The sequence below is a fragment of the Curtobacterium sp. PhB142 genome (assembly GCF_004341255.1).
GTDB lineage: Bacteria > Actinomycetota > Actinomycetes > Actinomycetales > Microbacteriaceae > Curtobacterium.
Genome location: NZ_SLUT01000006.1, coordinates 1 through 57,671, shown reverse-complemented (window position 1 = coordinate 57,671; position 57,671 = coordinate 1). Strand labels below are relative to the sequence as shown.

Genomic DNA, 57,671 nt, shown 5'->3' with positions numbered 1-57,671 from the left:
GCAGCGGTCCCGGCGGCGATCGCCGCACGCTTGGCCGGGTTGCCGACCTTCGACTTCTTCTTGCCGCCCTGCTGCTGCTTCTTGCCGCCGTGCATGCCCGGGATCGGACCCATTCCCGGCATCTGCGGCACGCCACCACGGGCGACGGTCTTCATCATCTTCGCGGCCTGCTCGAACCGGTTGACGAGGGCGTTGACCTCGGTGACCGTGGAGCCGGCACCCTTGGCGATGCGGAGTCGGCGCGAGCCGTTGAGGAGCTTCGGGAGTTCGCGCTCCTTGGGCGTCATCGACTGGATGATCGCCTCGGTGCGCACGATCTCGCGCTCGTCGAAGTTGTCGAGTGCCTCGCGCATGCCCTTGGCGCCCGGGAGCATGCCGAGCATGCCCTTGATCGAGCCAGCCTTGCGGAGCTGCTGCATCTGCTGCAGGAAGTCGTTCAGCGTGAACGAGTCGGACGCGATCTTCTCGGCGACCGCGCGGGCTTCGTCCTCGTCGAAGGCCGACTGGGCCTGCTCGATGAGCGACATGATGTCGCCGAGGTCGAGGATGCGGCTCGCCATGCGGTCCGGGTGGAACGGCTCGAAGTCGTCGAGGCCCTCACCCGTGGAGGCGAACATGATCGGGCGGCCGGTGACGCTGGCCACCGAGAGTGCCGCACCACCACGGGCGTCGCCGTCGAGCTTCGACAGCACGACTCCGGTGAAGTCGACGCCCTCTTGGAAGGCACGGGCGGTGACGACGGCGTCCTGACCGATCATCGCGTCGATGACGAACAGGACCTCGTCGGGGTCGACGGCCTTGCGGATGTTCGCGGCCTGCTTCATCAGCTCGGCGTCCACACCGAGGCGACCGGCGGTGTCCACGATGACGGTGTCGTACTGCTGGTCGACCGCGGCCTTGATGGCGTTCTTGGCGACCTTGACCGGGTCACCGACGCCGTTGCCGGGCTCCGGCGCGAAGACGTGGACGCCGGCCTGCTCGCCGACGACCTGCAGCTGCTGCACGGCGTTCGGACGTTGGAGGTCCGCCGCGACGAGCATCGGGGTGTGGCCGTCCTTCTTGAGCCACTTGCCGAGCTTGCCGGCGAGGGTGGTCTTACCGGCACCCTGCAGACCCGCGAGCATGATGACCGTCGGCGGCTTCTTCGCGAACTCGAGGCGACGCTGCTGCCCGCCCAGGATGCCGACGAGTTCCTCGTTGACGATCTGGACGACCTGCTGCGCCGGGTTCAGCGCGCGGTTGACCTCGTCGGAGAGGGCGCGCTCGCGCACTGCTGCGGTGAACGCCTTGACGACCTCGAGCGCGACGTCGGCGTCGAGGAGCGCCCGCCGGATCTCGCGGACGGTGCCGTCGACGTCGGACGGAGTCAGCCGACCCTTGCTCCGCAGATTGCGGAAGGTCTCGGTCAGCCGATCGGAGAGTGAACCGAATTGCGCCATGATCCGTCGATTCTACTGGTTCACGAGCAGGTTCCCTGATCCGGTGTCCGACGCTCGGTATCGTCGAGGCATGCGCGCCGTCCCCGAGGACCTCGACCCAGCGGTGGTCGCCGAGATCGACGGGCGGCTCGCGCGCCTGCAGTCCGACCTCGGTGTGACGATCCCCTGGGCGATCGAGAGCGGCAGTCGCGCCTGGGGCTTCCCGTCGCCCGACAGCGACTACGACTGCCGGTTCCTGTACGTGCGACGGTCCGACGACTACCTGTCGCTCTGGCCCAGCCGCGACGTCATCGAGACACCGCTGGACAAGGTGTTCGACGTCAACGGGTGGGACCTCGCGAAGACGGTCCGCCTCGCCGTGAACGGGAACGCGACGGTCGGCGAGTGGCTGCGGTCACCGATCGTGTACGCGGGTGACGCGGCCTTCCGCGACCGGCTCCTGGCGTTCGTCGCGAGCGTGGCCGACCGCGGGCGCATCGGCCGGCACTACCTGCACGTCGCATCACGGCAGTACGAGCGCGAGATCACGCTGAAGCGGTTCTTCTACGTGCTCCGGACCGCGGCCTCGCTCCGGTGGCTGCGGGACCACCCGGAGAGCGCCATGCCGCCGATGGACCTTCCGACGCTGCTCGCCGAGTCGACGGTCGAGCGTGCGGTGACGGAGGCGACGACGGAACTCATCGCGGTGAAGGCGCGCACGCGCGAGGTCGGCGCCGGTACCCCACCCGAGGTCCTCGTCCGCTTCGTCGACGCGGAACTCGACCTGGCGCGGCCGTTCGACGACCTGCCGCCCGAGAACACCTCGGTCGAGGCGTACGCCCGAGCGGATGCGTACTTCCTCGGCGAACTCGACCGCCTGCGCTGACGACGACCGGACAGCGCTGGGCGGGTCGGGTGGCGCGGTGCCGCTCAGAACGGCTCAGCGGAGCACGTCCCCCTCGGTGAGCTCGACCGGGGTGTCCAGCCCGAGGTCCACGACCACGGGTGCAGTCGACGGCAGACGGTCGCCCGTCGGGAACCAGCGCCGCTCCGGCGACACCAGGATGACGAGGCCGTCGACGTCGCCGACCGCGGCGAAGCCCTCGCCTGCTGGGTTGGCGTAGGGCTCGAGTCCGGCGCAGCGCAGTGTCTCGACGGCGCCGAGGACGTCGGGCACGGCGATGCCGACCTCGCTGACCGAGACGAATGGCACAGCGCCAGCGAGCGCGGCGGCGGGCGCGGCGGACGCGGGTGTGGCCGCGACGAGGTCCCGTCGCTCGATCAGCTCGAGCAGCTGCTGGTCCGGACCCTCGAAGTACACCGATCGCGAGTTCCAGTTCGGCGGGCCCTCGAACTCGTCACGGCCGTCGGCGTCGACCAGCACCGTCGCGATCCCGGCGATCCACTCGGCAGCCGCGGCGAACGTGCCCGCCGGGATCGTGATCGCGAGGTGCAGCGCACCGGTCATCCCCGGCAGCTCCCGGAACAGGAGCCGCGTCGACCCCACCACGACCTCGACCACCCCGTCGGCGCGGTCGACGGGGCACCCGAGCCGTTCCCAGAACCGGGCCGTGTCGTCGAGCGAGCGGGTGGCGAGCTGTACCTGGCGGATGTCCATGTCCGCCATCCGAAGCCCTCAACCACACTTCAGGTCAAGGTCGTCCGCGTTGTTGTACTCCGTCCAGAAACCGTCGTAGGCTCGCCAGCATGCCGGAACTCGAGATCGTGCGGCCTGCCGGGCTGCTCGACTACGCCGAGGGACTCGCGCTGCAGCGGGACCTCCACGCCGACGTCGTCGCCGGCCGCTCCCCCGGGGCCCTCGTGCTGTGCGAGCACCCGTCCGTGTACACCGCCGGCCGACGCACCGAGCCGTCCGACCTGCCGACGAACGGCGCGCCGGTGGTCGAGGTCGACCGCGGCGGGCGCATCACCTGGCACGGCCCCGGGCAGCTCGTGGCCTACCCGATCGTCCGGCTGGCCGTTCCGATCGACGTCGTCGCGTGGGTGCGCGACCTCGAGCAGGTCATCATCGACGCGGCGGCGACCGTCGGCGTGGACGCGCGGCGCATCGACGGCCGGAGCGGCGCGTGGACGACCGGGTCCGCGCCGACGACCAGTGCGCCGCCCGCCAAGGTCGGCGCCATCGGGCTGCACGTCGCCGAGGGCGTGACGACCCACGGCATCGCGATCAACTGCGACAACGCACTCGACGCCTACGCCGCGATCGTGCCGTGCGGCATCGCCGACGCCGGCGTGACGACGCTGAGCGCCGCCGCCGGGCGCCCCGTCACGGTCGCCGACCTCGCCGACGTCGTGGTCGACCGCATCCGCGCCGCCGAGCACGGCATGCACAGCGGCCACCGGATCAGCAGCGCGGCACGCAGCGCCGCGGGCAGCAGCACCGCAGCCACCAGCACCGCATCCACCAGCACAGCGCCCGCACGACAGGAGACCCTCGTATGACCCTCGCCCCCGAAGGCCGCCGGATGCTCCGCGTCGAGGCCCGCAACGCCGAGACCCCGATCGAGACGAAGCCCGCGTGGATCAAGACCCGTGCCACGCAGGGCCCGGAGTTCCGCGAGCTGTCGAGCCTGGTGCGCGACAAGCAGCTGCACACCGTCTGCCAGGAGGCCGGCTGCCCGAACATCTTCGAGTGCTGGGAAGACCGCGAGGCCACCTTCCTGATCGGCGGCTCGCAGTGCACCCGTCGCTGCGACTTCTGCCAGATCGACACCGGCAAGCCGGAACCGCTCGACCGCGACGAGCCCCGCCGGGTCGCGGACTCCGTCGCGGAAATGGGGCTGCGGTACGCGACCGTGACCGGCGTCGCGCGCGACGACCTGCCCGACGGCGGCTCCTGGCTCTACGCCGAGACCATCCGGGCGATCCACGAACACTCCCCCGGCACCGGCGTCGAGATCCTGGTGCCGGACTTCAACGGGCGACCGGACCAGCTCGGCCCGGTGTTCGACGCCCGTCCCGAGGTCTTCGCCCACAACGTCGAGACCGTCCCGCGGATCTTCAAGCGGATCCGGCCGGCGTTCACGTTCGAACGCTCCCTGGACGTCATCACCCAGGGCCGCGACGCCGGACTGGTCACGAAGTCGAACCTGATCCTCGGCATGGGCGAGGAGCGCATCGAGATCGAGGACGCCCTGCAGCGCCTGTTCGACGCGGGCACGGACATCATCACGCTGACGCAGTACCTCCGCCCGTCGCCCCGGCACCTGCCGGTCGCGCGCTGGGTCAAGCCGGAGGAGTTCGTCGAGCTCCGCCAGGTCGCCGAGCAGATGGGCTTCGCCGGGGTCCTCGCCGGCCCGCTCGTCCGGTCGTCGTACCGCGCCGGACGCCTGTGGGCACGCGCCACGGTCGCGCGCGGCGGCTCGGTTCCCGAGCACCTGTCGCACCTGCTCGACGCGGCGCCGGGTCGCCAGGCCGTCTGAAGCCGGCCACCGGTCCGCGAAAGCGACAGATACCCGCCGACAGTTCGCGGCAATCTGTCGCTTTCGCGGCATTGGTCGCGACCACGGACAGACGGGAGGCACGGTGCCAGCTGGCACCGTGCCTCCCGTTCGTCCATCCGCCCGTTCAGGGCGATGCGAGCGCTATGCGCGACCGCGGATGCTCCTGAGGAGCCAGCCGATGACGGCCAGGATGATGAGGACGATCCCGACCCACAGCAGGAACTTCAGCGCACCGACGAAGATGCCGCTGAAGAGCAGGACGAGGCCGACGATGATCGCGATGATCAGGAGTGCTGGCATTGAAGGGCTCCTTCCGGTGTACCTGGACGATCCCTGTACTGCGGAGACAGTACCCGGAATCAGCCGACGAGGTTCTGCACGAACACGTGCGGGGTGAAACCGGTCAGGTCGTTGATGCCCTCGCCCTGCCCGATCAGCTTGATCGGGATGCCCGTCTTCTCCTGCACGCTGAGGACGAACCCGGCCTTCGCGGAGCCGTCGAGCTTGGTGATGACGAGGCCGGTGACCCCGGCGCCCTCGATGAACGCCTGCGCCTGGGCCAGGCCGTTCTGCCCCGTGGTGGCGTCGAGGACGAGCAGTACCTCGCTGATCTCGGTCTGCTTCTCGACGACGCGCTTGATCTTCGTCAGCTCGTCCATCAGGCCTGCCTTCGTGTGCAGGCGGCCGGCGGTGTCGATGACCACGATCTCGGTGTTGTCGCGGATCGCCTTCTCGACGGTCTGGTACGCCACCGAGGCGGGGTCCTGCCCGGGCTGCGAGGGGCGGACGACGTCGACGCCGGCGCGCTCGGCCCAGGTCGCGACCTGCTCGACCGCAGCAGCACGGAAGGTGTCGGCCGCACCGACGAGGACCGTGCGGTCGTAGGTCTTCAGGAACTTGGCGAACTTGCCGATCGTCGTGGTCTTGCCGACGCCGTTCACCCCGACGACGAGCACGACGGCGGGCCGCGCGCTGAGCTTGAGCGTGGTGTCGAGCTTCGACAGCCGTTCCTCGAGCACCTCGCGCAGCATGCGCTGCAGGTCGGCCGGGTCGGTCGTGCCGTAGCGGTCGACGCGCGCGTGCAGGTCCTCGATGATCGCCTCGGAGATGTCGGGACCGAAGTCGGCGCCGATCAGCGCGGTCTCGAGGTCCTCCCACGTGGTCTCGTCGATCGTCTTGCGCTGGAAGAGGCCGCGCAGCCGTGAGGACAGTGACCAGGAACTCGCCATGCTCCCAGCTTAGAGCGCGGCGCATGTCCGCTGTGCCCGGTATGCTCGGTTTCACGAAGGGGAGTATTCCCTCTCGGTGACCCCGTCAGTACGGCCCGGAACGATCCGGTCCCGGGGTGCCGGTCGTGGTCGGTTGCATCAGATCGCGGCGGAAGAGACCTTCAGGCCTCGGCGTACCCGCACATCAGCGGCGCGCCCTACCTGAAGGAAACCGTGGACGTCCCACTCTTCGTCTGGCTCCTCACCATCGCAGGCATCCTCGCCCTGCTGGTGTTCGACTTCTACTCGCACGTGCGTACCCCGCACGTGCCGCACATCCGCGAATCCGCGTTCTGGTCCGTGTTCTACATCGGACTCGCGATCCTGTTCGGCTTCGGCATCCTGGTCTTCGGCGGCGGACAAGCCGGCGGTGAGTACTTCGCCGGGTGGCTCACCGAGAAGGCGTTGTCGGTCGACAACCTGTTCGTCTTCCTCATCATCATGACGAGCTTCGCCGTGCCGAAGGAGTTCCAGCAGAAGGTCCTGCTGGTCGGCGTCGCGATCGCCCTCGTCGCCCGAGGCATCTTCATCGCCCTCGGCGTCACGATCATCGAGAACTTCTCGTGGGTGTTCTACCTGTTCGGTGCGCTGCTGTTCTGGCTCGCGTGGTCGCAGGCCCGCAGCGGCAACGACCACGGCGGCGACGAGGGCGACTCCCGCCTGATCCGCATCCTGAAGCGCATCATCCCGACGTCGGACCACTACGACGGCGACCGCCTGACCACCAAGGTCGACGGCAAGCGCCTGTTCACCCCGATGCTGCTCGTCATGGTCGCGATCGGTCTCACCGACGTGCTGTTCGCGCTCGACTCGATCCCCGCGATCTTCGGGCTGACCCAGGACGCCTTCATCGTGTTCACCGCGAACGCGTTCTCGCTGCTCGGGCTGCGGCAGCTGTACTTCCTGATCGCCGGACTGCTCGAGCGCCTGATCTACCTCGGCCAGGGCCTCGCGGTCATCCTCGGCTTCATCGGTGTGAAGCTCGTCTTCCACGCCATGCACGTCAACGAGCTGCCGTTCATCAACGGTGGCGAGCACATCGAGTGGGCGCCCGAGATCCCGATCTGGTTCTCGCTGGGCTTCATCCTGCTGACCATCGCGGTCGCGACGACCGCCTCGCTGGTCGTCTCGAAGAAGCGCCAGGAGCGCGGGCTCACCCCGACGGGCGAGCCGAAGGAGTCGGTCGCGGCCGACGCGGAGTAAGCGTCACGCCCTGGACGGGCGGCAACACGGACGGGAGGCACGGTGCCAGCTGGCACCGTGCCTCCCGTCTGTCCGTGGTCGCGGCCAGAGCCGCGAAAGCGACAGATCTCGTCGCGGGCCCACGATCCTCTCCGTGAAAGCGACAGAGTGCCGCGAACTGTTGGCGGACATCTGTCGCTTTCGCGGCGCGCGACTGCGACCAGCCAGCCGGCTACGCGACCGCGTCGGCGGGCTCGCGCTTCTGCACCCGCTGCCCGACGACGGCGGAAACGCCGTCCTGCCGCATCGACACCCCGTACAGGGCGTCGGCGATCTCCATCGTGCGCTTCTGGTGCGTGATGACGATGAGCTGCGACGACTCGCGGAGCCGCTCGAACACCGTCAGCAGGCGACCGAGGTTGGCGTCGTCGAGGGCGGCCTCGACCTCGTCCATGATGTAGAACGGCGACGGCCTGGCGGTGAAGATCGCGACGAGCAGCGCCACTGCGGCCAGGGACCGCTCGCCACCGGACAGCAGCGTCAGGCGGTCGATCTTCTTGCCGGCGGGCTTCACCTGCACGTCGATCCCGGTGCCGAGCAGGTCGGTGGGGTCGGTGAGGTTGATCGAGCCGGAGCCGCCCGGGAACAGGATCGGGAAGATGACGTCGAAGGCGTCCTTCGTGTCGTTGAACGCGGACTCGAAGATCGTCTGCATCTTCGTGTCGAGCTCGTCGATGATCGTCATCAGGTCGGTGCGCGTCTTCTGCAGGTCCTCGAGCTGCTCGGCGAGGAACGCGTGCCGCTGCTCGAGCGCCTGGAACTCCTCGAGCGCGAGCGGGTTCACCTTGCCGAGCCGGCCGAGGTCGCGTTCGGCGGCCTGCAGGCGACGTTCCTGCTCGGCGCGGACGTACGGCACGGTCTCGACGTCGGCGGGGTCGACCTCGTCGGTGACGTCGAACTCGGGCAGGGCGGGGCCGCCGGGCAGGGTCGATTCGGCGTCGACGAGCGCCACGGTGTCGTCGCCGGGACTGGTGTCGAGGTCCGCCGTGCCGTCGTCGGGGGCGATGTCGGTGTCGGCATCGCCGACCGGCGCCGTGTCGCCGTCGACCGGCACCGTGTCGCTGTCGACCGGCACCGTGTCGCCGTCCGCCGGCTCGTCGAGGCCCGCCGCGGCAGCCGCCGCGCGCTCGGCGTCGCGGTGCTTCCGCGCGAGCACCCGCGGGTCCACCAGCACGTCGACCGGCACCGGCACGGTCGGCCCGTACTCGGTGACGAGCACGGCCTCGGTCAGCCCGAGGTCGCTCAGCGCCCGGTCGAGCACGCCCGACACGTGCAGCTTCTTCTCGTAGATCTCCATCTCGAGCGAGTGCACGCCGTCGGTGATGGTCTGCAGCCGGTCGCGGAGCTCGCGTTCCTCGTTCCGGATCGCCTGCAGTTCGGTGTTGCGCTTCGACCGTTCGGACTCCTCGGTCGCGAGCTGCACGCGTGCCTCGGCCAGCGACCGGTCGACGGCGCCCAGCACGCCCGGCAGGTCGGCGAGGACGGCTTCGGCGGTCTCGATCTGCCCGCGGCGGATCACCGCACGGCGCGCTGCTTCCTCTGCCGCCGCGCGCTCGGCCTCGAGCTGCCGTTCGAGCTGGTCGGCGCGGTGCCGTTCGGCGCGGACGCGCTCGCGCACGGTCTGCACCTGGATGCGCTGCTCGACCTCGGCGGCGCGTGCGGCCTCGAGTGCGTCCTGCAGGCCCGGACGCTCGGAGGCATCGACGACGGGACGCTCCTGCTCGGTGAACGCGCGGTGTGCCGTCTCGGCCTCTGCCAGGGCGTCGTCGACGAGCTCGACGGCGCCGTCGGTCTCGGCGAGGGCGGCACGCAGGCGCTCCACCTCGGCCGCTGCGTTCTCGGCCTTCGCCCGCGTCGAGGCGCTGGCCCGGTCGTACTCGGCCGTCGCCTTCGCGTGCGCGCGGGATGCCGCGTCGGCTTCGTCCGCACGGCGGCGTGCGTCCTCGACGGCGGTGCGTGCTGCCTGGAGGCCCGTGGCTGCGTCCTCGGCGTCCGCCCTGACGGCGTCGCGTCGCGTCACAGCGTCGTCGCGCTCCGCGACGAGCTCGATCCGCGAGGTCACGCGCTCTCCGCCACCGGTGACGCGGACGGCGCGCACGAGGTCACCGGACCGGGTGACGACCGTCGCGTGCGGGGCGGCGGCGAGCACGGCCTCCAGGTCGAGTGTGTCCGCGTTCGCGCCTTGGCCGTCGGCAGTCTCCGCGATCAGGGTGTTCCGCAGGATCGCGGCGATCGCCGGCGGGCCCTGCACGAGATCGAGGGCACGGCGGACGCCGGCCGGCAACGTGTCCGGCAGGTCCGTCGGGACGACCTCGGCGTCCGCGACGACGACGTCGATGCGACCGATGTCCGCGGAGCGGGCGTGGTCGACGGCGTCGAGCGCGACCGCGCGGTCGTCCGCGAGGACGGCATCCGCGAGCCCGTCGAGCGCGACGGCGACGGCGCCCTCGAACCCGGGCGTCACCGTGAGCGCGTCGGCCAGACGCCCGACGATGCCCGCGCGTCCGGCGTCGATGAGCGCCTGCGAACCGTCGCGGACGTCGATCGACATGCCGAGCGCCCCGACCCGCGCGTCGAGGGCGTCCCGCTCGCGCTCGAGGGCGTGCAGCCGGTCGCGCTGCTCGTCGCGGGCGGCCTGTGCGGTCTCCAGCTGCGCACGGGCCGCCTGGAGCGTGGTGGCGAGGGCCTCGTCGTCGACGCCCTCGGACGGGTCGGTGCCGAGTTCGGCGAGGGCCGCCGTCGCACGCTCGGCGCGTTCGCCCGCCTCGGCGAGGGCGCGCCCGCGACGTTCACGGTCCGCCACCGTGGACCCGCGCTTCGACCGGGCGACGTCGACGGCGTTCGCCAGCCGCTGCGCCTCGAGGTCGTGCTGCGAGACCCGGGCGGCCTGCGCGGCGATGCGTTCGTCGAGGGCGTCGAGCGCGTCACGGGCGGCCTGCACCGCACGGGCGGTCTCGGCGGAGCCGCCCTGCATCTCGTCGGCGCGGGCGGCGAGCCGATCGGCCTCGGCACGGACACCGGCCACCCGCTCCGGGGTGATCGAGGGGCCCTGCTGCGGGGCGTCGGCCTGCTGCGCCAAGAACATCAGCCGCTGGTTCGCCAGGCTGGACAGCCCGCGCAGGCGCTCCTGCACGCTCTCCAGGCGGTGCACCACGGTCCGGGCGCGGTCGACGTCGTCGCCGACCATGCTCTGCTCGACGTGCTGCTGGCGGACCCGGGTCTGGTCGAGTCGCTCGGTCAGGACGATGCGCTCGGACTTGCGGCCCGCCTCGACCTCCTGGTGGTCGTGCAGTTCGCGGCGCAGCCGGACGACGTCGTCGGCGAGGATGCGGGCCTTGGCGTCCCGCGCGACGGCGGCGACGGACTGGGCCTTGCGCGCGACCTCGGCCTGCCGGCCGAGCGGCTTCAGCTGGCGCCGGATCTCGCCCGCCAGGTCGGACAGGCGGGTCAGGTTCGTCTGCATCGCGTCGAGCTTCCGGAGGGTCTTCTCCTTGCGGCGACGGTGCTTCAGGATGCCGGCGGCTTCCTCGATGAAGCCGCGGCGGTCCTCCGGGGTGGCGTGCAGGACCTTGTCGAGCTGCCCCTGCCCGACGATGACGTGCATCTCGCGCCCGAGGCCGGTGTCGCTCAGGAGCTCCTGCACGTCGAGCAGCCGGCAGTTCTCGCCGTTGATGGCGTACTCGCTGCCGCCGTTGCGGAACAGCGTGCGCGCGATCGTCACCTCGGAGTAGTCGATCGGCAGCAGCCCGTCGGTGTTGTCGATCGTCAGCAGCACCTGGGCACGGCCGAGCGGCCCGCGGGTCGAGGTGCCCGCGAAGATGACGTCCTCCATCTTGCCGCCGCGCAGGGTCTTCGCCCCCTGCTCCCCCATCACCCAGGCCAGGGCGTCGACGACGTTGGACTTGCCCGAGCCGTTCGGGCCGACGATGCACGTGACGCCCGGCTCGAACGCGAACGTCGTCGGCTGCGCGAAGGACTTGAACCCCTTGATGGTCAGGCTCTTCAAGTACATGCGGTCTCCGGGTGTGCTCACGCGTGCTGCGGCGGGGCCGCTGCTGGGCTGTGCTGCTGGGCGTCAGGCTAACGCGTGCGGGCGCGGGGACGCGGTTGGCACACGGGACAGATGTGGCTCGACCGGTTCATGAAGGCCTCGCGCACGATCGTCGTGCCGCAGCGGGGGCAGGGCTTGCCCTGCTGTCCGTAGACGTTCAGTCGCTGCGAGAAGTACCCGGACTGCCCGTTGACGTTGACGTACTGGGCGTCGAAGCTCGTCCCGCCGTCCTCGAGCGCACGCCGGAGGACACTGCGCACCTCGTGGAGCAGGCGTGCGAGGTCGGCACGGGTCAGCCGCTCGGCCGGGCGGTCGTAGTGCAGCTTCGCAGCCCAGAGGGACTCGTCGGCGTAGATGTTCCCGATGCCGCTCACGACGCCCTGATCGAGCAGGATCCGCTTGATGCCGCTCGAACGCTTCCGGGCGATGGCGGTGAAGCGGTCGTCGTCGAACGCGGGGTCGAGCGGGTCGCGGGCGATGTGCGACACCTGCTGCGGCACGCTCCGGCGCCACACGGCGTCGGGGTCCGATGCGTCGACGAGCCCGGCGAACCCCGCGGGGGCGCCGTCCACCGTCGGCACCATCGCGTCGATCGCCATCGAGCCGAAGGTGCGCTGGTCGACGAACTCGAGCTCGACCGCGGGTTCGGCGGTGCCGTCGCGGTCGGTGCCTGCCGGTTGCACGTCGATGAGGATGCGGCGGTGCTTCGCCGCCGGTCGATCGCGGCCGAGCAAGATCTGGCCGCTCATGCCGAGGTGGGCGACGAGCGCTTCGGGCCGGTCGCCCTCGTGCTCGGGCTGCAACGGCATCCAGAGGAACTTGCCCCGACGGACCGCTGCGGCGATCGTGCGACCGGTCAGGCGGTCGGCGAAGTCCTCGGCCGGGCCGTCGTGCCGGGTGAGCGCTCGCTCGTCCACGACGTCGACGTGCAGCACCCGAGCGCCGCTGACCGCGGGTTCGAGGCCGGCGCGGACGACCTCGACCTCGGGGAGTTCGGGCACGCGGTCAGGCCGCTCGGCCGGACAGCCGGGTCCAGGCGTCGAGCGCCGCGGACATCTCGGCGGCCTTCTTGCTCGAGCCGGTGCCGACGGCGATGTCCTCGCCCTGCAGGACGACGGTCGCGCTGAAGGTCTTGTCGTGGTCCGGGCCGGTCTCGGTGACGCGGTAGGCCGGGTTGCCGAGCGACAGGCTCGCCGCGAGCTCCTGCAGGCTCGTCTTCGGGTCCATCGCGGCGCCGAAGCGGTCGGGGTCGATCATCAGCGGCTCGACCAGGCGGAGCACCAGGTCGGTCGCCGGGTCGGGGCCCGCGGACAGGTAGGTGGCACCGATGACGGCTTCGACGGTGTCGGCGAGGATCGACGACTTGTCGCGGCCGCCGGTCTGTTCCTCGCCCTTGCCGAGGCGCAGGTACTGGCCGAGCCCGATCATCCGGGCGATCTCCGCCAGCGCGACCGTCGACACCAGGCTGGCGCGACGCTTCGCGAGGTCACCCTCGTCGAGGTCGGGGAAGGACCGGTAGAGCTTCACGGTCACGGCCTGGCCGAGGATCGAGTCGCCGAGGAACTCGAGGCGCTCGTTGTGCTTGATGCCCCCGTGCTCGTAGGCGTAGGAGCGGTGCGTCAGGGCGAGCTGGAGCAGCTCGAGGTCGATGTCGACCCCGAGCTGGCCCTGCAGACGAACGACGTCCGGCCCCACGGGGCGGGACCCCGTGGCGCCGGACGTCGTCGTCATGCGTTCGGTCCGATCAGACGTCGGCGACCTTGCGGCCCTTGTACTCCATGTACAGGGGGGTGCCTGCCGAGTCCTCGACGACCTTCGCGCGGTGCGGGAGGCTGTAGGTGACCTGACCGTTCTCGATCGTCTTGACGAGCTGGATCGGCGTGGCCTTCCACTGCGAACGACGGGCGTGCGTGTTCGCACGGGACTGCTTGCGCTTGGGAACGGCCATGGTGAATCTCTTTCGGTTGGTCGGTGGTCGGTACGGGGGCTGGCGGTGTCGGGGCCTACTCGGCCTCGGCCCGCTCCTCGCCCTCGGTGGTCTTCGTGTCGGTGGTGTCGCCGTGGGCGGCACGCTCGGCTGCTTCGAGCTGGATGCCGGTCAGGGCTGCCCAGCGCGGGTCCAGGGTCTCGTGAACGGGCTGCTCATCGAGGTCGGCCAGTCGCTCGCCCGTCACCGGGTCGAGGCCTGGGCAGTCCGGTCGGCAGACCGGCTGGAACGGCAGCGCCAGCACCACCGCATCTCGAACGACCTGTTCGCAGTCCACGTAGTCATCGCGAACGAAGAAGTCGAAATCCTCCGAGGCATCATACGCGAACAGCTCGGCGAAATCGACCTCGACGGGCTCGCTGATGTCGATGAGGCAGCGCGAGCACTCCCCCGTCGCGTCGGCCGAGGCGTGACCGGACACGAGGACACCCTCGTGCAGGCCCTCGAGCCGCAGGTCGATGCGCAGCGGAGCACCTTCGCGCACCGCGATCACACCGGCTCCCAGCGCGTCCGGCACCACGATGTCGAGCGAGTGCTCGCGCATCTCGCCCGGACGGTGCGCCAGGTCGCGCACGCGCAGGGCGTAGGGGCTGTTCACGTGGGAAGACACGATCGTCAACCCTAGCGTGAACGCAGCCGAGAGTCGAGGCAGGCGGGGGTGTGTCCGCGCGTCGGCCGGCCGGACCTCCGGCTCGGCGCGCGGCTCGGCGCGCGGCTCGGCGTGCGGCTCAGCGTGCGGCGAGGGCCGCCGCCACGGCCTTCGGCACGTAGGGGGTGACGTCGCCGCCTAGCGTCGACACCTGGCGGATGAGCGAGCTCGACACGTGGGAGCGCGAGGCGTCGGGCAGCAGGAACACGGTCTCGACGTCGGCGAGGTGCCGGTTCATGATCGCCATCGGGGTCTCGTAGGCGACGTCCTCGCCCGACCGCACGCCCTTGACGAGCACCTTCGCCCCGACCTGCCGGCAGTAGTCGACGAGGAGCCCGGACGTCCACTCCCCGACCCGGACCGTTCCCGGCGTGCCGACCTCGGCCAGGGACTCCTCGATGAGCCGGACGCGGTCGACCGCCTCGAACATCGCGGGCTTCTTGTCCGGGTTGTGCACCACGAGCACGTGCACCTCGTCGAACAGCCCGGCAGCTCGACCGATGACGTCGAGGTGCCCGAGCGTGACGGGGTCGAAGGAACCGGGGACCACCGCGATCTGCGCCATGGCAGCGACGATACCGGTCCGTGCCGGGGCGTCCGGCTCCGGGTCAGTTCTTGCCGAGGAACGCCGCGTCGGACTCGTCGAGTCGGCGTGCCAGTGCCTCGCGCAGGGCCGGGGACCCGTCGAGCTCGGGATCGGGTTCGAGGACCCGTTCGGCTTCGCCACGGGCGTCCACGATGAGGTCGGCGTGCTCGACGACGCGCAACAGGTTGAGCGACGACCGGCCGCCCGACTGCCGCTCGCCGAGCACGTCGCCCTCGCGCCGGAGCTCGAGGTCGACCCGGGCGAGCTCGAAGCCGTCGTCCGAGGCGGACACCGCGTCGACGCGCTCCCGCGAGGTGGTCTCGAGCTCGGCGGTGGTGACGAGCAGGCAGACGCCCGCCCACTGCCCACGGCCGATGCGTCCGCGCAGCTGGTGCAGCTGGGAGACACCGAAGCGATCGGCGTCGAGCACGGCCATCATCGCGGCGTTCGGCACGTCGACACCGACCTCGATCACGGTCGTCGCGACGAGGACGTCCAGGTCGCCGGCGGCGAAGGACGTCATCACACGGTCCTTCTCGTCCGCCGTCATCCGGCCGTGCAGCACCGCGATCCGCCGGCCGTCGAGCACGGGCATCGTGCGCATCCGCTCGGCGGTGGTGAGCACGGTCGCCGGGGCGCGCTTGGGGGCGTCGTCCTCGGACTCGGCGGGCGCGGGCTCGCCGTCGTCCTCGGCGTGGGCGTCGTCGATCGCGGGGCAGACCACGAAGGCCTGACGCCCCTTGTCGAGTTCCTCCGCCATCCGGGACCAGATGCGGGACTCCCACCCGGGGTGCTCCGCCAGCGGGACCGTGAAGGTCTCGACACCCGCACGACCGGAGGGCAGCCCGGTGATCGTCGAGACGTCGAGGTCGCCGAACACCGTCATCGCGACGGTGCGCGGGATCGGGGTGGCGGTGAGCACCAGGACGTGCGGCGGGGTGGCGCCCTTGGTCCGGAGCGCTTCACGCTGCTCGACGCCGAAGCGGTGCTGCTCGTCGACCACCACGAGCCCGAGCTCGGCGAAGTCGACGCGGTCGCCGAGCAACGCGTGGGTGCCGACCACGAGGCGCGAACTGCCCGATGCGGCGGCGAGCAGTGCCCGCCGGCGTTCGTCGGTGGACTGCGACCCGGTCAGGATCACCGGGCGGAGCTCGGCCGCCAGGTCCGGTCCGAGGAACTTCACGATGGACCGCAGGTGCTGCGCGGCCAGCACCTCGGTCGGGGCGATGAGGGCGGACTGCCCACCGGACTCCGCCACCGTGAGCATGGCGCGGATGGCCACGAGGGTCTTGCCGGAGCCGACCTCGCCCTGCACCAGCCGGTGCATCGACCAGGTGCGAGCGATGTCGGTGTCGATCTCGGCACCGACGGCACGCTGGTCGTCGGTCAGGGTGAACGGCAGGGTGGCGTCGAAGCGCTCGAGGATGCCGCCGGGAGCCGCCACCCGCGGGGTCGCCGCGGTGCGTCGGGCGCGGATCCGGCGCTGCACCAGGGCGGTCTGCAGCACGAACGCCTCGCGGTAGCGCAGGGCGTCCTGCGCGCGCTTGAAGTCCGCGACCTTCTCGGGGCGGTGGAGGAGCTCGAGTGCCCGACGGAACGGGACGAGGTCGAGCCGGCTGCGCGCCGAGGCCGGCACCGGGTCGGGCAGGTCCGGCAGGGTGTCGAGCACGATCCCCATCGACTTCGCGATCTGCCACGAGGTGAGCGAGGCCGTCGCCGGGTAGATCGGGATCGGCTGCCGCGACCACCGGATCGCTTCGTCCGAACCCGGGTCGGCCGTGGCGCGGGGGTCGTCGGGGTCGAAGAGCTCGTAGTCCGGGTGGGCGAGCTGGCGCGCACCGCGGTAGTCGCTGACCTTGCCGGAGAAGATGCCGCGGGCACCTGGCACCAGGTCCTTGGTGCGCCAGCCCTGGTTGAAGAACGTCAGGGTCAGCAGCCCCTTGCCGTCGCCGATCTTGGCTTCGAGGATCGATCCGCGGCGGGCACGCATCGTGCGCTCGCGGACGTCGACCACCTCGGCCACGATGGTGACCGGCTCACCGATCGCCAGGGAGTCGAGTGCCGTCAGGGCGCCGCGCTCGGCGTAGCGCCGGGGCGCGTGCTCGAGGAACTCACCCACCGTGCGGTGGCCGAACGCCTTCTGGATCGCGGACGCGGTCCGACCACCGAGCACGTTCGCGAGCCGCGCGTCGAGGGGCGCCGGACCGAGGTCGGGCGCTGCCGGCGCAGCGGGGGTTCCGGTGGTGACCACGGACACCACGGTACCGGGCACGACCGACGTGCCACGTGCCTCCCGTCCGGCCTGTGGACGACGCCGCCGGCCGATACGGTGGCTGCATGACCCGCATCATCGCCGGCGCCGCCGGCAACACGACGCTCCGTGTGCCGAAGTCCGGCACGCGGCCGACGAGCGACCGGGTGCGCGAAGCGCTGTTCTCGTCGCTCGAGGCCCGTGGGCTCGTCGACGACACCTCCGTCGCGGATCTCTACGCCGGCACCGGTGCCCTCGGGCTCGAAGCGGCGTCGCGCGGTGCGGTCGAGGTCGTGTTGGTCGACCGCGCGTCGGCCGCGGCGCAGGCGTGCCGGGCGAACGCGAAGGCCGTGCAGCAGCGGATCCCCGGGGTGCGGATCGACGTGCAGCCGCAGCCGGTGCTCGGGTACCTGCGCGGGACGGTGCGCACGTTCGACCTGGTGTTCATCGACCCGCCCTACGACGTGACCGAGCACGAGATCGCCGAGGTGCTCGAGACGCTCGTGCCGCGGTTGACGGCCGGTGCCGTGGTGGTCGTCGAGCGGAGCAAGCGCTCCGCCGAACCGACGTGGCCCGCGGGGCTCGAGCCGTTCAGCAAGCGCAGCTACGGCGAGACCGTGGCGTGGGAGGCCGTGGCTGCCGCGGGCTGAGCCGCGCGGGCGTCGCTGGGTGGGCGCGTTTCGCGACGATCCACGAGTCGATCGACGCGTGCCGTGTCGCAAGATGCGCATGCATCGGATGCGTGCGCATCTTCCGACAGGACACCGGGTGATCGACGCGTGTTCCGTCGACAGATGCAGGCGCACTGACCGGGAGGCCCGGCTCGGCTCCGCCACGTCGCCTCCGTCCGACGTCGGGCCGGGTGGGTCAGCCGGCGGCGCCGTCCCAGTCGGCGTAGGGGTCCCAGCCGGTCGTCGGCACCGGGGCTCCGGCGCGCAGCAGGTCCGCGTCGCCACGGTCGCGCACGACACCGATGCGGCGGAAGCCACCCGGCAGCGCAGCGTCGGCGGGGAAGGTCGCGAGCAGGCCGTGGTCCTCGCCACCGTGCAGGGCGACCTCGTCGAGCGGGGCGTCGGCATCGAGGTCGAGCGTCACCCGGCTCGCACGGGCCAGCCGCCCGGCGTCGATCGCCAGGCCGTCGGACAGGTCGAGCATCGCCGTCGCCCCGGCCGCGGCAGCGAGGGGCCCGTCACTGATCGGGGGCACGGGTCGGCGCTGGCGGTCGACGTCGGGATCGGCGTCCGCACCGCTCGCCACCGTCGCTGCACGGTCCGGCTCGCCCTGCGCGTCCACGCCGTCACGGAAGAGCCGTGCGAGCCCGCGGGCAGCACGGCCGAGTTCGCCGGAGACCGCCACGGCGTCCCCAGCACGAGCCCCTGACCGGAGCACCGGGACGCGACCACCGAGGTCGCCGAACGCCGTCACCGCCACCGTGAAGGTCGCCGAGGTGGAGAGGTCGCCGCCGACCACACCGCAGCCGGGCGCGAGGGCGTCGACAGCGAGGCGGAAGCCGTCCGCGATGCCCTCGAGCACCGCCACGGGGGTGTCTTGCGGTGCAGCGAGGGCGATGACGAGGCCACTCGGCACCGCGCCCATCGCCGCGACGTCCGACAGGTTCGTCGCGGCGGCCTTCCAGCCGACGTCCTCGGGCGAGGACCACGCCCACCGGAAGTCCGGGCCGTGCACCATCATGTCCGTCGTCACGACGAACCGGCCGTCGGGGGCGGCGACCACGGCGCAGTCGTCCCCGGGCCCCACGAGCGGCGAGCCCGTCGGCAGCCGGCTCGTGATCCGGTCGAGGACGACCAGCTCACCGAGCTCCCCCACGGTCGGTCCGGCCCAGGCGTCGTACGTCGCGTCCACACGAGAACGGTAGCCTGGACCGCGATGGACACCGCGCGCCGCACCCCTCGCACCCTCGCGATCGCGGGGGTCGTGATCGCCCTCGCGGCAGGGCTGACCGGGTGCACCAACTCCGTCGGCATGAGCGCGGCACCCTCCGCGAACGCGGCGGCGTGCGCGGCCGCACAGGTGCGGTTGCCCGCGACCGTCGACTCGACGTACGACCTGCGGAACACCAACGCGCAGTCCACCGCGGCCTGGGGCGACCCGGAGGCCGCGCTCTACCACTGCGGCGTGGCCGTGCCCACCGTGTCCGACCTGCCGTGCTTCACGCTCGGGTCGGTCGACTGGATCCGCGACGACCGCGGCAAGCAGATCGTCTACACGACGTTCGGACGGTCCCCCGCGGTGCAGGTCGTCGTCGACACGTCGAAGACCGGCAGCGCGGTGCTGCAGGACATCGCGACGGCGGTGTCGACGCTGCCGGAGGACGGGCACAAGTGCCTGGACCCGTCCGACGTGCAGGGCTGACGCGGTCCGACCCCGTCGCCCCGCCAGCGTCAGCGGACGGCGGCGCGCCCCAGCTCGATGAGCTCGGTGACCAACTCGCCGTAGGACACACCGGATGCCGCCCAGCAGCGCGGGTACATCGACAGCGGGGTGAACCCGGGCATCGTGTTGACCTCGTTCACGACGAAGCCGTCGTCGGTCAGGAAGCAGTCGACGCGGGCGAGCCCGGATCCGCCGATGGCCTCGAACGCACGGGCACCGATCGACCGGATCTCGTCGGTCTGCGCCTCGGTGAGCGGCGCCGGGCACAGCAGCGACTCGTCGCCACCGAGGTACTTCGAGGCAAAGTCGTAGAAGCCGTCCTCGGCCACGACGATCTCGCCGGGCAGGCTCGTGCGCGGCGCACCGTCGCGGCCCTCGAGCACGGCGACCTCGACCTCGCGGCCGACGACGCGGGGTTCGACGATCACCTTGGAGTCGTGCTCGAACGCCAGGTCCATCGCGGCGCCGAGCTCGTCGGGGCCGTCGACGCGCGAGACGCCCATGCTCGACCCGGCGCGTGCCGGCTTCACGAACAGCGGCCAGCCGTGCGCCGCGATCGCCTCGGCGACGTCGACCGGGTCGGCCGCCCACTCGCGGCGGAGCACGGTCGTCCAGGGAGCGACCCGCAGACCGGCGTGCTCGAGGACGGCCTTCGCGACGTGCTTGTCCATCGCCAGGGCGCTGGCGAGCACGCCGTCACCGACGTACGGCAGGCCGGCGATCTCGAGCAGGCCCTGGATCGTGCCGTCCTCGCCGAACGGACCGTGCAGGATCGGGAACACCACGTCGACGGCGACGGTCGTGACCGAGCCGTCCGGGTGCGAGACGACGAGTTCGTTCGTCGCCGGCGAGGTCGGGAACGCCACGCGCGTGCCGTTGTCGGGCACGGTCGGCAGGGAGCCGTCGCGGATCGCCCACTGCGAGGGGTCGTCGGACTGCAGCGTGAACGCGCCGTCCTTCGTGATGCCGATCGGGACGATCTGGTACTCGGTGCGGTCGACGACGTCCATGATGCCGCCGGCGGTCACGCAGCTGATCGCGTGCTCGCTCGAGCGCCCGCCGAACAGGACGGCGACGGTGGTCGTGGGAACGTCGGTTCCCTCGGGGATCGTGGGCACGGGAGTCCCTTCGTGACTCGGTGCGGGACCGGTCACTCGCCCTGGGGCTCGTCGGTCTCGGTGAGGTGCGGCGCGATGTTGCGCGGATCGAGCCTACCGGCGAGGACCTCGCCGACCTGGCTGACGATGGGCATGTCGACGCCGTTCGCGGCGGCGAGCTCGAGGATCGGTGCGACGGACGCCAGGCCCTCGGCGGTCTGGTTCATCTGCCGCACGACCTCGTCGAACCGGTACCCCTGCCCGAGCAGGCGCCCCGCGGTGTTGTTCCGGGACAACGGCGACTGGCAGGTGGCGATGAGGTCACCGAGGCCCGCGAGGCCCGACAGGGTCGACGGCTGCGCGCCGAGGGACACCGCGAACTCGGTCATCTCGGCGAGCCCGCGCGTGATGATCGACGCCTTGGTGTTCTCGCCGTAGCCGACGCCGTCGACGATGCCGATCGCCACGGCGATGAGGTTCTTCAGCACGCCGCCGAACTCGGTGCCGATGACGTCGGTGTTGATGAACGACCGGAAGTACGGGTTCGTCGCGACCGCGGCGACAGCGGTCGCGGTCTCCACGCTCGACGACGACACCACGGCGGCGGTCGGCTGCCGGCGGGCGATCTCGAGCGCCAGGTTCGGCCCGCTCGCGACGGCGATGCGGTCCTGGTCGATGCCGAGCCCCTGGAGCAGGACCTCGCTCATCCGCAGGCCGGTGCTCTTCTCGACGCCCTTCATCAGGCTGACGACGGGGACACCGGCGGGCAGGAGCTCGCGGATCGCGTCGAGGTTCGAGCGCAGGGTCTGCGACGGCACCGACATGTACACCTGGGTGGCGCCGTCGAGTACCTGCTCGAGCGACGTCGACGCCGTGAGGGTGCGGGGCAGGTTGATGCCGGGCAGGTAGTCGGAGTTCCGCTTCGTCTCGGTGATCTCGCGGGCGACCTCGGGACGCCGGGCCCACACGACCGTGGAGGCACCGCCCTCGGCGAGCACCTTCGCGAACGTGGTGCCCCAGCTGCCGGCACCGATGACCGCCACGCGGGGCTTGTCGGTCGACTGCATCACCACCCGGATCGCGGCGGTGTCGAAGGCACCCGGCGCTGCTGCGACGGGGTCGGGACGATCGTCGTGCGGGCGGAGGTCACTCAAACCGGCCGGTCTCCTTCTGGTTGTTCGCCGCCGGGTCCCAGCGGGTCGTCGGGGCCTGCTCGCCACGGAGCTGCTCGAGCAGCTCCGTGATGCGCTGCATGAGCAGCTCGGTGGCCTCGGTCAGCATCTGCTGGTCGATCGGCCGGCCACGGTAGGCGGACAGGTCGACGGGGTCGCCGACGATGACGTCCACGCGCGATCGCGGGAACAGGCGGAGCTTGTTGGAGTAGCGCGCCATGATGCCCTGCGTGCCCCAGTGGGCCATCGGGATCAGCGGCACGTCGTTCTCGAGTGCGATGCGGACGGCACCGGTCTTGCCGCGCATCGGCCACAGGTCGGGGTCGCGGGTGAGCGTGCCCTCGGGGTAGACGATGATCGCCCCACCCTGCTCGATGAGCGACCGCCCGCCGCCGAGCGGGTCGCTCAGCCGGGTGCGGCCCGAGCGCTCGACCGGGATCTGCCCCATGCCGGACATGAGCTTGCCGAAGACGGGCACCTTGAACAGCGAGGCCTTGGCCAGGAACCGCGGGGCCCGCCGACTGATGTAGACGGCGGTGCCGACGACCAGCGGGTCGATGTTCGTGAAGTGGTTCGGGGCGAGCACGAAGGCACCGTCCGCCGGCAGGCGGTTCGGGCCGTACCAGTGGTAGTTCGACGAGAACCGGAACGTCGGGATGACGATCGACGCCACGATGCGGAACGCGGGGTTGAGCTCCCCACGCTTCCAACGCCGTCCACGCACCGGCAGGCCGGTCGCGACCTGCACGGCGGACGCACCACGGGCCTCCCGGCCATCGCCCTGGCCCTGGCCCGACGGGCCGTCACCCGGACGCGACGGACCGTCACCCGGCTGCGGAACCGACACCGCGACTAACCCGCGAAGTCGAAGTCGGCGCCCAGCTTCCGCAGCTTCGGGATGAAGTGCTCGTAGCCGCGGCTGATGATGCCGACGTTGGTGATGTGGGACTCGCCGTCGGCGGTCAGGGCCGCGATGAGGTGGCTGAAGCCACCGCGGAGGTCGGGGACCCGGACGTTCGCCGCGTGCAGCGTCGTCGGACCGGTGATGACCGCGGCCTGCTCGAACGGGCGACGGGCGACACGGCGGTCGTGCCCGGGCAGCCCTTCCTTGTGGACGACGATGTCGGCGCCCATCTCGTTCAGCGCGTCGGTGAAGCCGAAGCGGTTCTCGTACACGGTCTCGTGCACGATGCTCTGCCCCTCGGCCTGGGTCAGCGCCACGACGAGCGGCTGCTGCCAGTCGGTCATGAAGCCGGGGTGCACGTCGGTCTCGATGACGACGGGCTTGAGGGTGTCGCGCTCGCGGTAGAACCGGATGCCGTCCTCTTGCACGTCGAAACCGCCGCCGACCTTGCGGAAGACGTTGAGGAACGTCATGAGCTCCTGCTGGTTCGCGCCCTCGACGAAGATGTCGCCGTCGGTGGCGAGCGCGGCGGAGGCCCAGCTGGCGGCTTCGTTGCGGTCGTTGATCGCACGGTGCGTGTAGCCGCGCAGCGACTCGACGCCCTCGATGAAGATCACGCGGTTCGGCTCGACGGACACGATCGCGCCCATCTTCTGCAGGATCGCGATGAGGTCCATGATCTCGGGCTCGATCGCCGCGTTCCGCAGCTCCGTGACGCCGGTCGCCAGGACGGACGACAACAGGACCTGCTCGGTCGCGCCGACGCTCGGGTACGGCAGCTCGATGGACGCGCCCTTCAGCCCGTTCGGAGCCGTCAGGTGGATGCCGTTGACCTGCTTGTCGACGACCGCACCCATTGCCCGGAGCGCGTCGAGGTGGAAGTCGATCGGGCGGTCCCCGATGCGGCAGCCGCCGAGGTCGGGGATGAACGCCTCGCCGAGCTTGTGCAGCAGCGGGCCGCAGAACAGGATCGGGATGCGGCTCGAGCCGGCGTGGGCGTCGATCTCGGCGAAGTGCGCCGACTCGACGTTGGCCGGGTCGAGGATGAGCTCGCCTCGTGCAGGATCGGTGATGCGCACGCCGTGCACCTCGAGCAGCCCACGGACGACCTTGACGTCGGAGATGTCCGGGACGTCCTTGAGGATCGACGGGGTGTCACCGAGCAGCGACGCCACCATGGCCTTGGTCGCGAGGTTCTTCGCCCCGCGGACCTCGATGCGCCCCACGAGCGGCTTGCCCCCGCGGATGACGATCTCGTCCGACTTGAGGCCCACGCGCGCCCCTGCGGCCGCTGCGTCCTGTACGAGAGAGTTCACTACTTCACCGGCAATGTCTTCGGCCGCCAACTGGAGCGGCGGGATTCGAACTCCGTGATCGAGGTCTCGTCACGGAGGGTGAGCCCGATGTCGTCGAGCCCTTCCATCAACCGCCAACGAGTGTAAGCGTCGATCTCGAAGGGGACGTCCACATCCCCGAGCGACACGCGCTGCGCCACCAGGTCCACGGTCGCCGACACCCCCGGGTTCCGCTCGATCTCGGCCCAGAGCCGCTCGACTTCCGATTCGGTCACGATCGCGGTGACGAGGCCCTGCTTGCCCGCGTTCCCCTTGAAGATGTCGGCGAACCGGGGCGAGATGACGACCGCGAAGCCGAAGTCACGCAGTGCCCAGACCGCGTGCTCGCGGGACGAGCCGGTGCCGAAGTCCGGGCCGGCCACCAGGACCTTCGCGCCCTGGTACTCGGGCTGGTTCAGCACGAAGTCGGGGTCCTGGCGCCAGCCGGAGAACAGGGCGTCCTCGAAGCCGGTCTTCGTCACGCGCTTGAGGTAGACCGCTGGGATGATCTGGTCGGTGTCGACGTTCGACCGCTTGAGCGGGGCGGCGATGCCGGTGACGGTGGTGATCTTGTCCATCAGAAGGTCCCCTCGGTGGTCGTGCTGGTCGCGGCGGTCGTCGTGCTGGTCGCGGCGGCGCTCGTGGCGGCGGCGATCTCGTCGTCCGTCGCCAGGTCCCACGGGCTGGACAGCGTGCCGCGGATCGCGGTGGCGGCGGCCACGAGCGGCGACACCAGGTGGGTGCGCCCGCCCTTGCCCTGACGCCCCTCGAAGTTGCGGTTCGACGTGCTCGCGCAGCGCTCCCCCGGTGCGAGCTGGTCGGGGTTCATGCCGAGGCACATCGAGCAGCCGGCGAACCGCCACTCGGCGCCGAACTCCTTGATCACGACGTCGAGCCCCTCGGCCTCGGCCTCGAGCCGCACCCGGGCGGACCCCGGCACGACCATGACCCGGACGCCGTCGGCCTTCTTGCGGCCCTGGATGATCGACGCGAAGGCCCGCAGGTCCTCGATGCGCGAGTTCGTGCACGAGCCCATGAAGACCGCGTCGACGGCGATGTCCTTCATCGGGGTGCCGGCGGCGATGTCCATGTAGTCGAGGGCCCGCTGCGCAGCGGCCTGGTCGTTCGGGTCTTCGAAGTCGAGAGGCGAAGGCACGTTCTCCGACAGCGAGACACCCTGGCCGGGGTTGGTGCCCCAGGTGACGAAGGGCTCGAGGTCGTCGGCGTCGATGAAGACCTCGGCGTCGAACACGGCGTCGTCGTCGGTCGCCAGGGTGTCCCAGTACGCGACGGCGTCGTCCCAGTCGGAACCGGTCGGGGCGTGGTCGCGGCCCTGGACGTAGTCGTAGGTGATCTGGTCGGGGGCGACCATGCCGGCGCGAGCTCCGGCCTCGATCGACATGTTGCAGATCGTCATCCGGCCCTCCATCGAGAGCGCGCGGATCGCGGAACCGCGGTACTCGAGCACGTAGCCCTGTCCGCCGCCGGTGCCGATCTTCGCGATGACCGCCAGGATGATGTCCTTCGCGGTCACGCCCGGACGCAGCGTGCCCTCGACCGTGATCGCCATCGTCTTGAAGGGCTTCAGCGGCAGGGTCTGCGTCGCCAGCACGTGCTCGACCTCGGAGGTGCCGATGCCGAACGCCATGGCCCCGAACGCCCCGTGGGTGCTGGTGTGCGAGTCGCCGCAGACGACGGTGATGCCGGGCATCGTCAGGCCGAGCTGCGGGCCGACGACGTGCACGATCCCCTGCTCCTTGTCGCCGAGGGAGTGCAGGCGGACCCCGAACTCCTCGCAGTTGCGGCGCAGGGTCTCGATCTGGATCCGGCTCGTCGGGTCCGCGATGGGGCGGTCGATGGCGAGCGTCGGGGTGTTGTGGTCCTCGGTCGCGATCGTCAGGTCGAGCCGGCGCACCGGGCGCCCGGCCTGGCGCAGACCGTCGAACGCCTGCGGGCTCGTGACCTCGTGCACGAGGTGGAGGTCGATGTAGAGGAGGTCCGGGTTCCCGTCCTCACCCTTGACCACGACGTGGTCGTCCCACACCTTCTCGGCGAGCGTCCTACCCATGAGCTCGACTCCCTCGTTCTCGTCGTTGCGCCGCGACCGCGGCACGATCAGGCGACTCTACCATTGGTATACCAACGCGTCGTCGCGTTCTCCACGCGGTGCGGCGGTCGACCGGGAGGCCCGTGGCGACTCGACGACACCCGTCGCGGTGGGAAGATGGTCGGGACATGACGACACCTGCGCACTCGACCCGGACGATCAACCTCGAGGGCGCGGCACGCGCAGCGATCGCGGGCGGTGCACCACTGGCGCTGCTCATCGCCCTCGGGATGCCGGGCTACGCCGCGTTCGCGATGTTCGCCGGCTTCACCGCGATCTTCGGGGCGACCGAGCCCTACCGGCAGCGCGCCGTCACCACCGGCGTCGCGGGTGCGCTGCAGACCCTGTGCATGTTCGCGGGCATCGGTGTCGCCCTGCTCGGCTCCCCGCTCTGGCTGCAGGCGACCGGGCTCGTCGTCGTGCTCGTCGTCGCGGTCTGCACCCTGTCGACCCTGCGGACGATCCCCGCGCAGCCGATCTTCCCCGTCTTCGCGTTCGTGGTCTCCGCCCTCGTGCCGCTCAGGCCCGCGGACGTCCCGCTCGTCGCCACGATCATCGTCTGCTCGGTCGTCTGGGCGTGGCTCGTCGCGATGTCCGGGTTCGTCATCCGGCACGTGTGGCACCCGCGCGCCCCGCACCGGTTCCGGCCGCTGGCGCCGCTCAAGGAGCGCGGCTTCGGCATCCTCCGCACGGCCGCGCTGTGGGAGACCGTGGCGCTCAACGTCGTGGGGTCGCTCGTCGCCGGCGCGGTGGCGTCGACCATCCCCTGGCTCGGGCACCCGTACTGGGCCGTCATCGCGGTGGTGTCGACCCTGCCCGCACTCCGCCAGCGGCACACCGTGATCCGGGCGTTCCAGCGCTTCATCGGCACGATCGGCGGCACCGTGATCGCCGTCGGGATCCTGCTGCTCGAGCCGTCGGCGTGGTGGATCGTCGTCATCGCCGTCGTGGGGCAGTTCTTCGCGGAGATCTTCGTCGCCCGGAACTACGCCGTCTGCCTGCTGTTCCTGACGCCGCTCGCCCTCGCCGTGTCGTGGCTGAGCCTGCCAGAGGCCCCGGAGCTCCTCGCGCTCGACCGGGTCGCGCAGACCACCCTCGGTGCGCTCGTCAGCGTCGGGCTGTTGTTCGTGGGGCGCGCGATCGAGCGGCGGCGCGGCCGAGCCCTGGGTGCCACGAGCGCGATCCGTACCGTCTGACGCCCGTCCGGTCGTGGGCGCGACCCGGCCGCGAAAGCGACAGATCTCCGCGAACTGTTCGCGCAACTCTGTCGCTCTCGCGGGACTGACCAGCTGAGGGGGCGCGGAACTGTCGCTCTCGCAGACCGCACCCACGGACCGCGGCCGGCGCGTCAGTCGCGGGGCTGGATGTTCCAGGCGTCGATGACCGGGCGGCCGTGCTCGTACCCGAGGACGCTGACCGATGCGGTACCGAGCTTCAGCACGGCACCGTCCTGCGGCGCGAGCCGGATCCACGCGGCGCCGAGGGCACGCAGCACGTGGCCGTGCGCGATGAACACGGCGTCCTGCCCCTCGGCGAGCACCGGACGAGCGCGGTTCAGGATCCGTTCGACGCGGACCCGGACCTCGGCGGCGTTCTCACCGGGGGTGTCACCGGCGGGTACTCCATCGGTCCAGAGGTCCCACGGCCCGTGGCGCAGCACCTTGATCTGCGGGGTGGTGAGCCCTTCGTACGCGCCGTAGTCCCACTCGTACAGGTCCTCGTCGAGCTCGGGGTCGACGCCGATCAGGTGCGCGGTGTCGCGGGCACGCTGCAGCGGACTCGACAGGGCCAACGCGAACGAGCGGTCGGCCAGGTACCGGCCGGCGCGCTTCGCCTGCTCGACACCGTTCTCCGTCAGCGGGATGTCGGTGCGGCCGGTGTGCTGCCCGCTCTTCGACCACTCCGTCTCTCCGTGACGGACGAGGACGAGTTCGCCGGGGCGTTCCGAGGTCATGAGTTCCTTCCGATCCAGAGGCCGAGCGCAGCTGCGCCGACCGAGACGACGAGCATCCCGAGGCCGTGCAGGACGGCGAGCCGGGGCTTGCCGGATCGGAGGAGCTGGACGGTCTCGACGCTCGCCGTCGAGAACGTCGTGTACCCACCCATCATGCCCGTCCCGAGCACCGCGACCGCCGGGAGCGGGATCGTCCCGGCCTGCCCGAGGCCGGTGAGCAGCCCGAGGACGAGCGATCCGGACACGTTGATCAGCACGGTCCCGAGCGGGAACCCGGCAGTCCGCGAGCGGGACGTGCGCGCCTTGACGAGTCCGTCGAGCAGGAACCGGAACGCGGCTCCGACTCCCCCGCCGACGGCGACGAGCAGCAGTTCGAGCGGGTTCACGACGCGCCTCCGTCCGGGCCGGTCGGACGCGGTCGGAGCCGCCCGGCGATCAACACCCCGAGCGCGACGGCGCCGAGCCCGAGGACGACGGACAGCAGTGCGTACCCGCTGCCCGCACCCCACCGGCCGACGTCGATCAGCTGCGCGGTGTCGTCCGCGAGCGTGCTGTAGGTCGTGAAGCCGCCGAGCACGCCGGTGCCGACGAACAGCCGGAGCGTGCGGCGCCCCTCGACGTCGGGCCCACGCATCGCGAGCGCCTCGAGCAGGAGCCCGAGACAGAAGGCCCCGACGACGTTGATCGCGAGGATCACCCAACTGATGCCGTCGTGGCCGGGGAACGCCTCGGCGAGCAGTGCGCGGATCGCGGTCCCGATCGCGCCGCCGAGTGCGACGAGGGCGAGGAAGCGCCAGCGGAGGTGCGGCGGTCGCGCATCGGTCATCGGTACTCCTATCGCCGAGCACGCCGGATCGTCTCCGCGCGTGCGGTGTTCTCGGGATAGGGACCGTTGGCGCCTCGTGCGCGGTTGGGTCCGGCAGGCCCCACTGCCGGGTCTGACGACCCGTCCAGCGTACTGCTCAGTCGGCGACGGCGGCGATCGCCTCGACCTCGACGAGCTGGTCGTCGTAGCCGAGGACGGTCACGCCGAGCAGCGTGCTCGGCACGTCGTGGTCTCCCATCGCGGCGCGGACGACGTCCCAGGCGGCGACGAGGTCCTGCTGCTCGGTCGTCGCGACGAGCACCCGCGTCTGGACGAGGTCGTCGACACCCGCGCCGGCGGCTGCGAGCGCCGTCCGCAGGTTCGCGATGCACTGCGCGGCCTGCCCGGCCACGTCACCGACGGCGACCGTCGCGCCGTGCTCGTCGAGTGGACACGCCCCCGCCAGGAACACCAACCGTGTACCGGCGGGGACGGTTGCGGCGTAGGCGTACTCCGCGACGTCGCTGAGGGCTGCGGACCGGATGAGCTGGACGGCGCTGGACACGGCCTCAGCCTGGCACACGACGACGAAACCCCCGGCGAGCCGGAGCTCGTCGGGGGTTTCGTGTGCTGGTGACCCCAGCGGGATTCGAACCCGCGTTACCGCCGTGAGAGGGCAGCGTACTAGGCCGCTATACGATGGGGCCGCGGCTGTTGTCGGACTCGGAGCATGTCACCTGTGGTGACCCCAGCGGGATTCGAACCCGCGTTACCGCCGTGAGAGGGCAGCGTACTAGGCCGCTATACGATGGGGCCGTTCCGACAACTCGACAAGTATTGCACAAGCCGCGCATCGGGCCAAAACGAGGCGTGTCGCCCGGGTGTGCCGCCATGCCGCGCCCGGCATACGGCGCTCGTTGCACGTGCAGATTCCGACAGAACACCGGTTGAACGACGCGCGTTCTGTCGCAACATGCACACGCATCCGTTGCGTGCGCATCAAGCGACGAAACACCCGTCGAACGACGGGTGTGCTGTCGCACCATGCGCGTGCATCGGTCGCGCGGCTGGAGACGCGACCGTTCCGGCGGACGGGAGGCACGGGGCGGGCCCGCCACGGGCCTCCCGTCCGAACGTGCGCACGTCCGGGGCCGCACGCCGTGCGCGGGAATCGTCGCGTCCGGCGCGGTCAGATCGTGAGCGACTCCCCCGGCCGCAGGATCTCGAGCACGCCGTGCGGCGCGAGCGCCTCGCGGAGCCGACCGGTGTGCATGCCGTAGCCGATGTCGGAGAGCGTGGCCTCGTGGATCGGGTAGGCACGGGCCGGGGCGAGCGCGGCGACGTAGTCCATCATCTCGGCGACCTTGAGCCACGGGGCACCGACGGGTGCGGCGAGGACCTCGACGGGCACGCCCGGGTCGGTGTACGAGTCGCCGGGGTGGAAGAGCGTGCGGTTCACGAGCACGCCGGTGTTATCGACGATCGGCACCGAGGAGTGGATGAGCTGGTGCCGCGTGCCGTGGAAGTCGAGCTCGAACGGTCCGACGGTGCGGTGGTCCCCGTCGGTCACGACCTCGACCGCGATGCCGGAATCGGCGAGCGCCGCGCGGACGCCCTCGGGGCCGAACACGACGGCGTCGGGGTTGGCGGCGAGGATCCGTTGCAGCTGCTCGGGCGTGACGTGGTCGGGGTGTTCGTGGGTGACGACGACCGCGACGACCCCGGTCGCGTCGACGGGGCGGGTGAAGTCGCCCGGGTCGAGCACCAGGCGGGCATCGCCGTCCGACAGGATCTGGCAGGCGTGTTCGAGCTTCGTGACCTCCATGCGGGCGACGCTACCCGCGGCGGGCCGGGCGGGCTCGACTCGGAACGACGTCTCCGTTGTCGCACGACATCGGGATCGTCGTTCCGAGTCGATCCCGCCACGCCCGCCACCCTCACCCCGGCGGCGGCCCCGTCGTCCCCCGCACCAGCAGGTGCGCCGGCGCCGCGACGATCGCTCCGGCAGCGCCGCCGTCGACCTCGGCCAGCACTGCCCGCGCCGCTGCCCGCCCCTGCGCCTCCGGGTCCTGTGTCACGGTCGTCAGGCCCACGGTGGCGCCGTACTCGTGGCCGTCGATCCCGATGACGGAGACGTCCCCCGGCACCGACAGCCCGGCCTGCCCCGCGGCGAGGAGCACCCCGAGCGCCATCTCGTCCGATGCGCACAACACCGCGGTCGGACGATCGGGCCCGGCGCCGGCACCAGCGCGCCCGCCGAACAGCGCGTTCCCCGCCGCCAGGCCGCCGGCGAACGAGAACCGTCCGTCGAGCAGCCACCGGTCCGGCACCGCGTGTCCGGCGGCCCGCATCGCGTCGACGAACCCGTCCCGCCGCAGGTGCGGCACCGCCACGTTCATGCCGGCCTCGTCCTGCCCGCCGACGTAGGCGACCCGTCGGTGTCCGAGTCCGCACAGGTGGTCGACCGCGATCCGGGTGACGGCTCGGTCGTCGACCCCGATGTTCCGCAGGCCCGGTGCGGGTCCGCCGATGACGATCATCGGGTGCCGGGTGAGTTCGAGCTCGGCACGCTCGGTCGCGTCGAGCACCAGGGACAGCAGGACGAGGGCGTCGACACGGTGCCGCAGCATCGAGCGTCGGAACGCCCGGTCGCGGTCGCCGCCCGGCCCGCCCAGGTTGTAGAGCACGAGGTCGTACCCGGCCCGCCGGAGTTCCGCGTCGACGCCGCCGAGTGCCTTGACGTAGAACCACCGGTCGATCACCGGGACGACGACGCCCACGGCGCGCTGCCGCCCGGTGGCGAGGCCGGCCGCCGCCGAGCTCGGGACGTACCCGAGTTCGTCGGCGACCCGTCGGACCTCGTCGATCGTGGTCTCCGCCACGTTCTCCATGCCGCGCAGCGCCCGCGACACCGTGGACTTCGACAGTCCCGTGACGGTCGCGATCTCCTGGATCCCCATCGATGCGACCCGGGAGGCCCGTCAGCCGTCCGTACCGTGTGTCACGCCCGCCGGACGGTCGGCTGCAGTGCCGGGGGCGGCTTGCGCGACGGCCGCTGCGGTCCGGCGCGCCCGGTACGGTGCACGACGACCGGCCGGTGCGAGCTCGTCCCACCCGCTGTGCTGGTGCACCCGCCCGTCCGCGGAGGGCCGTGGCTGACGACGGGTGTCGTCGCCGCGAGCGGTGCGGACGGGGGCGACGGCAGGAGCGGCACCGATGCCGTCGGTGGCCCCGTCGACGACCGCGTGGCGGCGGAGTACCCGCACCCGCCACCGGTCGAGCGCCACGACCCCGAGCACGCACACCAGCAGGGTGAGTGCCCAGCCGAGTGCCGGTCGACCGGTGACCTCGCAGAACACCGAGGCGCCGAGGAACAGGATGCCGAACATGCCGACGAAGCCGATCGCCTCTTCGATCCGGGCCGTGGGCCGGGTGGGTCCGCGCTGTGCCATGGTCGTCAGCCCTTCACACCACCGGCGGTGAGGCCGGCCACGATGCGTCGCTGGAAGATGAGGACCAGGATGACGAGCGGGATCGTGACGATCGTGCCCGCGGCCATGACGGCCGTGTACGGCTCCTGGTGCGGCTGCGACCCGGCGAACGAGGCGATCGCCACGGTCACCGGCTGCGTCGCGTCGCTCGAGAGCTGCGAGGAGATCAGGTACTCGTTCCAGCTGGAGATGAACGCCAGGATCGCCGTCGTGAACACCGCGGGGGCGGCGAGCGGCAGGATGATCCGCCGGAACGCCTGCACGCGGGTGCAGCCGTCGATGCGCGCTGCTTCCTCGAGGTCCCACGGCATCTCGCGGAAGAACGACGCGAGCGTGTAGACCGTCAGCGGCAGCACGAACGAGATGCTCGGCAGGATGAGCGCCTGGTAGGTCCCCATCCACCCGATGTCCGTGAAGAGCTGGAACAGCGGGGAGATGAGCGCGACCCCCGGGAACATCGACGCCGCCAGGATCGCGCCGGCGATGAGCGACTTGCCGCCGAACTCGAGGCGGGCGAGGGCGTACGCCGCCGTGGTGCCGACGAGCAGGGCGATGATCGTCACGACGCCGCCGATGAGCAGGCTGTTGGCGAGCGCCCGCCCGAGGTGGTTGCCGAGCGACGTGGAGAACGCCGTGGCGTAGTTGTCGAGCGTGACGTGCGTCGGCCACGGGGTGGCGTCGAACGTGAACCCGACGTCGCGGAAGCTCGTCACCACCATCCAGTAGAACGGCAGGAGGCACCACACGGCGATGACGATCGCCTGCACGGCCGTGCGGATCCGGGGGCCGGTGTCGCGGCGGACCCGGACTTCGGCGCGTGCGCTAGCACGTTCGCCGGGGACTGGCACTGACCGGGGGCGGTCTGCTGCGAGGGTCACTTGAGTTCACCCTTCTGCTGGGCGGCCTGCGTCTGCACGACGTTGGCGCCGAGGAACCGGACGAAGACGAACGCCACGATGAAGATCACCAGGAAGGTGATGGTCGACAGGGCCGACGCGGAGTTGAAGCCCTGCCGGATCTGTTCGACGACCAGGATCGACAGGGTCGTGGTGGCGTTGCCGGAACCACCGCCACCGCCGGTGAGGATCGCGGGCAGGTCGTACATGCGCAGCGCGTCGAGCACGCGGAACAGGATCGCGACCATCAGCGCGGGCTTGATGAGCGGCAGGGTGATGAGCACGAAGCGCTGGAACGTCGACGCGCCGTCCATCTTGCCGGCCTCGTAGACCTCCTCCGGGATCAGCTGCAGCCCGGCCAGGATGAGCAGCGCCATGAACGGCGTGGTCTTCCAGGTGTCGGCGATGATGACCGCCCACCGGGACGCCCACTCGCCGCTCGTCCACAGGATCTGCTGCCCGAGGACGTGGTTCAGGACGCCGTTCGCGTCGAAGATGAAGTACCAGAGCTTCGCGGTGACGGCCGTCGGGATCGCCCACGGCACCAGGATCGCGGCACGGACGAGCGCGCGGCCCTTGAAGTTGCGGTTCATGATGATCGCCATCCACACGCCGATGGCCGTCTCGAACGCCACGGTGACGACCGTGAAGAAGAACGTGTTGCCCATCGACACCCAGAACTGGGAGCCGAGACTGCCGGGCGGGCAGGTGACGTTGCCGCACTGCTGGCCGAGCCAGTGCGCGTAGTTCGTGATGCCGGCGAAACCGCCTTCCACGAACAGCTGCGTGGTCTTGTCGAGGCCCTGGTCGAGCTGGAACGACTGGATGATCGCGCTGATGACCGGGTAGCCGATGACGATCGCGAGGAGCAGGATCGTCGGGCCGATGAGGTACACGGCCCACCGGCCGTGCTCGGCGTTGAGTCCGCCCTTGCGCCGTTGGCGCTTCGGTTCCATGCCCGTCGGGTTGGGGATGGCTGCGGGGATCTCGGTTGCTGCTGACACGTGTCGGCCTCCTTGCCGGGGGTGTCGGAACGCAAGTAGGGGCGGACTGGAGGCACGTGCCGGGATGGCACCGTGCCTCCAGTCCGATGCGGCGTGAGCCGCGTGTCGCTAGCTGCTGGTCGCCGCCTTGAGGGCGTCCTGCATGTCCTTCATGGCTTCGTCGACCGACTTCGATCCCTTGAGCGCCGCGTAGGTGTTGTCCTGGATCGCCTTCGTCACCGCCGGGTAGAACGGCGTGACCGGCCGCGGCTCCGCCGACTCGATCGACTTGAGCAGCGTCGGCAGGTACGGCAGCTTCGCCGTCAGCTCGGAGTCGGTGTAGAGGTCACCGACGACCGGGGCGAGCGAACCCTGCGTCGCGAAGAACTTCTGCGTGTCGTTCGAGATGAGGAACTCGAGGAAGTCGTGCGCCGTCGCCTTGTGCTTCGAGTACACGCTGATCGCGGCGTTGTGGCCGCCGAGCGTCGAGGCGCCGGTGCCGTCGGCACCCGGGATGGGCGCGATGCCGAACGTGTCCTTGACCTTGCTCGAACCGTCGGTCTTCGCCAGGTTGTAGACGTACGGCCAGTTGCGCAGGAACAGCAGCTTGCCGGCTTCGAACGCCGTGCGGCCCTGCTCCTCCTGGTACGTGATCGCCTCGGCCGGGATGTTCCCGTCCTTGAACGCGTCGACCAGGTTCTGCAGGCCGGCCTTGGCGTCCGAGGTGTCGACGTCCGGGTCCCCGCTCTTGCTGAGCACCGAACCACCGGAGCCGTTGATCGCCTCGGAGGCGTTCACCGTCAGGCCCTCGTACTTCGCGAACTGCCCGGCGTAGCAGCCGATGCCCTTGTCCTTCGCGATCTGGCAGTCGGCCATCATCTCCTTCCACGTGGTCGGAGGCGTCTTGACGAGGTCCTTGCGGTAGTAGAGCAGCGCGCCGTCCGAGGTCTGCGGGGCGGCGTAGAGGGTGTCGTTGTAGGTCGCGGTCTTCACCGTGGCCGGCAGCAGCTTCGAGGTGTCGATCTTCATGTCACCGGTCAGCGGCGTCAGCCAGCTCTTCGCGGCGAACTCGGCGGTCCAGACGACGTCCACGTCGACGACGTCGTAGTTCGCGTCCTTCGCCTGGAAGTGCTGCACGAGGTCGTCGTGCTGCTGGTCGGCCTGGTCGGACTGCTCCTTGAAGGTGACCTTCTCGTCGGGGTGGGCCTTGTTCCACTTCGCGATCAGCGGGCGGACGACGTTCGAGTTGTCCTTGCCCTGCACGTAGGTGATGGGTCCGCGGCTGTCCTGGCCGCTCTTGGCGTCGTCCGAACCGGCGCCGGAGCTCCCGCTCGAGCAGCCGGTGAGCACGAGGCCGATGACGGCGACCCCGGCAACGGATGCGAACCGCACCCTGGAGCGTGTTGTCTTCACAGCGTTGTCTCCTCATTGAGATCACCAGGGGGCATCGATCGGGTTCGACGACACTGCCCTGGAGCAGGCGCCGCTGCCTGCTGGTGGAGGAAGCTACGCCCGCCGCAGGGGTTCCGCAACCGGTTGCATCGGTTCCGTGACCTGAGCGTGACCTTGGAAGTCCCGGAGACTTCCTGGGTGAGCGCTCACCCTCGTTCGAGGGACCCCTGCGCGCCACTGCGGAACTCCGCATGAACACCGCCACCGGTGTCCCGCGCCGTTGTCCGCACCCACGGCCCCACGTAGCGTCCACGACATGGCCACCCTCCACCCCGCCGACACCGTGCCCGCACCGCGCCGTGTCATCGGCGTCGACCTCGACGCCCCGCTCCCCCGTCTCGTCGCCGACGAGACCGGCGAGTCCGCCATGGTGATCGGCTACCGCGGCGGCCACCCCACCGGCACCCTCGACGTGCTGCTCACCGACGACCCCGCCGACGCGGCCCGCGCCCTCGAGGCGCTGCAGGAGACCGTCCTGGCCGACGTCCCCGCGGTGTCCGACGACGACCTGCCGACCATCTCGGTCGTCGTGTCCACGATCGTCGACCGCGTCGAGGACCTCGGCAAGCTGCTCGACGTCCTCGAGCACCTCGACTACCCGCGGCACGAGGTCATCCTCGTCGACAACCGCGTCCGCGTCCCCGCCGGCGACGCGCTGCCCGCGATGCTCGCCGGGCGGAACGTCCGCTTGGTCGAGGAACGCCGTCCCGGTCTGTCCGCCGGACGGAACGCCGGTGTCGCCGCCGCGACCGGCGACGTCATCGCCTTCACCGACGACGACGTCCGCGTCGACCCGCAGTGGCTCCGCGCCATCGGGTCCCGGTTCGTCAGCGAGCCCGGCCTGGACGCCGTCACCGGCGTCATCCTGCCGAGCGAGCTCACCACCCCGGCGCAGATCTGGTACGAGGCGTACTACGGCGGGTTCAGCGCCGAGCGCACCTTCTCGCCCGTGACGATCGTCCCGGACGACGTGCAGGGCACCATGCGGCACGCCCGCGTCTCGGCGGTCACCCCGTCCGGCGAGGTCCTCAAGCACTTCGCCGTCTACGGCATCGGTGCGTACGGCGCCGGCGCGAACATGGCCTACCGTCGCACCCTGATCGAGGCCGTCGGCGGCTTCGACCACACCCTCGGCGCCGGCTCCCCCGCCCGTGGTGGCGAGGACCTGGCGATGTTCATCGAGACGCTGTGGCGCGGCGGGAAGATCGGCTTCGAGCCCCGCGCGGTCGTGCACCACCGGCACCGCCAGACCATCGAGGACCTGCACAAGCAGCTGCACGGCAACGGCGTCGGCTTCACCGCGCTGATGTTCGCGCTCGCCGCGAAGGACAAGCGGCACGTCGCCGTCCTCGCACGCCTGATGCCGCTCGCCGCGAAGGTCAAGTCGAAGCAGATGCTCTCGCGCCTGGCCGGACGCCGGGACGCCGCGACCGAGGTCACGAACGACGCCTCGACCACGCGCATCCCGAAGACCCTGGCGTACCACGAGCTGCGCGGGTTCCCCGCCGGCCCGGCCGCCTGGTTCCGCAGCCGACGCCGCTGGCGCGACGTCGAGGCCGGCCGCTTCCGGCCGTAGTCGCGCAGCGTGACGGACGGGAGGCCCGTGGCAGTGTCGCCACGGGCCTCCCCTCTGTTCGTTGTCGGGTCCGACCGACGCGGTACGACACTCGCGTCGTCGCACGACGTCGAGGACGTCGCCCCCACGCGCACGCAACCGTCGCGCACGCAACGAGCGACACCCGCGCTGTCGCACGACGTCGAGGATGTCGCCCCCACGCGCCTGCAACCGTTGCGCACGCAACAAGCGACAAGACACGTGTCGTAAGACGACCGTCTTGTCGCAAACCGGGTGCAGCGACCCCGCCCACCGGTGCCGGCGTGCCGGCGCCGGCCGCCCGCGCCTCAGCGCGCGGTCAGCCGCCCGGCCAGGTACCGCCACGGCCCACCCAGCGCGGCCGTCAGCTCGGCGCGCTTGAGCCCACGCGTCGCCTCGGTGAACTCGGCGTCGACGGGCCAGCCGCCGCTCGCGTCGACGGGGCGCTCGTCGGCACCCTGCCCGAGCGCACCGAGCCGCCGGAGCGCGCCGGCCGCACGCCGCAGCACCGCGAACGCCGTCGAGGGCCGCAGCACGAGCTTCGTCACCCAGGCGCCGAGCCCGGTCCCGTAGCCGATCGCCTGCGAGCGCAACGCGGCACGGTCCTTGCGGTGCTCGTGCCAGACGACGGCCGAGGGTTCCACGGCGAGCGCCCCACCGGCGAGCAGGACGCGCGTGAACAGGTCGGGGTCCTCACCGGCTCGGGCGCGGGTGCCGGGGCCGAGGGCGACGTCGAAGCCGCCGAGCTGCCGGACGGCGTCGCGGCGCACGGACATGTTCGCGCCGGTGCCGAACGCGCCGACGGTGAAGGGGAACAGGGGCTCGTCGACGGGCGGGGCGGACGTGCGGTACACCCGGCGCTCGAGGTTCCGCGCCCAGGTCACCCGCTCGTCGAAGAAGCGCTGCGTGGGGGTGCGGAGCTCGCCGCTGGGGACGAGTCCGGTGACGCACCAGACGTCGGCGTCGCGGTCGTAGGCGGCGGCGATGGCGGCCATCCAGTGGCGGTCGACGACGACGTCGTCGTCGATGAACGCGACGATGCCGCCGGTGGCCAGTGCGAGTCCGGCGTTGCGGGCCCGGGAGACGCCGGCACATGCCTCGAGGACGTAGTGCACGCGCGGGTCGTCGACGGCGGCCACGACGTCGCGGGTGCCGCTGGTGACGGGGGCGTTGTCGACGACGAACAGCTCGAAGTCGTCGTAGGCGGAGTCGAGGACGGAGCGCACGGCGCGCGCGAGCGCCACGGGGCGCTCGCGGGTGCCGATGACGACGGAGACGCGTGCGCCGTCCGCAGGGGCGTCGACCGGGAGGCCCGGGGCCGGCAACTGACGCAGGGCCGGTCCCAGCTCGGCCGGGTCCACCGCCCCGCGGTCGTCGACGCGCACGTCGACGAACCCCGCGACGTCGCGGCCGTCGCGCACCATGAGGCGGGCGCGGCGGAAGCCGCCGGCGCCGGCGAGGTGCACGGTGTCGGCGGCGAGCGCCGCCGACCGGTCGACGGCGCCGACCCAGGCAGCGCCGACCCAGGTGGGGGCGTCGGGCGAGGGCATCGCGGGGTCGAGCGTGAGGGCTCGTTCCGCGGTGGTGGTGTGGTCGGTCATGTTCGTCCCGTCGGGCCGGTCTGGTCGGGTGGACGTGGCAATGCTCCGCGCGCGTCGACAGGGGGTCAACCGCGATGCTCGGAGGATGCGGGGAGGCTGCGGTTTGCCGCCACTAGACTCGCGGGAGACGCCGGTCGACCCGCCGGTGCGACCCCGGTCCCCGCCGGACACGAGGAGGACGCATGCCGCTGGCCCGAACGATGGACCGGCTCGGCCTGACCAGGCGTCCACGCCCGACGTTGCACCTGGTTCCGGACCCCAAAGCGTCCGACCTCGTCGTGGTGCACCTCGATGCCGACGACGCCGCGTGCGGCACGTGCGGGCACGCCCAGGCGGCACACGAGCACTACCGTCCGGGCACGGACTGCGCGCTCTGCGACTGCCCGAAGTTCCGCCGCGCCCGCTGACGCGACCCCCCTCGCGCGATCCCCCTCGCGACCCCCTCGATCGGGGGGCGCCTGCGGGAAACCGCCGTTCCCCCGCAGGTGGTCCCGACCTCCCTTGTCGGTGCTGCCGGGCCCGCTTAGCGTCGCGGACATGGCCATCACTCCCACGCCACTCGCGTGCATCGTCCTCGCCCACGAGGACCCGACGCACGTCCGTCGGCTCGTGGCGGCGCTCGACCCGTTCCCGGTGTTCCTGCACTGCGACGCGAGCACCGACGACGACGTCTTCGAGGCGATGACCGCCGGCCTGCCCGAACGGGTGCACGTGCTGCCGCGGATGCGCACCGGGTGGGCGAAGTGGGAGAACGTCGCGGCCGAGGTCGCCGGCTACCGTGCTGCCCTGGCGCAGACCGACGCCACGCACGTGGCGCTGCTGACCGGCAGCGACTACCCGTTGGCCGACGCCGACGAGATCTCGGCGCTCCTGACCGCGAACCCCGGGCGGTCGTTCGTCGAGGCGAAGCCGCTCCCGCACCCCGCGTGGGGTCGCGACGGCGGTCGGTCGCGCGTGCGGTTCCGGCACTGGGCGTGGCGGAAGCACATGCTGCGTCTGCCGGTCCCCCGTCGGGTCCCGCGGGACGTCGTGTTCGGCGGTGGCTCGCAGCTCAAGGTCCTGGCCCGGCACCACGCGCAGGGGGTCGTCGACGTGTTCGACGGGCGCCCCGACCTGGTGGCGTTCTGGGAGCGGGTGTGGATCGGCGACGAGACCTTCGTGCCGTCGGTCCTGCTGACCCCGGCGTTCACCCCGGACTTCGCGGACGCCCACGCGGTGCAGCCGCTCTGGTGGATCGGGTGGGACGGCACGAAGCAGAAGAGCCCGCCGTGGCTCGGGATCGAGGACGCCGGCCGGGTGCTGGAGCGTCGTACCGCGGCTGACCAGTCGACCCCGTACGTGTTCGCCCGGAAGTTCTCGACGTCCCGGAGCACCGACCTGCTCGACGTGGTCGACGCGACCTTCGGGCTCCGCACGTCCGCCGACGACCAGCCGGTGGTGGTGGCACAGTGACCGTCCCCCAGACCCGACGCGAGGCGCGTGCGGCCGAGGCGGCTGCGCTGGCGGCACAGCCCGACGACGACGAGCTCGAGGCGTCCGTGCAGCCGGCGGCCCCCGGCGCGCTGTCCACCGACACGGACTCGGTCGCCGTAGCACGCGGCTCGTCCGTCCTGTTCGGCCGGGGCCTGCTGTACGTGGTCGTCTGGTCGATGCAGCTCGTCGTGAGCTCGCTGATCTCCCCCGTGCTCGCGCACCTGATGCCACCGGCCGAGTTCGGCGTGCTGGCGTCGGCGATCGCGCTGTACCAGGCCCTGGTGGTCGTGGCCGTCTGCGGCATCGACCAGGCGTCGGTGCTGCAGCGCGCCGAGGACGGCGACGACCGGCGTGCCCGGGGCCTGATGTTCGTCGGCATGGTCACCGCGGTCACCGTCACCGTGTTCGCCCTGGTGTCGATCCCGCTCTGGGGCGACGCCGCGGGTTTCGTCGACCAGCACCCCCTGCTGCTGGTCGCCGTGCTCTGGACCGGGCCCGCCGCGATCGTGCAGCTGTCCCTCGCGTTGCTCGTCGCCCAGGACCGCATCCGCGTGTTCGCCGTGACGAGCCTGCTGTCGTCCGTCGGCGGGTCGATCATCGGCCTCGGGCTCCTCGCCGCCGTGCACGCCGACGCGACCACGTACGCGTGGGGCGGGGTCGTGGCGCAGGGTGCCGCGATGGTCATCGGCATCATCGCCACGAAGCCGCGGTTCCGCGGGCTCTTCGACCACCGCACCACGGTCCGGGCGTTCAAGCTCGGTGTCCCGATCGCGCTCGGCAGCCTGTCGTACTTCGTCCTGAACGCCGGTGACCGGCTCGTCGTGCAGCGCCTGCTCGGTGCCGACGAGGTCGCCCGCTACCAGATCGCCTACGTCGTCGGCTCCGCGGTCATCTTGCTGCTGACCTTCACGAACCAGGCCTGGGCGCCGCACTTCGCCGCCCTCCGCGACGCCGTGGCCCGCCGCCGGCTCGCCATGCACGCCCGGGACGAGCTCTACATGCTGCTCGCCCCCGTGCTCGTCGCCGTCACCCTCGTGTCGCCGGTGGCGCTGCCGATCCTGGCCCCGGCGTCGTACCGGGTCGAGTCCCTCACCGTCGTCGTCTTCGTGGTCGCCCTGACCGCGTTCCCGGTGGTCGCGAGCGGTGCGACCGGTCGGCTCCTGCTGGTCGAGCGCCGCGGGGTAACGGTCGGCGTCATCGGTGCCGTCGCCGGTGTCGTGAACATCGCGGCGAACCTGGTGCTGGTGCCCCTGACCGGCATCGTCGGCGCGGGCATCGCCACGGTCATCGCCTACGGCGTCCTCGCCGCACTGCAGCAGGCCTCCCTGCCGGACCGCCGCGAGTGGCGCGGCCCTCGACGCCGGGTGCTGCTCGCCATCGCGATCGCGATCGTCGTCGCCGCGGCCTCGCTCCTGCCCCCGCAGGACCTCGCCTGGAACATCGTGCGCATCGTCGGCGTCGCCGCGTGCCTGCCCTGGTTCTTCCGCCGCCTGAAACTCGCTCGCGGAGGATCCGCATGACCCGTTCCGCCCCCCGTCCGCTGCGTGTCGTCGTCGCCACCAACGGACTCGCCATCACCGGCGGTGTCGAACGCTGCGTCGTCGAGGACGTCGGCGAGCTCGTCACAGCCGGCCACGACGTCGAGGTGTGGCACCGCGCCGGTCCGGACGGCGACCCGGACGAGGGCCGCGCGGTGTTCGACCGGCTCGGTGTCCGACTGCGCCACGCCCGCGACTACCGCTTCGGCATCCGGACCGCCCCGACGGACGTGTTCCGCTTCGTCCGTGAGGGCCTGCGCCTCCGCCGGTCGCGCCCGGACGTCCTGTGGCTGAACCGCCCGGAGTTCCTGCCGTGGGGCCGCGTCGTGTCCTTCGTGTCCGGCGTCCCCCTGGCCGTACACCTGCACCACGCCCCGAACTACCGTCGGCTCGGCCCGTTCGCCGGCGGCCGGACCCGGTACCTCGCGGTCTCGGCGGCGATGGCCCGTGCCTGGACCGCCGTCGGTGCGCCGCCGGACCGCGTCGACGTGGTCCCGAACGGCGTCGACACCGCGGCGTTCCCCGCCGCCACGCCGGCGAGCACACGCCGAGCACGCGCTGCGCTCGGCCTCGACCAGGACCGCCCCGTGGTGCTCTACTACGGACGGCTCACGCGGTCGAAGGGCGTCCTGGCCCTCCTGGAGGCGTGGGGTCGCGTCCACCGTTCGGCCCGCGTCCTCGTCGGGCCCGGCACACCGCCCGCCCCGGCTCCGGTGCTCGTCCTGGCGGGTGCGCTGTACCCGCAGGACGCCCCCGCCGTGCACCGCGCGATCGCCGCGTTGCCCGAGGGGTCCGTGGTCGTGGTGCCCGAGCGCGACGACGTCGTCCCCCTGCTGCACGCCGCCGACGTCGTGGTGGCACCCTCAATCGAGCCCGAGGGGTTCGGCCGCGTGGTCGTCGAGGCGATGTCCACCGGACGCCCCGTCGTCGCGGCGGCGTCGGGCGGCACCGCCGAGATCCTCAGCGGCGAGTGGACGCGGTTCACCGTCGACCCCACCGAGACCACCGCGCTGGCCGACAAGGTCCTCGAGGCGCTGCACGCGGCCGAGACCGAACCGGGACTCGCGGACCGGTGCCGCGCCTGGGTGCGGGACCGCTACGGCCGGGAGCGGCACGTCGCAGCGCTGCTCCGGGCGCTCGAGGCGCACGCGGAGCACTGACGGACGATGACGACCGAGCGGTGCCGACGACCACGTCGGCACCGTTCAGTCGTTCGGGTCCGTCGTCGCGGTGTCGTCCGGCAGCGACGCGCTCGGCTCGGCACCGTCCGCCGGCACGTCGATCGTCATCCAGTCGATGAGGAGCGACCCGGCGGCGTCCGCCGGCGGGTTCCCGGCGTTCGACCCGGCCTGCACCACCAGGTGCATCCGAGCGGTCGGGATGTTCTCCGTCGTGGTGCCGACGACCTCGTCGTCGACCAGGAACGACATCCGGTCGGCGGTCCACTCGATCGTGTAGGTGTGCCAGTCCTGCAGCGACGCCTCGGTCTGCTGGTGGATGCACTTCTCGGCGGGGTCGGCCAGGCAGTGCACGTTCAGCCAGGCGGGCGCGCCGAGCGCTCCCTCGGGGAAGTCGATCTCACCGTCCGACCACAGGTTCTCGTCGCTCCACAGCAGCACGGCGACGCCGTACCCGTCGACCTCGTCGCTGCGCATCCGGATGCTGTACCGGCCGGCGGTCTGCCCGCCCCACTCGCCGTCGACGAGCGGCACGACACCGCCCGCCAGCGGCACCCCGGCACGCGTGGTGCGCAGGCTCACGTCGAGCACGCCGTCGTGCGTCGACAGGGTCGACGCCTGGTAGCGCCCCGTCCCCGCGGTGTCGGCGAACCCGTGGTACGCGACGAACCGGTCCGAGTACCGGGACTCGAAGGTCCGGTTCGTGGCGGCGTCGGCGAAGTCCTCGCCGAACACCCGGGTCCACCCCTCGGGCTCGGAGCTCGGCATCGAGACGCCGCTCGGGTCGTCGAGGGTCACGTCGTCACCGTTCGCCGTGGTGGTCGCGGTCGTGGTGCCGGCGACGATGCCGGCAGCCACGAGCAGGGCGCCGGCCGCGAGCGCGGTCCGGCGGGTGCCGGGGCGCCGCGGCGGTCGGTGCCGGGACAGGCCGCGACCGTGTGCCGGTGGGGCGCCGTGGGCGGATGCCGCGTCGTCGGCGACGTGTTCCGACCAGGTGGGGCGGGCCTCCTGGCCGTCACCCTGCTCGTCGGTCACCCGGTCGTCCACGCGCGGATCTCGGAGAGTCCGACGTTGCCGGTGCTGTTCGAGACGCCCGTCACCGTGAACCGCACCCAGGTGACGTCACGCGGGGTGAAGTCGACCGTCAGGGCGTCGCCGCCGTTCGGCAGTGTGCCGACCGCGACCTGGCTGCCGTCCGAGAACGTCAGGGTGCCGCTGGTGACCTGGTCCGAGCTGTTCGGGCGGTCGTTCAGGACGATCCGACCGAGGTGCTGCGAGGCGGCCCAGTCCAGCTGGATCCACACCCCGGTCCGGCCCCACGGCGCGACCCACTCGGCCGTCGGGTTGTCGGGGTAGCCCGACACGACGCCGTCGACGGCCTTCGCGACGGTCTGCCCGGTGGACTGGTCGTCCCACGCTGCAGTCGGGGTGGCCGACCCGGTGACGTCCGACAGCGTCGGCGTCGGGGTGGGGGTCGGCGTCGGCGTCGGGGTGGGCGTCGGCGTCGGCGTCGGCGTAGGAGTGGGCGTCGGCGTCGGCGTGGTGTCCGCCGGCCGGAACGCCCGGATCTCGGCGAGGCCGACGTTCCGGGTCGTGCTGCTCACGGAACCGACCGTGAACCGCACCCACGTGACCTGGCGGGCGCTGAACGCGACACGCTGCACGGCTCCCCCGTTGTCGAGCGACGGGACGGCGACGCTGGTGCCGTCGGAGAACGTCAGCGTGCCGCCGGTCACCTGGTCGTCGCTGTTCGGCCGGTCGGCCAGGTCGATCTCGTGCAGGGTGGTTCCCGCGGACCAGTTCAGCTGGATCCACGTGCCCGCCCGGCCACCGGGTGCCGCCCACTCGGCCGTCGGGGCGTCCGGGTAGCCGCTCACGACGCCGTCGACGGCCTTCACGGCGGTCTGACCGTCGGCCGGGTTCTCGGCGCTCGCGGTGACGGTCGCGCCGGCGGTGACGTCGGTGCCCTGCGAGGTCGGCGGGTCCGTCGGGGGCTGGGCCGACGAGCCGACGGCGTACTGCCGGCTCAGCCAGGAGCCCTCCGGGCGCGACGCGCAGGCGGAGGTGGAACCACAGGTCTCTCCGTCGTACGCGGCGTAGGCGAAGAAGGCGGCGGCCTTCGCGGCCGTCTGCGCGGAGCTCAGGTTCGACGGGCGGTCCGCGATCGGGTACCCGAGGTAGCCCGTGAACGTGTGCGTCGCCGTGTAGGCGGACTGCGCCTGGTCGGCGAGGTACGCGACGGTGTGGTGGTCGCTGTGGTCGCCGTCGCCGTACGTGCCGCCGTGGTCGAGCGTGTGGATCTCGGTCGGCGCGTACCCGGTGACGAGCCCGGAGAACGTCGCGCGCAGGTCGGTCAGCGAGAAGGAGGTCGGTTGGGCTGCCCCGGCGACGGTGTGGATCGTGCTGATCCGGCCCTCGTAGAGCTTCTCCAGGCTCTCGCTGCCCGTGGCCGCGAAGCCGGAGCCGTCGATGTTGCCGTCCGGCAGCTCGAGGAACACCAGGCTGAGCCGCGGGGCCGTCGCCAGGGTCGCCGTGCGGAGCGTGTGGCCGGCGACCGAGAGCTGCCCGGCGGTCCAGTTCGAGGAGACGCCGGCGATCGACGCGTACGACGCCATCAACCCGTTCTCGCGGGACTGCCAGTACCAGGCGGGCTTGCCGGCGTCACCGGCGGTGACGATCACCGAGCGGACGCACTTGCCGGCGTCGATGTCGGCGCGGAGCTCGGTGCCGGAGAACAGCAGGTCGTCGTCGGCGTGCGCCACCATCGTGAGGACCCGGCCGGCACTGCAGTCGGCGTTCGCGGCGGCCGTGCCACCCGTCGGTGTGCTGCTCGGCGTGGGCGTCGGCGTGCTGGTCGGTGTGCTCGGCGGTGGTGTCTTCCGACCCCGTGCGTCGGCGGACATCGCACCGCCGGGTCCGACGATGACGGCGACGACCGCCAGGACCCCCAGGACCGCCGCGGCGGACGCGGCGCGCGTGCGCCACGTCCGCCGGGTGGCCCGGGTCGTGCGGTGTTCAGTTCGTGGCATGTGCGAGTCCTGCCGGGGTCAGTTCGTAGACGGCGGTGGTGCCGGAGCCGAAGACGCGCTTCCAGTAGGGCGAGTCGGCCATCGCGGCCGCGAGCTCCTGGTAGTCGGCGTCGGTCTGGTACCCGTACCGCTCGTCGTAGGCGCCGAAGGGCTCGGCGACCAGTGCGTAGTATTTCGTCGCCGGCCAGTCCAGGACGAGCTGGCGGGTCATCGTGGACACGTCGGCCTCGGCGTCGTAGCCCTCCGGCTCCGGGTACGCCCCGAGGACCTCGCGGGACAGCGCCCCGACGTCGAAGTAGCGTGCGCCGGTGTTGCTCGGGACGGCGTTCGCCGAACCGGTCAGCAGCATCATGGAGCCCTTCGGCGCGGTCGCGTCGTAGAACTGCGTCGCCGCCGACTGGCTGCGCGTCGGGACGCGGTTCCAGTCGAGGGCGGTCTGACCGAACGCGCCGATGCCGACCATCACGGCGACCGCGGCCGCAGCGACGACGACCTTGACCGCCGTGGGCTGCACCGCACGGGTGACGAGTCGACCGACGGGAGCCAGCCGGCCGCTGGGCATCGGGAGCCCCGCCGCCAGGATCGCGATCCACGGTGTCGCGAACAGCACGACGCGGAAGATGCCCTCCTGGCCGTAGTTCGTCGCGACGAGCAGCGAGATCGGGCTCGCTGCCGTGGCCAGCAGTCCCCAGTGCACGCGGTCGCGGCGCATCAGCACGGTGATCACGGCGACGAGGCCGAGGACCACGAGCGCCGCCGCGGGGATGTCGAACGCGAGCCGTGTGACGAGCGGCTTCGGCAGGACCGTCATGTCGTGCGACGGCGGCTGCACGTTGTCGAGCACCTTGCCGACGGCTCCCAGGGACAGGAACTTGCCGAGGATGTCGTCGTTCAGCAGGGCGAAGCCGACGGCCGGGACGAGCACCACGACGGGCAGCCACCAGGGGCGGAGCAGTCGGAACACGATGAGCGTCACGAGTGCGGCGACCGTCAGGTACGGCGAGATCTGGTGGGTGACGACCAGCACGATGCCGATCAGGGTGATCGCGATGATCCGGGACAGGCCGACGCGGCGGGCCCGCAGGATCGTCGAGCGGACGCCGTCGGCGGCGGTCACCGCGGTGCGTCGCAGCGGGCCGACGGCCAGCACGAGGATCACCAGGGACATCAGGATGCCCACCGACTGCGGCGAGAAGTACGTCGTGTTGAGCGAGCCGGTCATCGCGGTCAGGAACGCGGCGATCCAGGGGCGACGGTTGCCCGGCAGCCAGTTGGCGGCCAGGACCCCGACGGCGATCGTCGTGCTGAAGGCCAGCAGGACGGGGACCCACGCGGCAATGGTCATCGCGTTGTCGATCCCGCCGACGTCCGCGACCCAGGCGCCGCCGGCGAACAGGCCGGACCACGTCTGGAAGATGTCGGCGGCCGGGTTCGTCGAACCCCAGCGGCGGATGTACTCGAGGACGCCGATGTGACGGGCGGCCGCCATCACGGTGGGCATGCCGTAGGTGATGGCCTGTGCGAGCTGGATCGACCCGCCGAGCACGACGACCGGGATCGCGAGTCCGCGACCGCGCACCAGGGCGACGACGGCAGCGGCGACGACGAGCGCCAGTCCGATGACCAGGCCAGGGCCGAGCGACCCGAACAGCCCGTCCGGCACCGGGTCGCCGATGTGCGTGAGCGCGGCGACGACGATGACGAGCAGGCCGACGACCGAGCCGGCGGTGACGGTGTCGGTGGTGGTCCAACGACGAGCCGTGGCGCCCTCGGCGGCCGGCTCGAGGCGGGCGCGCTGCAGTTCGGCGACGTCACGCGGCACGGCGATCGCGAGGGCGACGGCGGTGAGCACGACGACCCCGACGAACGGCGCCGTCGGGTTCCAGAGCTGGAACGTCGCCATCGTGTAGCCGATGCCGATCGTGCCGACGAGCGACGCCGTGACCGCGAAGACGCTGAAGCGTGCCAGCGGCATCGGGCGGACGAGCAGCAGGGGTGCGACACCGAGCAGCGCGAACAGGTACACGCCGATCGCGCTCCCCCGCAGCACCGGGAGTCCGGCGATCGCGGCGACCCCGGCGACGAGGAGCGTCAGGACGACGATCGCCGCTGCGGTGAGTCGTGCGAGCGGGCTCATCGCGTCCACCGCGAGCGGGCGGGCGGGACCGGCCGTGGCCAGACCGTGCCGGAGCTCGTGGCGGCCACGGGCGTTCCGGTCGATCGTGCCACCGCCACGCAGGCGTTCGACGAGCGCCAGGAACGGCGCCGTCAGGACCGAGCGCTGCTCGACTCCGCGCAGCCGCCGTTGGGTGGCGGCGAACTCGGCGTCGACCGCGTCGAGCACGCGGTCCGCGTCACCGGGCTGGTCGCCGGCGATGTCCGTCGCACGGTCGCCCTGCTCGAGGCCGAGTCGTGCGAAGGCGCTGAGCGCCTCGGGCGCTGCGTCCACCGATGCGGTGAGCGACTCGCGGTCGATGGCGTTCTTGGTCATCCAGGCTCCGAGTCCGTGGCCGTGCGCGGCTGCAGCGGCGCGGAGCGACGCGACGTCGTCCGCCGATCGCTGCCACGCGATGGCGGCCGGTTCGACGGCGATCGCGGATCCGGCGAACAGCAGTCGTGTGAAGAGGTCGAGGTCGTCGCCGGCACCGATGCGGGTGCCCGGTCCGAAGGCGGTGTCGAAGCCGCCGATCCGGAGCGCGGTCGCGCGGTGCACGGCGAGGTTGTCACCGGTGCCGTAGGCAGCGGCGGCGAAGGGGTGGTGCGGGGGCGCGTCGTCGGTGTCGTCGAGGCGGAACACCCGACGGCGGACGGTGCGGCCAGCTGCGGTGCGGTCGTCGTGCCAGCGCTGCGCGGGGGTGCGCAGTTCGGCGCTGGGGACGAGCCCGGTGACGCAGGCGACGTCGGGGTCCGCGGCGAAGGCGGTGGCCAACGCGGCGACCCAGTCACCGTCCACGACGGCGCCCTCGGCGACGAACGCGACGACCTCGCCGCTCGCGGCGAGGAGTCCGGCGTTGCGGGCGGCGGCGAGGCCACCGGTCGGCGCGGCGATCGTGGTGACGCGCCGCCCGCCGATCTCGACCGTCGCGGTGCCGCTGTCGTCGGCGCCGTGCGAGACGACGACGACGTCGAAGTCGGGGTACTCGTTCGCGAGCACCGACCGCATGGTGGTGCCAGCGGCCCCGTCCGTGCAGAGCACCACGGTGACGGACGGCAGCACCAGACCTGCTGCCGGCCGACGCTCGGGCACCGGCATCGGCCGGATCGCGCGCTGGAGGGTGCGGACGTCGATGGTCCCGCCGATGCGGCGACGCTCGGTGATGTCCGCCTCGACGAAGCCGAGCGGCTCGCCGTGGTCGCGGACGAGCAGTCGAGCGCGCCGGTAGCCCGCGGCGCCCTCGAGTGCGACCACGTCACGGTGGCTGGATGCGTGCACGTCGGCGCGGTCGACCTCGCCGACCCACAGGGCGCCGTCCCACGTCGGGGACAGCGGCCCGGTCACGATCGGCGAGATGACCATCGCCAGGGTCGCGCGGGTCACCGCGTCCCCACCGGCTGGGGGACGGGGGCGGCCGCCGGGGTGCGGACGACGACGCCACCGAGGACACGCCCGACGGCGTAGCCCGTGACGGTCGACGCGACGGAGAGCACGATCGCGAAGGCACGCAGGGCACCGCCGCGACCGATGTGGCGCAGTTCGCGCAGCACCGCTCCGGGGATGACCTTCGTCAGGTACGTCGACTCGCTGGCGAGCGAGTCACCCGTGCCGACGCGACGGCTCAGGACGGCCTTCGAGATGCCCTCGTAGTAGCTGCGACGGCGCAGGTAGCGCATCGTCACGCGGTCCGGGGAGACCCGGTGCGAGACGTTCGAGCGCGGTTCGTGGCGGATGCGCGCACCCGGACGGGCCTGGGCGATGCGGATGCAGAGTTCGGTCTCCTCGCAGCCGAGCGGCTGGTTGCCGACGCGGCCGATGCCGGAGCGGAACCCGCCGGCGAGCATGATCGCGTCACGGCGGAACGCCATGCTCGAGCCGATGACGTTGCGCACGTCGCCGGGGGTCTCGGGCAGGCCGCGGTAGGAGCAGCCGACGATCCAGAGGAGTTCGTCCGCGTACGGGCCGGCACCGGTGGCGGTGGGCCAGGACGGTGTGGCCCGGCCGCCGACGCCGACGACGTCCGGGTCCTCGAGGGCGGTGAGCATGTGGCCGAGCCAGTCCGGGTCGGCGGTCGCGTCGTCGTCCAGGAACGCGACGACGTCGGCGTCGGTGAGGGCGACGCCCGTGTTGCGGGCGCCCGACAGGCCGCGGTCCTCGGTGTTCGGGACGACGCGGAGTTCGGGCCAGCGCGCCGCGGCGCGGGCGAGGAGCTCGGGTTCGTGGTCGATCACGACGACGACCTCGGGGGCCTCGGGCTGGCGCTTGGCGGACTCGACGCTGTCCTGCAGGTCGCCCCAGCGCTGCTGGGTGTAGGCGCAGATGACGACCGCGACGGTCGTCACGCGACTTCCTCCTCGAGGCTGGCGACGGCCGCGACGGGGGCGCCGTGCGGGGCGTGCGCGCCGAGCGGGGCGTGCCCGGCGGCGTGGACCGGAGCGTGCGGCGTGGAAGCGTGCGGCGCCGCGGCGTGCGGCGCGGCGGCCAGCTGCTCGGCCGGCGGCACGACGCTCATCGCGGCGCGACGGACCTCGGAGCGGCCGATCGCTGCGCGACGACGCTCGTGCATGATCGACTTCAGCACGCGGATGCCGTCGGTCACGGCGTTCAGGTTGCTCGAGCCGTGCACGCGGAGCTTCTCGTGGCTGGGGACCTCGGTGATCGCGAGCTCGGCGGCCGACCAGCGGCAGGTGAGCACGGTCTCGATCTCGAACCCGTCGCCCCAGAGCATCGAGCCGTCGGACGGCTTCGGCAGCTCGGAGGACAGCAGGCCGATCTCCGGCAGGACGTCGGCCCAGAAGGCGTTGTAGCCGTAGCAGAGGTCGCTGTAGCGGGTGCCGAGGATGATGTTGCAGAGCATGTTCAGGCCACGGTTGCCCAGGTTGCGGACGATCGTGATGTCGTCGCTGCCGCCGCCGAGCGAGTAGCGGGTGCCCTTCGCGACGTCGGCGCCCTCGACGAGCGCCTGCACGAAGCGCGGGATCTCGTCCGGGTCGGCGGAGCAGTCGGCGTCGAACATGACGACGACGTCGCCGGTGACGGCCTCGAACCCGCAGGCGAGGGCGTTGCCCTTGCCCTTGCGGGTCTGGTGCACGACGCGGATGTCGGGCATCACGCGCTGCGCGGTGGCGATGGTGTCGTCGACGGAGTTGCCGTCGACCAGGATCACCTCGTACACCGGCGGGAGCTTCGGCAGGATGATCTCGAGGTTTCGGGCCTCGTTCCGCGCCGGGATGACGACGGAGACCCTCGGGTCTGCAGGGCGAACGGTACGTGCGGGCATGGGCGCGGTCCTGTCGGGTCAGGGTTGCTGTCGGGTTGTGGCTCGTGTGACGAGCGGCGCGTCCTCGGATGACGCATCGACGACGGTGACCGTCGTCGGTCGAGCAGCGGGACGCGGGTACGACGCCGCCGGCTTCGCAGGTGAGTGGGTACTCTCCCCCGCGTGTCCAACCATCGTCGCGGGCTGGCAGGCGGTCAATGCGCGGTGCGGTCCATTGCGGACACTCGGCCGCGGATACGGAAACCCGCAACACCGCGTGCCGGCCACGTGCCGTGGACGCAGGGGCAGACGTGACGGGAGGCCCGGTGCCAGCCCGCCCCGCGCCTCCCGTCCGCTTCCTGGTCGCGACCACCGCGCCCGGTGAGCAGAAGACGTCGCCTCCGGACCGCAGAGGCGACGTCTTCTGCTCACTCGATGCGCGCAGCCGCTCAGTTCCGGGCCGCGCCCTCCGTCGCGAACGCCGCACGCAGCGCCGTCGCGAGGTCGGCCACGTGCGGTTCCCGCAGCAGCGAGCTGTGCTCGGCCGCGATCCGCACGGTCTCGGTCCGCCCGCGCAGCAGCGCGGACCAGCCGGTCGCGTCCGGGTTCGCATCGGCGAGCACGTACGTCGCCCGTCCGTGGAACGGCGTCGGGTGGTGCCGCCGGGTGACGAGCTCGGCCTGGTCGAAGAAGGCGTCGAAGTCCTTCTGCCCGCCGTGCCGCAGCACACCAGCGCTGTAGGCCCGCGCGCGCTTCGCGACGTGCTCGCCCCACGACATGCCGGACGGCATGACCCGCCGGACGGCCCCGGCGAGGCGCTGGCCGACGACACGGACTGCGGGGTTGCGGTGTTCGCGGGGCTCGAGCCGTCCGAAGTGCTTCCGGACCCCCTCGGCCCCGGTCCGCGGCAGGTAGGTGTCCAGCAGCGCGACGTGCTCGACCTGCTCGCCGCTCTCGGTGAGCAGCCGGGCGATCTCGAGCGCGATCAGTCCGCCGAGCGAGTGGCCGACCAGCAGGTACGGTCCGCGCGGCTGCACGATGCGCATCAGGGCGACGTACCGGCGGGCGCTGGCCTGGATGCTCCAGTCCGGCATGCCCCGACGCTCGAGGCCGTGCTGCTGGAACGCGTACACGTCGTGCTCGGGCAGGTAGCGGGACAACGGCAGGAACGTCAGGGCGAGCGCTCCACCGCCGGCGAAGCAGAACACCGGCGGACGGCCGGACTCGCGCGCGCCGGACACCTTGACGACGTCGGGGTGGCTCGGCAGCGCCGTCGTGCCGCTCCGCACCCGTCGGGCGAACGCCCGGAGCGTGGGGTGCTGCAGGACGTCCGACGAGCGCAGGTCGATGCCGAGACGGCTCTGCACGAGCGCGAGCATCTCCTCCGCCGACAACGAGTCGCCGCCGAGGGCCGAGAAGTCCTCGTCGAGGTGGACGCCGCGCAGGCCCAGCACCTCGGCCCAGATCTGCCCGACCACGAGCTCCCACTGGTCGTACTCGCCCTCGACCATCTCGGTCTCGATGCTCGGTGCACCCGGCAGCTCGGCCCGGTCGACCTTGCCGCGTTCGTTCCGCGGCAGCTCGGTCATCGGCACGATCGACGCCGGCACCATGTACTCCGGCAGGCGGTCCCGCAGGGCCAGGCGCAGGGCCGCGGGCGCCGGTGTGCGCTGGCCCGGACGGCCGACGACGTACGCGACGAGGCGGGTGACGGCGGGCGGGTCGACCTGCGCGGTGACGACGGCGTCGTGCACCTCGGGGATCGCGCGGAGCGCCGCCTCGACCTCGCTCGGTTCCACGAGGTACCCGCGGACCTTGACGGCGTCGTCGGAGCGTCCGAGCAGCACGAGCCGGCCGTCCGGCTCGATCCGGGCGAGGTCGCCCTGGCGCCAGGTCGGCGTGCCGTCGTCGGTGCGTCCGGCACGCTCGGCGGTCTTCTCCGGGGCACCCCAGTACCCGGCGGTCAGGCCCTGGGAGACGATGACGAGTTCGCCGGTCTCCCCCGGGTCGGCGGGGCTGCCGTCCTCGCGCAGCACGAGCACCTGCTTGCCGGGCAGCGGCCACCCCGCGGGCACGACGCCCTCGGGCACCGGGGCACCGGGCTCCACGGGGCAGTACGCCACGCAGCCGGTCTCGCTCGACCCGAAGGCGTTCAGCAGCAGGGTCGTCGAGTCGAGGTGCGGTCGGGCGGCGGCGATGTCGGCACCGGTCACCGCCTCGCCGGTGGTCATCAGGAAGCGGAGGCCGCCGAGCGCGGGGCCCGCCCCGGACGCCTGCGCCCCGGGTGCCGTCTGCGAGCCGACGATCGAGCGCAGCAGGTGCGGGGTGCAGACGAGGACGTTCACGCCGTCGGCGGAGAACCGTGCGAGCAGGCGTTCGACCCCGAGCTCGCGGGGCTCGAGGAGCACGACGCTGCCGCCGCTCAGCAGGGTGTCGAACGAGAACAGCAGACCGGCGGCGAACGACAGCGGCAGGACCACGCCGAGGCGGTCGCCGGGTCCGGTGCCGAGGGCGACGGCGTCCTGCTCGGCGTTCGCGAGCTGCTGCCGGTGCGTCAGGACGACGCCCTTCGGCATGCCCGTCGAGCCGGAGGTGAACACGATCGCGAACGCGTCGTGGCCGCCCGGGCGGGTGCTGGGCGCGTCGGCCGCTGTGTCCGTCTGCGTTTCGCTGCCCGCTGTCTCGCCGCGTCGTTCGATCAGCTCGTCGAGTGCGTGCACCCGGCCGTCCCGGTCGGCGACGACGGTCGCCGCCAGGTCGGCGCGAGCGGTGTCCGCCACGATCTCGTCGACCCCGGCGAGCTGCGCGACGTGCCCCAGGCGGACCGCTGGCAGGTGCTCGTCGAGCACCACCACGGTGCGCCCCGCGCGGACGAGCGCCAGGATCGCGACGACGGACTCAGTGGTCTGGCCGGCCATGACGCCGACCGGCTTCGATGCCCCACCGGCCACGGCGCCGACGCCGGCACCACTGTGGTCGTCGGGTCGAAGCTCGGCCCCGAGTACCGACGCGAGGTCGCGCGCCGCCCGGTCCGCCTCGCTGAACGTGTAGGGACGGCCGTCCCCGGCAAGAGCAGCGGCGTCGCCGTGGAGCGCGACCACACGGTCCCAGCGGTCCAGCACGGAGTGGTCGTCGGCCAGCGGGATCGCGGCGCGGTGGGTCCAGTGCTCGGTCGTCGTCAGCGGGTCGGCGGAGGTCACGATGACACCTCGGATGCTCGTCGGCGGGCCGCCGCGGGTCCCGCGCCGGTCCTGCGACGGTACGTCCGACGCGGTACGGCCCACGAGCCGTGTCGCGCGGGGTGCGGGGTCACGCAACCCGACCGGGAGGCCCGGTGCACCTCCGCCAGTGTGCCCGGCCCCCGTACGGGGACGGTCCAGAGCCGGGGGGCCCGGGTGGGCGCGGAGCATCGTGCGGTTCCGCGCAACCTCGGAATGCGCAGTCCGGAGCCTGTGGATCGCCGATGGAGGCGATGGAGGCGCACGAGTCCGGAGACGAGAACAGCCCCCGGGGATCCTGGGGGCTGTTCTTCGAGTGCTGGGGTACCTGGACTCGAACCAAGAACGACGGTACCAGAAACCGCTGTGTTGCCAATTACACCATACCCCAAAAGGCCTGCTGGCCTTCTGTCCCCGTTGTCCGGGGCACGATCAACTACTGTACAGCATCCCGGAGGTCCACGAGACCACCCACGAGGTCTCGGTGCACTGCCGCGGCCGTCGTGGCACCGTGCCCGGCGGCGACGATGAGCTGCTCCGGCCCGGGAGGGGTCACGTCCCCCACGGCGTACAGCCCTGGAACGGTGGTCCGGCCGACCCGGTCGACGACGAGGAGTCCGTGGGCATCGCGCTCCGGGGCCGTCGGCGCACCGGGCGTGTCGGTGCGCAGCCAGTCGAGGTCGGCGTGCCACGTCGGTCGGACGAACCCGCCGGTCCGCGGCTCCACGTGGCCGTCGACCAGCCGGACCCCGGTCATGCCGGTCCGGTCGCCCTCGAGGTCCTCGATCACCCGTTCGTCGACCACGACACCGGCACGTGCCAGCCGGGCTCGCCCCGCGTCGTCGAGCGGGGCGACACCGTTCGTGTACACGATGAGGTCGTCGGCCCACGCCGCGATGAGCAGTGCCCGGTCCACGACGTCGTCGGTCTCGCAGATGAACGCGAGGGGCTCCCCCGCCTTCTCGTACGCATCGCACTCGACGCAGCTGTGCACCGCGGTGCCGTAGAACGCACGGAGCATCGGCAGTGCCGGGAACTCCTCGCGCAGTCCCGTGGCGACGACGACGGTCCTCGCCCGCGCGTCCACCTCGGCACCGCGCCAGGTCCCGTGCAGCCGCCAGCCGTCGGCGTCGGGGGCCACCAGGTCGACCACGGCCTGCACGATCGTCGCCTCGGCGTACTCCTCGACCTCGGCGCGACCGAGCTTCCGGAGCTCGAGCGGGGAGATCCCGTCGCGCGTCAGGAAGCCGTGCGACCGCAGGGTCGCGGCGTTGCGTGGCCGGTTGGCGTCGACGAGGAGCACCGTGCGCTTCGCCCGCACCAGGTTGAGCGCAGCGCTCAAGCCGGCCGGCCCGGCGCCGATGACCGCGACGTCGTGGACGACCGGGGTACTCGGCGCGTCCGTGGGTCCTGCAGCGCTTCCCGCGGTGCTCATCGTTCGCCGTTCAGCGGGCCGCGAGGGCGCGGAGCCGCGTCAGGGTGGACTCCTTGCCGAGGATCTCCATCGACTCGAAGAGCGGCGGGCTGATCCGGCGTCCGGAGACCCCCACGCGCAGCGGACCGAAGGCGACCCGGGGCTTCAGCCCGAGGTCGTCGATGAGCGCCGTGCGGAGGGCACCCTCGATCGCCTCGGTCCGCCAGTCGTCGAGCTGCTCGAGCGCCGCGATGCCGGCCGTGAGCACGGCGCCGGTGTCGCCCTTGAGCGAGGCCAGTGCGTCGTCCTCGACCACCAGGTCGGCGTCGGCGGTGAAGAGGAACCCGAGCATCGCCGGGGCCTCACCGAGCAGCTGCATGCGCTCCTGGACGAGCGGCGCCGCCTTCGTCAGGACCTCGGTCTGCTCCGCGGTCGGCGGGTCGGCCACGAGGTCGGTCAGGTACGGCAGGAGCCGGGAGCGGAAGTCCGACGGCTCGAGCAACCGGATGTGGTCGCCGTTGATCGCCTCGGCCTTCTTGGGGTCGAAGCGCGCCGGGTTGGGGTTGACGTCGGTGACGTCGAATGCCGCCACCATCTCGTCGATCGAGAAGACGTCGCGGTCGGCACCGATCGACCACCCCAGCAGGGCCAGGTAGTTGACGAGCCCCTCGGGGATCATGCCGGCGTCGCGGTGGTGGAACAGGTTCGCCTCGGGGTCGCGCTTCGAGAGCTTCTTGTTGCCCTCGCCCATGACGTACGGCAGGTGACCGAACACCGGGATCGCCGGTGCGAGCCCGATCTCGTACAGCGCCTCGTACAGGGCGATCTGCCGCGAGGTCGACGACAGCAGGTCCTCGCCGCGCAGGACGTGCGTGATGCCCATCAGGGCGTCGTCCACCGGGTTCGTGAACGTGTACAGCGGCTTGCCGTTCGGCCGGACGACCACGAAGTCCGGGAACGTCCCCTGCTTGAAGGTGATCTCGCCACGGACGAGGTCGTCGAAGCTCAGGTCCCGGTCCGGGACCCGGAGTCGCAGCGCCGGCTCGCGGCCCTGGTCGCGGAACGCCTGACGCTCGTCGTCGGACAGGTCCCGCTCGTGGTTGTCGTAGCCCTGCTTCGGATCGCGCCCGGCGGCCTTGTTGCGGGCCTCCATCTCCTCGGGGGTGACGAAGGACTCGTAGACGTGCCCGGACGCCTTGAGCTTCGCGATGACGTCGTCGTAGATCGCGGTCCGCTCCGACTGCCGGTACGGTCCGTGCTCACCGCCGGCGTCGACGCCCTCGTCCCAGTCCAGCCGGAGCCAGCGCAGGCCGTCGAGGATCTGCGCGTAGGACTCTTCGCTGTCCCGCGCGGCGTCGGTGTCCTCGATGCGGAACACGAGCTTGCCGCCGGTGTGGCGTGCGTACGCCCAGTTGAAGAGCGCCGTGCGGATGAGCCCCACGTGCGGGGTCCCCGTCGGGCTCGGGCAGAAACGGACGCGGATCTCGGACCCGGAAGCAGTGGTGAATGGCGCAGTCATGACCCGCCAATGCTACCGTCACGCCCCGCTTGAGCGACCCGTGAACGCAGAAAACCCCTGACCAGTGCTGGTCAGGGGTTCCCTGGTGTTGCAACGTTAAGTCCGGCGGCGTCCTACTCTCCCACAAGGTCCCCCTTGCAGTACCATCGGCGCTGAGAGGCTTAGCTTCCGGGTTCGGAATGTGACCG

49 protein-coding genes, 3 tRNA genes and 1 rRNA gene (1 of these 53 running past the window's edge) are annotated in these 57,671 nt (G+C 71.8%); 12 read left to right on the top strand and 41 right to left on the bottom strand.

The window, feature by feature from the left end:
* On the bottom strand, positions 1–1,439 hold the 5' portion of the coding sequence (ffh, locus tag EDF31_RS12795; RefSeq protein ID WP_123294804.1) for a signal recognition particle protein. 115 nt of this gene lie to the left of the window's left edge; 1,439 of the gene's 1,554 nt are visible here — the first part of the coding sequence; the start codon lies at positions 1,437–1,439; its stop codon lies beyond the left edge, outside the window.
* 70 nt (positions 1,440–1,509) lie between these two features.
* On the opposite strand from ffh, the gene EDF31_RS12790 reads away from it, so the two are divergent.
* Positions 1,510–2,304 (top strand): nucleotidyltransferase domain-containing protein, encoded by a 795-nt coding sequence (locus EDF31_RS12790; RefSeq protein WP_131846394.1) that lies wholly within the window; start codon positions 1,510–1,512, stop codon positions 2,302–2,304.
* A 54-nt stretch (positions 2,305–2,358) separates the two neighbouring features.
* Here the strand turns inward: EDF31_RS12790 and EDF31_RS12785 are convergent, their stop codons facing one another.
* A complete protein-coding gene (locus EDF31_RS12785) occupies positions 2,359–3,036 on the bottom strand; it encodes a hypothetical protein (protein WP_131846393.1) in 678 nt (225 codons plus the stop codon).
* Positions 3,037–3,125: 89 nt separating this feature from the next.
* Between EDF31_RS12785 and lipB the strand changes: the two genes are divergently transcribed.
* Entirely contained in the window at positions 3,126–3,881 is a 756-nt protein-coding gene (lipB, locus tag EDF31_RS12780; protein ID WP_131846392.1) for a lipoyl(octanoyl) transferase LipB, read from the top strand.
* Positions 3,878–4,861 (top strand): lipoyl synthase, encoded by a 984-nt coding sequence (gene lipA / locus EDF31_RS12775; protein WP_131846391.1) that lies wholly within the window; start codon positions 3,878–3,880, stop codon positions 4,859–4,861. Before lipB ends, lipA begins: the two co-directional genes overlap by 4 nt.
* A gap of 162 nt (positions 4,862–5,023) precedes the next feature.
* Here the strand turns inward: lipA and EDF31_RS20010 are convergent, their stop codons facing one another.
* On the bottom strand, positions 5,024–5,182 hold the full coding sequence (locus EDF31_RS20010; RefSeq protein ID WP_139199230.1) for a DUF4175 domain-containing protein: 159 nt from the start codon (positions 5,180–5,182) through the stop codon (positions 5,024–5,026).
* Positions 5,183–5,241: 59 nt separating this feature from the next.
* Entirely contained in the window at positions 5,242–6,111 is an 870-nt protein-coding gene (gene ftsY / locus EDF31_RS12770; protein ID WP_111086057.1) for a signal recognition particle-docking protein FtsY, read from the bottom strand.
* A 213-nt stretch (positions 6,112–6,324) separates the two neighbouring features.
* Between ftsY and EDF31_RS12765 the strand changes: the two genes are divergently transcribed.
* Entirely contained in the window at positions 6,325–7,353 is a 1,029-nt protein-coding gene (locus tag EDF31_RS12765) for a TerC family protein (protein WP_111086101.1), read from the top strand.
* Positions 7,354–7,564: 211 nt separating this feature from the next.
* Here EDF31_RS12765 and EDF31_RS12760 read toward each other — a convergent pair whose 3' ends face one another.
* From EDF31_RS12760 to EDF31_RS12730, 7 genes are all read right to left on the bottom strand, one after another.
* Positions 7,565–11,425 carry an AAA family ATPase gene (locus EDF31_RS12760; RefSeq protein ID WP_347812693.1) on the bottom strand — a complete coding sequence of 1,287 codons (3,861 nt, stop codon included), beginning with the start codon at positions 11,423–11,425 and terminating at the stop codon, positions 7,565–7,567.
* Positions 11,426–11,472: 47 nt separating this feature from the next.
* Complete coding sequence (mutM, locus tag EDF31_RS12755) at positions 11,473–12,444, bottom strand: bifunctional DNA-formamidopyrimidine glycosylase/DNA-(apurinic or apyrimidinic site) lyase (protein ID WP_131846390.1); 972 nt, start codon at positions 12,442–12,444, stop codon at positions 11,473–11,475.
* A gap of 4 nt (positions 12,445–12,448) precedes the next feature.
* Positions 12,449–13,174 carry a ribonuclease III gene (gene rnc, locus EDF31_RS12750; RefSeq protein ID WP_228506018.1) on the bottom strand — a complete coding sequence of 242 codons (726 nt, stop codon included), beginning with the start codon at positions 13,172–13,174 and terminating at the stop codon, positions 12,449–12,451.
* 13 nt (positions 13,175–13,187) lie between these two features.
* Positions 13,188–13,391: a 50S ribosomal protein L32 gene (gene rpmF / locus EDF31_RS12745; RefSeq protein ID WP_017888273.1), complete on the bottom strand. Its 204-nt coding sequence runs from the start codon at positions 13,389–13,391 to the stop codon at positions 13,188–13,190.
* A 55-nt stretch (positions 13,392–13,446) separates the two neighbouring features.
* The gene (locus tag EDF31_RS12740) at positions 13,447–14,040 is read right to left on the bottom strand and encodes a DUF177 domain-containing protein (RefSeq protein WP_347812692.1); all 594 of its coding nucleotides are present in this window, start codon (positions 14,038–14,040) and stop codon (positions 13,447–13,449) included.
* 118 nt (positions 14,041–14,158) lie between these two features.
* The gene (coaD, locus tag EDF31_RS12735; RefSeq protein WP_111086053.1) at positions 14,159–14,644 is read right to left on the bottom strand and encodes a pantetheine-phosphate adenylyltransferase; all 486 of its coding nucleotides are present in this window, start codon (positions 14,642–14,644) and stop codon (positions 14,159–14,161) included.
* 43 nt (positions 14,645–14,687) lie between these two features.
* Complete coding sequence (locus EDF31_RS12730) at positions 14,688–16,916, bottom strand: ATP-dependent DNA helicase RecG (RefSeq protein ID WP_131846389.1); 2,229 nt, start codon at positions 16,914–16,916, stop codon at positions 14,688–14,690.
* Positions 16,917–17,002: 86 nt separating this feature from the next.
* Here EDF31_RS12730 and EDF31_RS12725 point away from each other — a divergent pair, with 86 nt between their 5' ends.
* A complete protein-coding gene (locus EDF31_RS12725; RefSeq protein ID WP_123294845.1) occupies positions 17,003–17,566 on the top strand; it encodes an RsmD family RNA methyltransferase in 564 nt (187 codons plus the stop codon).
* 217 nt (positions 17,567–17,783) lie between these two features.
* Here EDF31_RS12725 and thiL read toward each other — a convergent pair whose 3' ends face one another.
* On the bottom strand, positions 17,784–18,779 hold the full coding sequence (gene thiL, locus EDF31_RS12720) for a thiamine-phosphate kinase (RefSeq protein WP_131846388.1): 996 nt from the start codon (positions 18,777–18,779) through the stop codon (positions 17,784–17,786).
* A gap of 24 nt (positions 18,780–18,803) precedes the next feature.
* Between thiL and EDF31_RS12715 the strand changes: the two genes are divergently transcribed.
* Positions 18,804–19,289: a DUF3515 family protein gene (locus tag EDF31_RS12715; protein WP_123937673.1), complete on the top strand. Its 486-nt coding sequence runs from the start codon at positions 18,804–18,806 to the stop codon at positions 19,287–19,289.
* 29 nt (positions 19,290–19,318) lie between these two features.
* Here EDF31_RS12715 and EDF31_RS12710 read toward each other — a convergent pair whose 3' ends face one another.
* The 6 genes from EDF31_RS12710 to leuC all read right to left on the bottom strand — a co-directional run bounded on the left by EDF31_RS12710 (position 19,319) and on the right by leuC (position 25,885).
* Entirely contained in the window at positions 19,319–20,428 is a 1,110-nt protein-coding gene (locus EDF31_RS12710) for a D-alanine--D-alanine ligase family protein (RefSeq protein WP_279387367.1), read from the bottom strand.
* A 32-nt stretch (positions 20,429–20,460) separates the two neighbouring features.
* A complete protein-coding gene (locus EDF31_RS12705; protein WP_131846546.1) occupies positions 20,461–21,474 on the bottom strand; it encodes an NAD(P)H-dependent glycerol-3-phosphate dehydrogenase in 1,014 nt (337 codons plus the stop codon).
* Positions 21,475–21,553: 79 nt separating this feature from the next.
* Complete coding sequence (locus EDF31_RS12700; RefSeq protein WP_243650028.1) at positions 21,554–22,426, bottom strand: lysophospholipid acyltransferase family protein; 873 nt, start codon at positions 22,424–22,426, stop codon at positions 21,554–21,556.
* A gap of 5 nt (positions 22,427–22,431) precedes the next feature.
* A complete protein-coding gene (murA, locus tag EDF31_RS12695; protein WP_123294811.1) occupies positions 22,432–23,799 on the bottom strand; it encodes a UDP-N-acetylglucosamine 1-carboxyvinyltransferase in 1,368 nt (455 codons plus the stop codon).
* Positions 23,799–24,395 carry a 3-isopropylmalate dehydratase small subunit gene (leuD, locus tag EDF31_RS12690; RefSeq protein ID WP_111086049.1) on the bottom strand — a complete coding sequence of 199 codons (597 nt, stop codon included), beginning with the start codon at positions 24,393–24,395 and terminating at the stop codon, positions 23,799–23,801. The genes murA and leuD overlap by 1 nt, the downstream gene beginning before the upstream one ends.
* A complete protein-coding gene (leuC, locus tag EDF31_RS12685; protein ID WP_131846387.1) occupies positions 24,395–25,885 on the bottom strand; it encodes a 3-isopropylmalate dehydratase large subunit in 1,491 nt (496 codons plus the stop codon). The genes leuD and leuC overlap by 1 nt, the downstream gene beginning before the upstream one ends.
* A 167-nt stretch (positions 25,886–26,052) precedes the next feature.
* Here leuC and EDF31_RS12680 point away from each other — a divergent pair, with 167 nt between their 5' ends.
* Positions 26,053–27,120, top strand: a complete 1,068-nt coding sequence (locus EDF31_RS12680) for an FUSC family protein (RefSeq protein ID WP_131846386.1) — start codon at positions 26,053–26,055, stop codon at positions 27,118–27,120.
* A 152-nt stretch (positions 27,121–27,272) separates the two neighbouring features.
* Here EDF31_RS12680 and EDF31_RS12675 read toward each other — a convergent pair whose 3' ends face one another.
* The 12 genes from EDF31_RS12675 to EDF31_RS12620 all read right to left on the bottom strand — a co-directional run bounded on the left by EDF31_RS12675 (position 27,273) and on the right by EDF31_RS12620 (position 35,466).
* Positions 27,273–27,878 carry a histidine phosphatase family protein gene (locus EDF31_RS12675; RefSeq protein WP_123312265.1) on the bottom strand — a complete coding sequence of 202 codons (606 nt, stop codon included), beginning with the start codon at positions 27,876–27,878 and terminating at the stop codon, positions 27,273–27,275.
* Positions 27,875–28,264 (bottom strand): fluoride efflux transporter CrcB, encoded by a 390-nt coding sequence (gene crcB / locus EDF31_RS12670; RefSeq protein WP_131846385.1) that lies wholly within the window; start codon positions 28,262–28,264, stop codon positions 27,875–27,877. Before crcB ends, EDF31_RS12675 begins: the two co-directional genes overlap by 4 nt.
* Positions 28,261–28,704 (bottom strand): CrcB family protein, encoded by a 444-nt coding sequence (locus tag EDF31_RS12665; RefSeq protein ID WP_131846384.1) that lies wholly within the window; start codon positions 28,702–28,704, stop codon positions 28,261–28,263. The genes crcB and EDF31_RS12665 overlap by 4 nt, the downstream gene beginning before the upstream one ends.
* Before the next feature lie 136 nt (positions 28,705–28,840).
* Entirely contained in the window at positions 28,841–29,248 is a 408-nt protein-coding gene (locus tag EDF31_RS12660) for a RidA family protein (RefSeq protein WP_131846383.1), read from the bottom strand.
* A 66-nt stretch (positions 29,249–29,314) separates the two neighbouring features.
* Positions 29,315–29,390: transfer RNA gene (locus EDF31_RS12655), tRNA-Glu, on the bottom strand.
* A gap of 33 nt (positions 29,391–29,423) precedes the next feature.
* Positions 29,424–29,499, bottom strand: a tRNA-Glu gene (locus tag EDF31_RS12650).
* Positions 29,500–29,872: 373 nt separating this feature from the next.
* Complete coding sequence (locus tag EDF31_RS12645) at positions 29,873–30,508, bottom strand: MBL fold metallo-hydrolase (RefSeq protein WP_131846382.1); 636 nt, start codon at positions 30,506–30,508, stop codon at positions 29,873–29,875.
* Positions 30,509–30,620: 112 nt separating this feature from the next.
* The gene (locus tag EDF31_RS12640; protein ID WP_131846381.1) at positions 30,621–31,643 is read right to left on the bottom strand and encodes a LacI family DNA-binding transcriptional regulator; all 1,023 of its coding nucleotides are present in this window, start codon (positions 31,641–31,643) and stop codon (positions 30,621–30,623) included.
* Positions 31,644–31,664: 21 nt separating this feature from the next.
* Positions 31,665–32,135 (bottom strand): hypothetical protein, encoded by a 471-nt coding sequence (locus tag EDF31_RS20185; protein ID WP_207896209.1) that lies wholly within the window; start codon positions 32,133–32,135, stop codon positions 31,665–31,667.
* A gap of 5 nt (positions 32,136–32,140) precedes the next feature.
* A complete protein-coding gene (locus EDF31_RS12630) occupies positions 32,141–32,953 on the bottom strand; it encodes a carbohydrate ABC transporter permease (RefSeq protein WP_243650055.1) in 813 nt (270 codons plus the stop codon).
* Between the two features lie 95 nt (positions 32,954–33,048).
* Positions 33,049–34,026 (bottom strand): sugar ABC transporter permease, encoded by a 978-nt coding sequence (locus EDF31_RS12625; protein ID WP_131846544.1) that lies wholly within the window; start codon positions 34,024–34,026, stop codon positions 33,049–33,051.
* Between the two features lie 156 nt (positions 34,027–34,182).
* Positions 34,183–35,466 (bottom strand): ABC transporter substrate-binding protein, encoded by a 1,284-nt coding sequence (locus tag EDF31_RS12620; protein ID WP_123294821.1) that lies wholly within the window; start codon positions 35,464–35,466, stop codon positions 34,183–34,185.
* A 295-nt stretch (positions 35,467–35,761) separates the two neighbouring features.
* Here EDF31_RS12620 and EDF31_RS12615 point away from each other — a divergent pair, with 295 nt between their 5' ends.
* On the top strand, positions 35,762–37,081 hold the full coding sequence (locus EDF31_RS12615; protein WP_131846380.1) for a glycosyltransferase: 1,320 nt from the start codon (positions 35,762–35,764) through the stop codon (positions 37,079–37,081).
* 326 nt (positions 37,082–37,407) lie between these two features.
* Here the strand turns inward: EDF31_RS12615 and EDF31_RS12610 are convergent, their stop codons facing one another.
* On the bottom strand, positions 37,408–38,700 hold the full coding sequence (locus tag EDF31_RS12610; RefSeq protein WP_131846379.1) for a glycosyltransferase family 2 protein: 1,293 nt from the start codon (positions 38,698–38,700) through the stop codon (positions 37,408–37,410).
* Positions 38,701–38,882: 182 nt separating this feature from the next.
* Here EDF31_RS12610 and EDF31_RS20005 point away from each other — a divergent pair, with 182 nt between their 5' ends.
* From EDF31_RS20005 to EDF31_RS12595, 4 genes are all read left to right on the top strand, one after another.
* Positions 38,883–39,107, top strand: coding sequence for a hypothetical protein (locus EDF31_RS20005; protein ID WP_165901418.1), 225 nt, complete (start codon positions 38,883–38,885; stop codon positions 39,105–39,107).
* Between the two features lie 130 nt (positions 39,108–39,237).
* Positions 39,238–40,152: a beta-1,6-N-acetylglucosaminyltransferase gene (locus tag EDF31_RS12605; protein ID WP_111086034.1), complete on the top strand. Its 915-nt coding sequence runs from the start codon at positions 39,238–39,240 to the stop codon at positions 40,150–40,152.
* Positions 40,149–41,693 (top strand): oligosaccharide flippase family protein, encoded by a 1,545-nt coding sequence (locus EDF31_RS12600; RefSeq protein ID WP_131846377.1) that lies wholly within the window; start codon positions 40,149–40,151, stop codon positions 41,691–41,693. The genes EDF31_RS12605 and EDF31_RS12600 overlap by 4 nt, the downstream gene beginning before the upstream one ends.
* On the top strand, positions 41,690–42,871 hold the full coding sequence (locus tag EDF31_RS12595) for a glycosyltransferase family 4 protein (RefSeq protein ID WP_131846376.1): 1,182 nt from the start codon (positions 41,690–41,692) through the stop codon (positions 42,869–42,871). The genes EDF31_RS12600 and EDF31_RS12595 overlap by 4 nt, the downstream gene beginning before the upstream one ends.
* A gap of 45 nt (positions 42,872–42,916) precedes the next feature.
* On the opposite strand, the gene EDF31_RS12590 is transcribed toward EDF31_RS12595, so the two are convergent.
* From EDF31_RS12590 to rrf, 10 genes are all read right to left on the bottom strand, one after another.
* Entirely contained in the window at positions 42,917–43,924 is a 1,008-nt protein-coding gene (locus tag EDF31_RS12590) for a glycoside hydrolase family 16 protein (RefSeq protein WP_131973742.1), read from the bottom strand.
* Positions 43,921–45,918: a PIG-L family deacetylase gene (locus EDF31_RS12585; protein WP_131846374.1), complete on the bottom strand. Its 1,998-nt coding sequence runs from the start codon at positions 45,916–45,918 to the stop codon at positions 43,921–43,923. The genes EDF31_RS12590 and EDF31_RS12585 overlap by 4 nt, the downstream gene beginning before the upstream one ends.
* Positions 45,905–49,456, bottom strand: a complete 3,552-nt coding sequence (locus EDF31_RS12580) for a glycosyltransferase (RefSeq protein WP_131846373.1) — start codon at positions 49,454–49,456, stop codon at positions 45,905–45,907. The genes EDF31_RS12585 and EDF31_RS12580 overlap by 14 nt, the downstream gene beginning before the upstream one ends.
* Entirely contained in the window at positions 49,453–50,415 is a 963-nt protein-coding gene (locus tag EDF31_RS12575) for a glycosyltransferase family 2 protein (RefSeq protein ID WP_123294830.1), read from the bottom strand. Before EDF31_RS12575 ends, EDF31_RS12580 begins: the two co-directional genes overlap by 4 nt.
* Positions 50,412–51,353 (bottom strand): glycosyltransferase family 2 protein, encoded by a 942-nt coding sequence (locus EDF31_RS12570; RefSeq protein ID WP_131846372.1) that lies wholly within the window; start codon positions 51,351–51,353, stop codon positions 50,412–50,414. The genes EDF31_RS12575 and EDF31_RS12570 overlap by 4 nt, the downstream gene beginning before the upstream one ends.
* A gap of 428 nt (positions 51,354–51,781) precedes the next feature.
* Entirely contained in the window at positions 51,782–54,532 is a 2,751-nt protein-coding gene (locus EDF31_RS12565) for an alpha/beta fold hydrolase (RefSeq protein WP_165901419.1), read from the bottom strand.
* A gap of 337 nt (positions 54,533–54,869) precedes the next feature.
* A tRNA-Gln gene (locus EDF31_RS12560) sits at positions 54,870–54,941 on the bottom strand.
* Between the two features lie 45 nt (positions 54,942–54,986).
* Positions 54,987–55,985, bottom strand: coding sequence for an NAD(P)/FAD-dependent oxidoreductase (locus EDF31_RS12555; RefSeq protein ID WP_131846370.1), 999 nt, complete (start codon positions 55,983–55,985; stop codon positions 54,987–54,989).
* Between the two features lie 10 nt (positions 55,986–55,995).
* Entirely contained in the window at positions 55,996–57,483 is a 1,488-nt protein-coding gene (gene gltX, locus EDF31_RS12550) for a glutamate--tRNA ligase (protein WP_131846369.1), read from the bottom strand.
* A gap of 100 nt (positions 57,484–57,583) precedes the next feature.
* A 5S ribosomal RNA gene (rrf, locus tag EDF31_RS12545) occupies positions 57,584–57,671 on the bottom strand; the annotation flags it as partial.

What these genes read in the sequence shown, in the direction of transcription:
- EDF31_RS12790 (WP_131846394.1), top strand. Translation starts at nt 1,510, where the DNA reads ATGCGCGCCGTCCCCGAGGACCTCGACCCAGCGGTGGTCGCCGAGATC.
- EDF31_RS12785 (WP_131846393.1), bottom strand. Translation starts at nt 3,036, where the DNA reads ATGGACATCCGCCAGGTACAGCTCGCCACCCGCTCGCTCGACGACACG.
- lipB (WP_131846392.1), top strand. Translation starts at nt 3,126, where the DNA reads ATGCCGGAACTCGAGATCGTGCGGCCTGCCGGGCTGCTCGACTACGCC.
- lipA (WP_131846391.1), top strand. Translation starts at nt 3,878, where the DNA reads ATGACCCTCGCCCCCGAAGGCCGCCGGATGCTCCGCGTCGAGGCCCGC.
- EDF31_RS20010 (WP_139199230.1), bottom strand. Translation starts at nt 5,182, where the DNA reads ATGCCAGCACTCCTGATCATCGCGATCATCGTCGGCCTCGTCCTGCTC.
- ftsY (WP_111086057.1), bottom strand. Translation starts at nt 6,111, where the DNA reads ATGGCGAGTTCCTGGTCACTGTCCTCACGGCTGCGCGGCCTCTTCCAG.
- rnc (WP_228506018.1), bottom strand. Translation starts at nt 13,174, where the DNA reads ATGACGACGACGTCCGGCGCCACGGGGTCCCGCCCCGTGGGGCCGGAC.
- rpmF (WP_017888273.1), bottom strand. Translation starts at nt 13,391, where the DNA reads ATGGCCGTTCCCAAGCGCAAGCAGTCCCGTGCGAACACGCACGCCCGT.
- coaD (WP_111086053.1), bottom strand. Translation starts at nt 14,644, where the DNA reads ATGGCGCAGATCGCGGTGGTCCCCGGTTCCTTCGACCCCGTCACGCTC.
- EDF31_RS12725 (WP_123294845.1), top strand. Translation starts at nt 17,003, where the DNA reads ATGACCCGCATCATCGCCGGCGCCGCCGGCAACACGACGCTCCGTGTG.
- EDF31_RS12715 (WP_123937673.1), top strand. Translation starts at nt 18,804, where the DNA reads ATGGACACCGCGCGCCGCACCCCTCGCACCCTCGCGATCGCGGGGGTC.
- EDF31_RS12705 (WP_131846546.1), bottom strand. Translation starts at nt 21,474, where the DNA reads ATGCAGTCGACCGACAAGCCCCGCGTGGCGGTCATCGGTGCCGGCAGC.
- leuD (WP_111086049.1), bottom strand. Translation starts at nt 24,395, where the DNA reads ATGGACAAGATCACCACCGTCACCGGCATCGCCGCCCCGCTCAAGCGG.
- leuC (WP_131846387.1), bottom strand. Translation starts at nt 25,885, where the DNA reads ATGGGTAGGACGCTCGCCGAGAAGGTGTGGGACGACCACGTCGTGGTC.
- EDF31_RS12680 (WP_131846386.1), top strand. Translation starts at nt 26,053, where the DNA reads ATGACGACACCTGCGCACTCGACCCGGACGATCAACCTCGAGGGCGCG.
- EDF31_RS12675 (WP_123312265.1), bottom strand. Translation starts at nt 27,878, where the DNA reads ATGACCTCGGAACGCCCCGGCGAACTCGTCCTCGTCCGTCACGGAGAG.
- EDF31_RS12665 (WP_131846384.1), bottom strand. Translation starts at nt 28,704, where the DNA reads ATGACCGATGCGCGACCGCCGCACCTCCGCTGGCGCTTCCTCGCCCTC.
- EDF31_RS12645 (WP_131846382.1), bottom strand. Translation starts at nt 30,508, where the DNA reads ATGGAGGTCACGAAGCTCGAACACGCCTGCCAGATCCTGTCGGACGGC.
- EDF31_RS12640 (WP_131846381.1), bottom strand. Translation starts at nt 31,643, where the DNA reads ATGGGGATCCAGGAGATCGCGACCGTCACGGGACTGTCGAAGTCCACG.
- EDF31_RS20185 (WP_207896209.1), bottom strand. Translation starts at nt 32,135, where the DNA reads ATGGCACAGCGCGGACCCACCCGGCCCACGGCCCGGATCGAAGAGGCG.
- EDF31_RS12625 (WP_131846544.1), bottom strand. Translation starts at nt 34,026, where the DNA reads ATGGAACCGAAGCGCCAACGGCGCAAGGGCGGACTCAACGCCGAGCAC.
- EDF31_RS12615 (WP_131846380.1), top strand. Translation starts at nt 35,762, where the DNA reads ATGGCCACCCTCCACCCCGCCGACACCGTGCCCGCACCGCGCCGTGTC.
- EDF31_RS12610 (WP_131846379.1), bottom strand. Translation starts at nt 38,700, where the DNA reads ATGACCGACCACACCACCACCGCGGAACGAGCCCTCACGCTCGACCCC.
- EDF31_RS20005 (WP_165901418.1), top strand. Translation starts at nt 38,883, where the DNA reads ATGCCGCTGGCCCGAACGATGGACCGGCTCGGCCTGACCAGGCGTCCA.
- EDF31_RS12605 (WP_111086034.1), top strand. Translation starts at nt 39,238, where the DNA reads ATGGCCATCACTCCCACGCCACTCGCGTGCATCGTCCTCGCCCACGAG.
- EDF31_RS12595 (WP_131846376.1), top strand. Translation starts at nt 41,690, where the DNA reads ATGACCCGTTCCGCCCCCCGTCCGCTGCGTGTCGTCGTCGCCACCAAC.
- EDF31_RS12585 (WP_131846374.1), bottom strand. Translation starts at nt 45,918, where the DNA reads ATGCCACGAACTGAACACCGCACGACCCGGGCCACCCGGCGGACGTGG.
- EDF31_RS12570 (WP_131846372.1), bottom strand. Translation starts at nt 51,353, where the DNA reads ATGCCCGCACGTACCGTTCGCCCTGCAGACCCGAGGGTCTCCGTCGTC.
- EDF31_RS12555 (WP_131846370.1), bottom strand. Translation starts at nt 55,985, where the DNA reads ATGAGCACCGCGGGAAGCGCTGCAGGACCCACGGACGCGCCGAGTACC.
- gltX (WP_131846369.1), bottom strand. Translation starts at nt 57,483, where the DNA reads ATGACTGCGCCATTCACCACTGCTTCCGGGTCCGAGATCCGCGTCCGT.